Origin of the sequence: Antrihabitans cavernicola, from assembly GCF_008297975.1 — a bacterium.
GTDB classification, from domain to species: Bacteria; Actinomycetota; Actinomycetes; order Mycobacteriales; family Mycobacteriaceae; genus Antrihabitans; species Antrihabitans cavernicola.
On sequence record NZ_VLNY01000003.1, the window covers coordinates 113,576 to 170,255 of the forward strand.

General features: G+C 64.0%; 60 protein-coding genes and 1 pseudogene (2 of these 61 cut by a window edge). 40 read left to right on the forward strand and 21 right to left on the reverse strand.

Going from position 1 to position 56,680, the window contains the following annotated elements:
* Positions 1–898, forward strand: the 3' portion of a protein-coding gene (locus tag FOY51_RS07715; protein WP_149429643.1) for a hypothetical protein. Its footprint begins 893 nt before the window's first position; only the last 898 of its 1,791 coding nucleotides appear in the window; the start codon falls outside the window, past its left edge; it ends in the stop codon at positions 896–898.
* A 12-nt stretch (positions 899–910) separates the two neighbouring features.
* On the opposite strand, the gene FOY51_RS07720 is transcribed toward FOY51_RS07715, so the two are convergent.
* Complete coding sequence (locus tag FOY51_RS07720) at positions 911–1,630, reverse strand: metal-dependent transcriptional regulator (protein WP_149429644.1); 720 nt, start codon at positions 1,628–1,630, stop codon at positions 911–913.
* A 154-nt stretch (positions 1,631–1,784) separates the two neighbouring features.
* Between FOY51_RS07720 and FOY51_RS07725 the strand changes: the two genes are divergently transcribed.
* The 7 genes from FOY51_RS07725 (at position 1,785) to FOY51_RS07755 (ending at position 10,143) form a co-directional block, all read left to right on the forward strand.
* Positions 1,785–2,228 (forward strand): PAS domain S-box protein, encoded by a 444-nt coding sequence (locus tag FOY51_RS07725; protein ID WP_187776235.1) that lies wholly within the window; start codon positions 1,785–1,787, stop codon positions 2,226–2,228.
* Positions 2,229–2,263: 35 nt separating this feature from the next.
* Positions 2,264–3,526, forward strand: a complete 1,263-nt coding sequence (locus tag FOY51_RS07730; RefSeq protein ID WP_149430022.1) for a family 1 glycosylhydrolase — start codon at positions 2,264–2,266, stop codon at positions 3,524–3,526.
* Positions 3,527–3,576: 50 nt separating this feature from the next.
* Positions 3,577–4,542, forward strand: a complete 966-nt coding sequence (locus tag FOY51_RS07735) for a bifunctional riboflavin kinase/FAD synthetase (protein WP_187776236.1) — start codon at positions 3,577–3,579, stop codon at positions 4,540–4,542.
* 138 nt (positions 4,543–4,680) lie between these two features.
* Complete coding sequence (gene rpsO, locus FOY51_RS07740; protein ID WP_149429647.1) at positions 4,681–4,950, forward strand: 30S ribosomal protein S15; 270 nt, start codon at positions 4,681–4,683, stop codon at positions 4,948–4,950.
* A gap of 314 nt (positions 4,951–5,264) precedes the next feature.
* Positions 5,265–7,583 (forward strand): polyribonucleotide nucleotidyltransferase, encoded by a 2,319-nt coding sequence (locus FOY51_RS07745; RefSeq protein ID WP_149429648.1) that lies wholly within the window; start codon positions 5,265–5,267, stop codon positions 7,581–7,583.
* Between the two features lie 70 nt (positions 7,584–7,653).
* A complete protein-coding gene (locus FOY51_RS07750; RefSeq protein ID WP_149430023.1) occupies positions 7,654–8,940 on the forward strand; it encodes a M16 family metallopeptidase in 1,287 nt (428 codons plus the stop codon).
* A gap of 96 nt (positions 8,941–9,036) precedes the next feature.
* On the forward strand, positions 9,037–10,143 hold the full coding sequence (locus tag FOY51_RS07755; RefSeq protein ID WP_149429649.1) for an alcohol dehydrogenase catalytic domain-containing protein: 1,107 nt from the start codon (positions 9,037–9,039) through the stop codon (positions 10,141–10,143).
* Between the two features lie 3 nt (positions 10,144–10,146).
* Here FOY51_RS07755 and FOY51_RS07760 read toward each other — a convergent pair whose 3' ends face one another.
* On the reverse strand, positions 10,147–10,641 hold the full coding sequence (locus FOY51_RS07760; protein ID WP_149429650.1) for a PPOX class F420-dependent oxidoreductase: 495 nt from the start codon (positions 10,639–10,641) through the stop codon (positions 10,147–10,149).
* Positions 10,642–10,745: 104 nt separating this feature from the next.
* Here FOY51_RS07760 and dapB point away from each other — a divergent pair, with 104 nt between their 5' ends.
* The 7 genes and pseudogenes from dapB to FOY51_RS07795 all read left to right on the forward strand — a co-directional run bounded on the left by dapB (position 10,746) and on the right by FOY51_RS07795 (position 16,735).
* Entirely contained in the window at positions 10,746–11,492 is a 747-nt protein-coding gene (dapB, locus tag FOY51_RS07765; protein WP_149429651.1) for a 4-hydroxy-tetrahydrodipicolinate reductase, read from the forward strand.
* The gene (locus tag FOY51_RS07770) at positions 11,489–11,956 is read left to right on the forward strand and encodes a hypothetical protein (protein WP_149429652.1); all 468 of its coding nucleotides are present in this window, start codon (positions 11,489–11,491) and stop codon (positions 11,954–11,956) included. The genes dapB and FOY51_RS07770 overlap by 4 nt, the downstream gene beginning before the upstream one ends.
* A pseudogene (locus FOY51_RS07775) lies at positions 11,953–12,401 on the forward strand (flavodoxin family protein). The gene FOY51_RS07770 and the pseudogene FOY51_RS07775 overlap by 4 nt, the downstream one beginning before the upstream one ends.
* A gap of 141 nt (positions 12,402–12,542) precedes the next feature.
* Complete coding sequence (locus tag FOY51_RS07780) at positions 12,543–13,235, forward strand: response regulator transcription factor (RefSeq protein ID WP_235916192.1); 693 nt, start codon at positions 12,543–12,545, stop codon at positions 13,233–13,235.
* A complete protein-coding gene (locus tag FOY51_RS07785; protein ID WP_149429653.1) occupies positions 13,232–14,452 on the forward strand; it encodes a sensor histidine kinase in 1,221 nt (406 codons plus the stop codon). The genes FOY51_RS07780 and FOY51_RS07785 overlap by 4 nt, the downstream gene beginning before the upstream one ends.
* Positions 14,439–15,464, forward strand: coding sequence for a DUF8320 family protein (locus FOY51_RS07790; RefSeq protein ID WP_235916193.1), 1,026 nt, complete (start codon positions 14,439–14,441; stop codon positions 15,462–15,464). The genes FOY51_RS07785 and FOY51_RS07790 overlap by 14 nt, the downstream gene beginning before the upstream one ends.
* A 32-nt stretch (positions 15,465–15,496) precedes the next feature.
* Entirely contained in the window at positions 15,497–16,735 is a 1,239-nt protein-coding gene (locus FOY51_RS07795; protein WP_149429654.1) for a winged helix-turn-helix domain-containing protein, read from the forward strand.
* Here FOY51_RS07795 and FOY51_RS07800 read toward each other — a convergent pair.
* From FOY51_RS07800 to FOY51_RS07810, 3 genes are all read right to left on the reverse strand, one after another.
* Complete coding sequence (locus FOY51_RS07800) at positions 16,725–17,168, reverse strand: SRPBCC family protein (protein ID WP_149429655.1); 444 nt, start codon at positions 17,166–17,168, stop codon at positions 16,725–16,727. The two genes, FOY51_RS07795 and FOY51_RS07800, sit on opposite strands and share 11 nt — an antisense overlap.
* Positions 17,169–17,229: 61 nt before the next feature.
* Entirely contained in the window at positions 17,230–17,709 is a 480-nt protein-coding gene (locus FOY51_RS07805; protein WP_149429656.1) for a hypothetical protein, read from the reverse strand.
* A gap of 62 nt (positions 17,710–17,771) precedes the next feature.
* Complete coding sequence (locus FOY51_RS07810) at positions 17,772–17,972, reverse strand: dodecin family protein (RefSeq protein ID WP_149429657.1); 201 nt, start codon at positions 17,970–17,972, stop codon at positions 17,772–17,774.
* A gap of 144 nt (positions 17,973–18,116) precedes the next feature.
* Here FOY51_RS07810 and dapA point away from each other — a divergent pair, with 144 nt between their 5' ends.
* Together dapA and FOY51_RS07820 are read left to right on the forward strand one after the other, a co-directional pair.
* Positions 18,117–19,025 (forward strand): 4-hydroxy-tetrahydrodipicolinate synthase, encoded by a 909-nt coding sequence (dapA, locus tag FOY51_RS07815; protein WP_149429658.1) that lies wholly within the window; start codon positions 18,117–18,119, stop codon positions 19,023–19,025.
* Positions 19,022–20,830, forward strand: coding sequence for a ribonuclease J (locus tag FOY51_RS07820; RefSeq protein ID WP_149429659.1), 1,809 nt, complete (start codon positions 19,022–19,024; stop codon positions 20,828–20,830). The genes dapA and FOY51_RS07820 overlap by 4 nt, the downstream gene beginning before the upstream one ends.
* An 87-nt stretch (positions 20,831–20,917) precedes the next feature.
* Here the strand turns inward: FOY51_RS07820 and FOY51_RS07825 are convergent, their stop codons facing one another.
* The 3 genes from FOY51_RS07825 to FOY51_RS07835 are packed head-to-tail and all read right to left on the reverse strand — an operon-like array spanning position 20,918 to position 22,872.
* Positions 20,918–21,862 (reverse strand): esterase/lipase family protein, encoded by a 945-nt coding sequence (locus FOY51_RS07825; RefSeq protein WP_149429660.1) that lies wholly within the window; start codon positions 21,860–21,862, stop codon positions 20,918–20,920.
* A 48-nt stretch (positions 21,863–21,910) separates the two neighbouring features.
* Positions 21,911–22,492, reverse strand: a complete 582-nt coding sequence (locus FOY51_RS07830; protein ID WP_149429661.1) for an ATPase — start codon at positions 22,490–22,492, stop codon at positions 21,911–21,913.
* Positions 22,489–22,872, reverse strand: coding sequence for a TA system antitoxin ParD family protein (locus tag FOY51_RS07835; RefSeq protein ID WP_149429662.1), 384 nt, complete (start codon positions 22,870–22,872; stop codon positions 22,489–22,491). The genes FOY51_RS07830 and FOY51_RS07835 overlap by 4 nt, the downstream gene beginning before the upstream one ends.
* Positions 22,873–23,142: 270 nt before the next feature.
* On the opposite strand from FOY51_RS07835, the gene FOY51_RS07840 reads away from it, so the two are divergent.
* The gene (locus FOY51_RS07840) at positions 23,143–23,994 is read left to right on the forward strand and encodes a glycoside hydrolase family protein (protein ID WP_235916224.1); all 852 of its coding nucleotides are present in this window, start codon (positions 23,143–23,145) and stop codon (positions 23,992–23,994) included.
* Positions 23,995–23,997: 3 nt separating this feature from the next.
* Here FOY51_RS07840 and FOY51_RS07845 read toward each other — a convergent pair whose 3' ends face one another.
* Positions 23,998–24,780 carry a sulfite exporter TauE/SafE family protein gene (locus FOY51_RS07845; RefSeq protein WP_149429664.1) on the reverse strand — a complete coding sequence of 261 codons (783 nt, stop codon included), beginning with the start codon at positions 24,778–24,780 and terminating at the stop codon, positions 23,998–24,000.
* A 291-nt stretch (positions 24,781–25,071) separates the two neighbouring features.
* On the opposite strand from FOY51_RS07845, the gene FOY51_RS07850 reads away from it, so the two are divergent.
* Positions 25,072–25,695 carry a TIGR03085 family metal-binding protein gene (locus FOY51_RS07850; RefSeq protein WP_149429665.1) on the forward strand — a complete coding sequence of 208 codons (624 nt, stop codon included), beginning with the start codon at positions 25,072–25,074 and terminating at the stop codon, positions 25,693–25,695.
* Between the two features lie 36 nt (positions 25,696–25,731).
* Positions 25,732–28,446, forward strand: a complete 2,715-nt coding sequence (locus FOY51_RS07860) for a DNA translocase FtsK (protein WP_371830420.1) — start codon at positions 25,732–25,734, stop codon at positions 28,444–28,446.
* Here the strand turns inward: FOY51_RS07860 and FOY51_RS07865 are convergent, their stop codons facing one another.
* Positions 28,447–29,328, reverse strand: a complete 882-nt coding sequence (locus FOY51_RS07865; protein WP_149429667.1) for a DUF1906 domain-containing protein — start codon at positions 29,326–29,328, stop codon at positions 28,447–28,449.
* Between the two features lie 250 nt (positions 29,329–29,578).
* Here FOY51_RS07865 and FOY51_RS07870 point away from each other — a divergent pair, with 250 nt between their 5' ends.
* Positions 29,579–30,571: a TerC family protein gene (locus FOY51_RS07870; protein ID WP_149429668.1), complete on the forward strand. Its 993-nt coding sequence runs from the start codon at positions 29,579–29,581 to the stop codon at positions 30,569–30,571.
* A gap of 206 nt (positions 30,572–30,777) precedes the next feature.
* Here FOY51_RS07870 and FOY51_RS07880 read toward each other — a convergent pair whose 3' ends face one another.
* From FOY51_RS07880 to FOY51_RS07890, 3 genes are all read right to left on the reverse strand, one after another.
* On the reverse strand, positions 30,778–32,388 hold the full coding sequence (locus tag FOY51_RS07880; RefSeq protein ID WP_149429669.1) for a restriction endonuclease: 1,611 nt from the start codon (positions 32,386–32,388) through the stop codon (positions 30,778–30,780).
* A 212-nt stretch (positions 32,389–32,600) separates the two neighbouring features.
* Positions 32,601–32,882: a YciI family protein gene (locus FOY51_RS07885; protein WP_149429670.1), complete on the reverse strand. Its 282-nt coding sequence runs from the start codon at positions 32,880–32,882 to the stop codon at positions 32,601–32,603.
* Between the two features lie 17 nt (positions 32,883–32,899).
* Positions 32,900–33,436: an amino-acid N-acetyltransferase gene (locus tag FOY51_RS07890; protein ID WP_149429671.1), complete on the reverse strand. Its 537-nt coding sequence runs from the start codon at positions 33,434–33,436 to the stop codon at positions 32,900–32,902.
* Between the two features lie 137 nt (positions 33,437–33,573).
* On the opposite strand from FOY51_RS07890, the gene pgsA reads away from it, so the two are divergent.
* The 7 genes from pgsA to FOY51_RS07920 all read left to right on the forward strand — a co-directional run bounded on the left by pgsA (position 33,574) and on the right by FOY51_RS07920 (position 38,093).
* Positions 33,574–34,242, forward strand: coding sequence for a CDP-diacylglycerol--glycerol-3-phosphate 3-phosphatidyltransferase (gene pgsA, locus FOY51_RS07895; protein ID WP_371830421.1), 669 nt, complete (start codon positions 33,574–33,576; stop codon positions 34,240–34,242).
* A gap of 5 nt (positions 34,243–34,247) precedes the next feature.
* Entirely contained in the window at positions 34,248–34,751 is a 504-nt protein-coding gene (locus tag FOY51_RS07900) for a CinA family protein (protein ID WP_149429673.1), read from the forward strand.
* Between the two features lie 146 nt (positions 34,752–34,897).
* Positions 34,898–35,242 (forward strand): helix-turn-helix domain-containing protein, encoded by a 345-nt coding sequence (locus tag FOY51_RS07905; protein WP_149429674.1) that lies wholly within the window; start codon positions 34,898–34,900, stop codon positions 35,240–35,242.
* 161 nt (positions 35,243–35,403) lie between these two features.
* Entirely contained in the window at positions 35,404–36,207 is an 804-nt protein-coding gene (locus tag FOY51_RS07910; protein WP_149429675.1) for a PspA/IM30 family protein, read from the forward strand.
* Positions 36,208–36,225: 18 nt separating this feature from the next.
* Positions 36,226–37,053: a phage shock envelope stress response protein PspM gene (gene pspM, locus FOY51_RS07915; RefSeq protein ID WP_187776238.1), complete on the forward strand. Its 828-nt coding sequence runs from the start codon at positions 36,226–36,228 to the stop codon at positions 37,051–37,053.
* 122 nt (positions 37,054–37,175) lie between these two features.
* Complete coding sequence (locus tag FOY51_RS27145) at positions 37,176–37,352, forward strand: hypothetical protein (RefSeq protein WP_187776239.1); 177 nt, start codon at positions 37,176–37,178, stop codon at positions 37,350–37,352.
* A 24-nt stretch (positions 37,353–37,376) separates the two neighbouring features.
* Positions 37,377–38,093, forward strand: a complete 717-nt coding sequence (locus FOY51_RS07920) for a PIG-L deacetylase family protein (RefSeq protein ID WP_149429676.1) — start codon at positions 37,377–37,379, stop codon at positions 38,091–38,093.
* On the opposite strand, the gene FOY51_RS07925 is transcribed toward FOY51_RS07920, so the two are convergent.
* Positions 38,077–40,230 (reverse strand): MMPL family transporter, encoded by a 2,154-nt coding sequence (locus FOY51_RS07925; protein WP_149429677.1) that lies wholly within the window; start codon positions 40,228–40,230, stop codon positions 38,077–38,079. The two genes, FOY51_RS07920 and FOY51_RS07925, sit on opposite strands and share 17 nt — an antisense overlap.
* A gap of 91 nt (positions 40,231–40,321) precedes the next feature.
* On the opposite strand from FOY51_RS07925, the gene FOY51_RS07930 reads away from it, so the two are divergent.
* Together FOY51_RS07930 and FOY51_RS07935 are read left to right on the forward strand one after the other, a co-directional pair.
* On the forward strand, positions 40,322–41,473 hold the full coding sequence (locus FOY51_RS07930) for a glycosyltransferase (protein ID WP_149429678.1): 1,152 nt from the start codon (positions 40,322–40,324) through the stop codon (positions 41,471–41,473).
* A 26-nt stretch (positions 41,474–41,499) separates the two neighbouring features.
* Positions 41,500–41,694, forward strand: a complete 195-nt coding sequence (locus tag FOY51_RS07935) for a DUF3046 domain-containing protein (protein WP_149430026.1) — start codon at positions 41,500–41,502, stop codon at positions 41,692–41,694.
* A 42-nt stretch (positions 41,695–41,736) separates the two neighbouring features.
* On the opposite strand, the gene FOY51_RS07940 is transcribed toward FOY51_RS07935, so the two are convergent.
* A complete protein-coding gene (locus tag FOY51_RS07940) occupies positions 41,737–42,552 on the reverse strand; it encodes an ABC transporter ATP-binding protein (RefSeq protein ID WP_149429679.1) in 816 nt (271 codons plus the stop codon).
* A 162-nt stretch (positions 42,553–42,714) separates the two neighbouring features.
* Between FOY51_RS07940 and recA the strand changes: the two genes are divergently transcribed.
* The 4 genes from recA (at position 42,715) to FOY51_RS07960 (ending at position 45,635) form a co-directional block, all read left to right on the forward strand.
* Entirely contained in the window at positions 42,715–43,758 is a 1,044-nt protein-coding gene (gene recA / locus FOY51_RS07945) for a recombinase RecA (RefSeq protein ID WP_149429680.1), read from the forward strand.
* Positions 43,759–43,768: 10 nt separating this feature from the next.
* Positions 43,769–44,323, forward strand: coding sequence for a recombination regulator RecX (gene recX, locus FOY51_RS07950; protein ID WP_149429681.1), 555 nt, complete (start codon positions 43,769–43,771; stop codon positions 44,321–44,323).
* Between the two features lie 65 nt (positions 44,324–44,388).
* On the forward strand, positions 44,389–44,610 hold the full coding sequence (locus tag FOY51_RS07955) for a hypothetical protein (protein WP_149429682.1): 222 nt from the start codon (positions 44,389–44,391) through the stop codon (positions 44,608–44,610).
* A 17-nt stretch (positions 44,611–44,627) separates the two neighbouring features.
* Positions 44,628–45,635: a hypothetical protein gene (locus tag FOY51_RS07960; RefSeq protein ID WP_149429683.1), complete on the forward strand. Its 1,008-nt coding sequence runs from the start codon at positions 44,628–44,630 to the stop codon at positions 45,633–45,635.
* Position 45,636: 1 nt separating this feature from the next.
* Here the strand turns inward: FOY51_RS07960 and FOY51_RS07965 are convergent, their stop codons facing one another.
* The 4 genes from FOY51_RS07965 to FOY51_RS07980 all read right to left on the reverse strand — a co-directional run bounded on the left by FOY51_RS07965 (position 45,637) and on the right by FOY51_RS07980 (position 48,939).
* On the reverse strand, positions 45,637–46,569 hold the full coding sequence (locus FOY51_RS07965) for an amino acid ABC transporter permease (protein ID WP_149429684.1): 933 nt from the start codon (positions 46,567–46,569) through the stop codon (positions 45,637–45,639).
* Positions 46,566–47,246, reverse strand: coding sequence for an amino acid ABC transporter permease (locus FOY51_RS07970; protein ID WP_149429685.1), 681 nt, complete (start codon positions 47,244–47,246; stop codon positions 46,566–46,568). Before FOY51_RS07970 ends, FOY51_RS07965 begins: the two co-directional genes overlap by 4 nt.
* Positions 47,247–47,336: 90 nt before the next feature.
* Positions 47,337–48,170, reverse strand: coding sequence for a glutamate ABC transporter substrate-binding protein (locus FOY51_RS07975; RefSeq protein ID WP_149429686.1), 834 nt, complete (start codon positions 48,168–48,170; stop codon positions 47,337–47,339).
* Positions 48,171–48,210: 40 nt separating this feature from the next.
* Positions 48,211–48,939 carry an amino acid ABC transporter ATP-binding protein gene (locus FOY51_RS07980; RefSeq protein ID WP_149430027.1) on the reverse strand — a complete coding sequence of 243 codons (729 nt, stop codon included), beginning with the start codon at positions 48,937–48,939 and terminating at the stop codon, positions 48,211–48,213.
* Positions 48,940–49,301: 362 nt separating this feature from the next.
* On the opposite strand from FOY51_RS07980, the gene FOY51_RS07985 reads away from it, so the two are divergent.
* Complete coding sequence (locus FOY51_RS07985; RefSeq protein WP_149429687.1) at positions 49,302–49,964, forward strand: site-specific integrase; 663 nt, start codon at positions 49,302–49,304, stop codon at positions 49,962–49,964.
* Between the two features lie 97 nt (positions 49,965–50,061).
* Here FOY51_RS07985 and FOY51_RS07990 read toward each other — a convergent pair whose 3' ends face one another.
* Complete coding sequence (locus FOY51_RS07990; protein WP_149429688.1) at positions 50,062–50,784, reverse strand: hypothetical protein; 723 nt, start codon at positions 50,782–50,784, stop codon at positions 50,062–50,064.
* Between the two features lie 390 nt (positions 50,785–51,174).
* Here FOY51_RS07990 and FOY51_RS07995 point away from each other — a divergent pair, with 390 nt between their 5' ends.
* The 3 genes from FOY51_RS07995 (at position 51,175) to FOY51_RS08005 (ending at position 53,729) form a co-directional block, all read left to right on the forward strand.
* Positions 51,175–51,411, forward strand: coding sequence for a DUF2188 domain-containing protein (locus FOY51_RS07995; RefSeq protein WP_149429689.1), 237 nt, complete (start codon positions 51,175–51,177; stop codon positions 51,409–51,411).
* Positions 51,412–51,645: 234 nt separating this feature from the next.
* Positions 51,646–53,157, forward strand: a complete 1,512-nt coding sequence (miaB, locus tag FOY51_RS08000; protein WP_149429690.1) for a tRNA (N6-isopentenyl adenosine(37)-C2)-methylthiotransferase MiaB — start codon at positions 51,646–51,648, stop codon at positions 53,155–53,157.
* The gene (locus FOY51_RS08005; RefSeq protein ID WP_149429691.1) at positions 53,154–53,729 is read left to right on the forward strand and encodes an Rv2732c family membrane protein; all 576 of its coding nucleotides are present in this window, start codon (positions 53,154–53,156) and stop codon (positions 53,727–53,729) included. The genes miaB and FOY51_RS08005 overlap by 4 nt, the downstream gene beginning before the upstream one ends.
* Positions 53,730–53,732: 3 nt before the next feature.
* On the opposite strand, the gene FOY51_RS08010 is transcribed toward FOY51_RS08005, so the two are convergent.
* Positions 53,733–55,118, reverse strand: a complete 1,386-nt coding sequence (locus tag FOY51_RS08010; protein ID WP_149429692.1) for a DUF349 domain-containing protein — start codon at positions 55,116–55,118, stop codon at positions 53,733–53,735.
* 152 nt (positions 55,119–55,270) lie between these two features.
* On the opposite strand from FOY51_RS08010, the gene FOY51_RS08015 reads away from it, so the two are divergent.
* Together FOY51_RS08015 and miaA are read left to right on the forward strand one after the other, a co-directional pair.
* Positions 55,271–55,993 (forward strand): class III extradiol dioxygenase subunit B-like domain-containing protein, encoded by a 723-nt coding sequence (locus FOY51_RS08015; protein ID WP_149429693.1) that lies wholly within the window; start codon positions 55,271–55,273, stop codon positions 55,991–55,993.
* Positions 55,981–56,680: the 5' portion of a tRNA (adenosine(37)-N6)-dimethylallyltransferase MiaA gene (gene miaA, locus FOY51_RS08020; RefSeq protein WP_149429694.1), read on the forward strand. 212 nt of this gene lie beyond the right edge of the window; the window shows 700 of its 912 coding nt (coding positions 1–700); the start codon lies at positions 55,981–55,983; the stop codon falls past the right edge of the window. The genes FOY51_RS08015 and miaA overlap by 13 nt, the downstream gene beginning before the upstream one ends.

Here is a 56,680-nt window from a genome sequence, read left to right on the forward strand (position 1 = left end):
CTGGCTGGGACTGGTTGCCGCCGTTGTCGGCTCGGTACGGCGCAAGCGCCGGATCGTTCCGATCTTGGTGGCGATGGCGGCGTACGTGCTGGCGTCCGAGGCGGCGATGGTGCTCACGCGGTCCGGTCCTGACACCTCCTACGAGCTCGGCCAAACTTTGCGCTACGTCGCCGACAGCGCGGTGATCATCGCGATCGGAGCGGCGCTGATCGTTCGCGCACCCGATCGTCGCGCGAGGCCGCACCGGTTGCATCGATCAGCCGTGGTGGCGTTGGTCATTGCGTTCCTAGTGAGCAGTCTGTGGTCCACCCGAACTTTCGTCGACAGCTGGCGTGACAACCCGACGACCGACTACCTCGCTACCGCGCGGGCATCCCTCGCCGAGCACACCGATGTTCCCATGCTCGACATGCCGGTCCCCACCGATGTGCTGTTGCCGTTCGTCTACCCCAACAACCTTGCCAGCCGGGTCTTTTCGCCTTTGCCCGACCGGCCGCAGTTTGCGACGTCGACGACCGAGCTGCAATCCATGGACAACAAGGGCCACGTGGTCGACGCGGATGTGAGTCCGACTCGCGCCATCACCCAAGGTCCGAATCCGCAGTGTGGCTATCGCGTCGAAGGGACGACGGTGGCGAGGTTGCCGCTGGACGGACCCCTCGCCGACTGGGAATGGACGGCGCAGATCAACTATGCCGCCAGCAAGGACGGCGAACTGGTGGTCGGGCTGACTGACGGCAAGGACGTGCGGGTGCCTGTGCGGCAGGGCCTGCACCAGGTGTACGTCCGGGTGATCGGCTCGGGCGATGCATTGCGGGCCTACCCGATCACGCCAGGTCTGTCGGTCTGCATTGCCGCAGGACCTGTCGGCGGTGTGCTGCCTGATCTGCCGCGCTGATGGCTCGGCGGACTAGTCCGACACCAGCCAGATCGCCTGCGCCGCAGGATTTCCCAAGTCGATAGGATCGGCCGATTCGGTCCCGATCCGCACCGAGACCGTGCCTGCGAAGTCGCGGCGCTCGACAACCGCGACCGCGGTATCGAGCGCGATTCCGACCGAGTCGAAGTAGCGCAACATCGCCGGATCGAAGTCGGAGATCCGCGCGATGGTGCCTGCCTCGCCGTCGTGAAAATCGCTGAGTTGACGAGCCGGAGGAGTCGGAACCGCGCCGTCCGCAGACGGGATCGGATCGCCGTGCGGATCGCGCGCCGGAAAGCCGAGTTTGGCGTCGATGCGGGACATCAACAGATCGGAGACCGCATGCTCGAGCACTTCGGCCTCGTCGTGCACCTCGTCCCACCCGTAACCGAGTTCGTTGACGAGAAACGTCTCGAGCAGTCGATGGCGTCGCACCATCGCGAGGGCGGCGGCATTGCCTTCATCGGTCAATGCGATCGACCCGTAGCGCGCGTGCTCCACAAGGCCCTGATCGGCGAGTTTGCGGATCGCCTCGGACACCGTCGACGCCGAAACGCCGATGCGCTCGGCAACCAACTTGGTGGACACGCGCTCCGGTGACCATTCCTGCGCCGTCCAGATCACTTTCAGGTAGTCCTGAGCGACCGGCGAGAGAACGGGGGTCGCGTCGTCCGACTCGCGCTTCTTGCCGACCTCGTCTCGTTTCGCCACGCTTCGAGCTTAGGCAAACGACGGGGCGTCGCACAGTTCGCAAGGGCAAAGATAACGATCAGGCTACGAACATCGCGTTTCTCGACTACAGTCTGCAAATCAGAACGGGTCCAATCTCGCGGTCGGTATGGGTCGACGAGGAGGGGGCGAATCAATGTTGCAGTCGGGGATAGATCCAGGGCAGAGCGGAGAGGGAACGCGGCCTGGAACAGAAGACATCTATTCGAGCTTGATCGAACGGCTGGATCTCGCAGTCGCAGTGACGAATATCGAGGGCGAGTTCGTGTCGCTCAACCACGCGTTCGCGGATCTTCTCGGATTCACGGTCAACGAGGCACGTCGGTATCTGCCCAGCGACATCGTGCATCCGGATTGCCGGCACGATCTGGAGCGCGAGACGCAGCAACTGATCGACGGCACGGTGGACACGGTCACCACGTACCGCAAACTCGTGCGTAGAGACGGCACAGTCCTGCATGCGCGGGTGCACAAGACCATCGCGCGTCGCGGTCCGGCGACAGTCATCATGACCGTTTTCGACGACTTCACCGACGTGGTCTGGGAGTACCCGCAGATTGCGGACCGCGGCCTGTCGTGACGGTCCGTGGCTGCGCGGTAGCAGTCGGGTTCGTGATGCTCGTCGTTGCGCTGGCACCGGGCGCGGCGGGCTCGCCCGTTCGCGCCGACTCGTTGGGCGCCAACTTTCTCTGGGGTGTCAGCACTTCTGGCTTTCAGTCGGAAGGTGATGCGCCGGAGAGTAATTGGTCGCGCTACGCAACCACCTCGGATGACCCGTACGGAAACTCCGTCGATTTTCGGCATCGCTACGTCGACGACATCGGCCTCGCTGCGAACCTGGGCATCAAGGTCTATCGGCTCGGCATCGAGTGGGCGCGGGTGCAGCCGCAACCGGGTGCCTGGGACGAGTCGGCGTTCGCGTTCTACGACGACGTGATCCGCCACATCCGGGCTGCAGGCATGCGGCCGATGATCACACTCGATCACTGGGTGTACCCGGCGTGGGAGATCGGCCGCGGCGGCTGGGGCAATCCCGCCATGGTCGACGACTGGCTGACGAACATGCGTCGCGTCGTCGACCGATACGCCGCCTACGACCCGCTCTGGGTGACCATCAACGAGCCGACCGCCTACGTGGCCCAAGAGGTTTCGCACGGTGGCCTGCCGCCTGCGCAGGTCCCGGCGATGTTCGATCGCCTGGCGCAGGCGCACAACCTCATCTACGACTACATCCACGCGGCGCACCCGTCGGCGCCGGTCACCACCAATGTCGCGTACATCCCGGCTGCCGAGGCTGCGATCGACACGCAATTCGTCGACAAGGTGAGTGCCAAGCTCGACTACATCGGGATCGACTATTACTACGGCGCATCCCTCGATCACCCGCCGACGCTGGATCCGCTGGTCGGAACGCAATGGAACGCGCATCTGCAACCCGAGGGCATCTACTACGCGCTGCGCTTCTACGCGCGCAAATTCCCTGGCCGTCCGCTCTACGTCGTCGAGAACGGGATGCCGACGGACAACGGTATGCCCCGCCCGGACGGATACGACAGGGCCACCGCGCTGCGCGACACCGTGTACTGGCTGCAACGTGCCAAGGCGGACGGCATGAACCTGATCGGTTACAACTACTGGAGCCTCACCGACAACTACGAGTGGGGCAGCTACGCACCCCGATTCGGGCTGTACACGGTGGATGTTCGCCGCGATCCGACGCTGGCTCGCCGCCCGACCGATGCCGTCCCCGCGTACCGAAAGATCGTCGACGCGGGCGGTGTCGGGCCCGACTATCGACCGACGGTTGCTCCTGGTGTCTGCTCGATCATCGATCCACCCACCAGTTGTACCGAGCCGGTGACGATTCCGACGCGCTGAGGCCCCTCCAGGGGGTGACCCTGGGGGCCGGTTTCCGTAGGCTGCCACATGTGCAGAGATGGCGAGGTCTCGACGAAGTTCCTGCCGACTGGGGTCGATGTGTTCTCACGATCGGCGTTTTCGACGGCGTACACCGCGGTCACGTCGAATTGATCAGTCGCGCAGTCAAATCCGCGCGTTCCCGAGGTATCGCCAGTGTGCTGATGACATTCGATCCACATCCCATGGAGGTGGTTCGGCCCGGCACCCACCCGGCGCAGCTGACCACGCTCACGCGGCGGGCCGAGCTCGCCGAGGAACTGGGCATCGACGTCTTCTGTGTGATGCCGTTCACACACGAGTTCATGAAGCTCACGCCCACCCGCTACGCACACGAGATCTTGGTCGAGCGATTGCACGTCGCGGAAGTGGTGGTGGGGGAGAACTTCACCTACGGCAAGAAGGCCGCGGGCAACATCGAATCGCTCACCGAGACCGGTCGACGATTCGGATTCGCCGTCGACGACGTGAAGTTGTTGGCGGAGCATGCCGTCACCTTCTCGTCCACCTACATCCGATCGTGCGTCGACGCCGGTGACGTGACCGCTGCCGCCGAGGCCCTCGGTCGGCCACATCGGGTCGAAGGCGTCGTTGTCCACGGCGACGGGCGTGGCCGCGCGCTGGGCTTTCCGACCGCCAACGTCGCTCCACCGATGTACGCCGCGATTCCCGCCGACGGCGTTTACGCCGGCTGGTTCACCGTGCTAGGCCCTGGGCCGACGATCGGCACTGTCAGCCCAGGTAAACGGGCGAAAGCGGCCATCTCGGTGGGGACCAACCCCACCTTCTCCGGCCGGACCAGGACCGTCGAAGCCTTCGTTCTCGAGGGCGAGGCCGATCTGTACGGGCAACATGTCGCCGTCGACTTCGTGGAGCACCTGCGCGGGATGGAGAAGTTCGAATCGGTGGACGACCTGATCGACGAAATGGGTCGCGACGCCGATCGGGCACGTGAGGTTCTCGGCGCGATCCTCTGACGGCTGGTCGGCGGGACTCGTACCTGCTGGTATCGTGGTCGATCGGTGTGCTGCGGTTCGCGGCGGCCGCCGAAGGGCTCGAGCAATCGAGATACCTGCAATCCACGAGCGCGGACTTAATTGATCAGGAGCACCACTGTGGCTTTGACCACCGAAGAAAAGAAGCAGATCCTCTCGGAATACGGATTGCACGAGACGGATACGGGCTCCCCCGAGGCCCAGGTCGCGATGCTCACCAAGCGCATCGTCGATCTCACCGAGCACCTCAAGACCCACAAGCACGACCACCACACCCGTCGTGGCCTCCTCGGCCTCGTCGGCAAGCGTCGTCGTCTGCTCAAGTACATCCAGAAGGTCGACATCGAGCGTTACCGCTCGCTGATCGAGCGTCTCGGTCTGCGTCGATAGCATTCGGCGCGCCGACAGATTTGCGAACCACGCAATAGCCAACGGGGCAGTGCCTACACTGACCTCGTTGGCTACTTGCGTATGAAGACGAAGTAGTAACACCAGGCCGTATGTACCTGCCATCTGTGGCGTCGGTCTTCGGTAGTGGCTCCCCGGCATTCTCGATACTCGAGCAGCCCGGCGAGCTTCGATCGATGACCGCCTCCACGTGCCGCGTCCAAGGGGACGCGCGCCAGGTGCGCTCGGCGCAGCCAGGAGGGCTGCGTTGCGCCCGCACGAGGGTACGGCGAAGACGAGAGGTTGACGAAAAACACATGTCTGTAAATGACACAGTAGATTCCCCCACATCAGGCGCCGTAGAGGTAGACGAAGGCGTATTCGAATCCGCAGCCGTGATCGACAACGGCAGCTTCGGTACCCGCACCATCCGCTTCGAGACCGGCCGTCTCGCCCAGCAGGCCGCAGGCGCGGTCGTTGCTTACCTCGACGACGACACCATGCTGCTGTCCGCCACCAGTGCCAGCAAGCAGCCGAAGGACCACTTCGACTTCTTCCCGCTGACCATCGATGTCGAAGAGCGGATGTACGCCGCAGGCCGCATCCCCGGATCGTTCTTCCGTCGTGAGGGCCGCCCCTCCACCGACGCGATCCTGACCTGTCGCCTCATCGACCGGCCGCTGCGCCCGACGTTCGTCGACGGTCTCCGCAACGAGATCCAGGTCGTCGTAACGGTCCTGTCCTTGGACCCCAAGGACCTCTACGACGTCGTCGCGATCAACGCCGCGTCTGCGTCCACCCAGATCGCGGGTCTGCCGTTCTCCGGTCCCGTCGGTGGTGTGCGCGTCGCGCTGATCACTTCTGACGAGAACAAGACCGGCCAGTGGGTCGCGTTCCCGACCGTCGAGCAGCTCGAAGGCGCAGTCTTCGACATGGTTGTCGCGGGTCGCGTCACCGAGACCGGTGACGTCGCCATAATGATGGTCGAGGCCGAGGCCACCGAAGACGTCATCGCCAAGATCGCCGACGGCGCGCAGGCTCCGACCGAGGCCATCGTCGCCGAGGGCCTGGAAGCTGCCAAGCCGTTCATTGCCAGCCTGTGCAAGGCGCAGCAGGCGCTGGCCGCGAAGGCTGCCAAGCCGACCGGTGACTACAAGGTGTTCCCGGCCTACCAGGACGACGCCTATGCAGCCGTCGAGAAGGCAGGCGCGGAGAAGTTGGCGCAGGCGCTGACCATCGCGGGCAAGCAGGAGCGCGACGACAAGACCGACGAGGTCAAGGTCGAGGTGCTCTCTGCACTCGAGTCGGATTTCGAAGGCCGCGAGAAGGAGATCGGCGCAGCGTTCCGCTCGCTGACCAAGAAGCTGGTTCGCCAGCGCATCCTGCGCGATCAGTTCCGCATCGACGGCCGTGGCATCACCGACATCCGGTCGCTGTCGGCCGAGGTCGCCGTGATCCCGCGTGCGCACGGTTCGGCACTGTTCGAGCGGGGCGAGACCCAGATCATGGGCGTCACCACTCTGGACATGGTCAAGATGGCGCAGCAGATCGACTCGCTGGGACCCGAGACCAGCAAGCGCTACATGCATCACTACAACTTCCCGCCGTACTCGACCGGTGAGACCGGCCGCGTCGGCTCGCCGAAGCGTCGCGAGATCGGCCACGGTGCTCTCGCCGAGCGCGCCCTGATGCCGGTGCTCCCGAGCCAGGACGAGTTCCCGTACGCCATCCGTCAGGTCTCGGAAGCGTTGAGCTCCAACGGTTCCACCTCGATGGGCTCCGTCTGCGCCTCGACGCTGTCGCTGCTCAACGCCGGTGTGCCGCTGCGCGCCCCGGTTGCCGGTATCGCCATGGGTCTGGTCTCCGATGAGGTCGAGCTTGAAGATGGCACCGCTGAGACTCGATATGTGGCTTTGACCGACATCCTCGGTGCGGAAGACGCGTTCGGCGACATGGACTTCAAGGTTGCCGGTACCAAGGACTTCGTCACGGCGCTGCAGCTGGACACAAAGCTCGACGGCATCCCGTCCAAGGTTCTGGCCGGCGCGCTCGCGCAGGCTCACGACGCCCGCACCACGATCCTCGAGGTCATGGCCGAGGCCATCGACACCCCGGACGAGATGAGCCCGTTCGCCCCGCGCGTCACGGCCATCAAGGTGCCCGTCGACAAGATCGGCGAGGTCATCGGACCCAAGGGCAAGATGATCAACTCGATCACCGAGCAGACCGGTGCCAACATCTCCATAGAGGACGACGGCACCGTGTTCGTCGGTGCCACCGATGGTCCGTCTGCGCAGGCCGCGATCGACATGATCAACGCCATCGCCAACCCGCAGCTGCCCAAGGTGGGCGAGCGGTTCCTGGGCACGGTCGTCAAGACCACCGCCTTCGGTGCCTTCGTCTCGCTGCTCCCGGGCCGCGACGGTCTGGTGCACATTTCCAAGCTGGGCAACGGCAAGCGGATCGCCAAGGTCGAAGACGTGGTCAACGTGGGCTCCAAGCTGCGCGTCGAGATCGCCGACATCGACAACCGCGGCAAGATCTCGCTGGTTCCCGTCGAGGAAGACAACGCAGAGTCGGCAGCTCCAGCTCCAGCTGCCGCCGAGGCCACCCCTGAGGCGGCCCCGGCTGAGTAAGAAAGTCGAGTCAGGGGCCCCCTCGCGCCGTTCGTCGGCGCGAGGGGGCCCTTCGCTCAACCATGGAGAACTGTCCGGCGTTCGCCGCACACTGTTGCCCGGTGGATTGCGGGTGGTCACCGAGCATGTACCCGGCGTCCGATCGGCGTCGGTGGGTGTCTGGGTCGGCGTCGGCTCTCGCGACGAGGGCCGGTCGGTGGCGGGTGCCGCACATTTTCTCGAACACCTGTTGTTCAAATCGACGCCGACGCGCAGTGCCCTCGACATCGCCGAGGTGATGGATTCGGTCGGCGGCGAGCTCAATGCGTTCACGTCGAAGGAGCAGACCTGCTTCTACGCGCACGTGATCGACGACGATCTGGCGTTGGCCGTCGACCTGGTCTCCGATGTCGTGCTGCGGGGGCAATGCCGCAGCTCCGACGTCGATGTGGAGCGTCAGGTGGTGCTGGAAGAGATTTCCATGCGCGACGACGATCCTGAAGATCTGCTCGGCGATGCGTTTCTCGGTGCCATGTTCGGCGACCATCAGATCGGTCGACCCATCATCGGCACCGTCGATTCGATCGAGTCGATGACGCGTGCGCAGCTCAGTTCCTTCCACACCCGGCGCTACACGCCTGATCGCATGGTGGTCGCTGTTGCGGGCAACATCGAGCACGAGCACACGGTGGAGATCGTGCGTCGCGCATTCGGCAGTCGACTGGAAAAGGGTGTCGAGCCTGCACCCCGTCGCGAAGGCACGATTCGGCTCCGCACCGATCCGACCTTGAGCCTGACCACGCGCGACAGCGAACAGGTCCACATATCGTTGGGTGTCCGCGCATTCGGGCGGCACGAAGGCAAGCATCGGTGGCCGCTCTCGGTGCTCAACACCGCCGTCGGTGGTGGTCTGAGTTCGCGGCTGTTCCAACAGATTCGCGAAGAGCGCGGCCTGGCGTACTCGGTGTACTCGAGCGTCGACACGTTCGCCGACACTGGTGCGTTCTCCGTCTACGCCGCGTGCCAGCCGGAGAATCTTGCCGAGGTGGCAACGTTGTCTCGCGATGTGCTCGCCGAGGTCGCGTCGACAGGGATCACTGATGCCGAATGTGCCCGGGCCAAGGGTTCGTTGCGCGGGGGATTGGTGTTGGGACTGGAGGATTCGGGTTCGCGGATGAACCGGATCGGGCGCAGTGAGCTGAACTACGGCAACCATCGCAGCATCTCGGAAACCCTGACGCGCATCGACGCCGTCACCACCGAGCAGGTGCGCGAAGTAGCCGCCGAGCTGCTTGCCCGCCCCTTCGGCGCTGCCGTCGTCGGGCCGTACAAGCGCACGAAAGATCTCCCCGCCGCTGTGCGGAATCTCGTCAGCTGAGCCGCCCCTTTTGCGGTGATCACGAGCAAAGGGTCGCAATCCGAGCGCGGATCGCCACCATTTGCTCGTGATCACCGCGGAAGTAGGGTGGCTGGCATGCTGATTCGCGGTGCAGTACTGGAGGAGATCGGACGGTCGCGGCCGTTTGCCATGTCGACGCCGATCACGATTTCGGAGCTCGAACTCGACGATCCCGGTCCCGGCGAACTGCTGATTCGCATCGAGGCAGCGGGCCTGTGCCATTCGGATCTGTCTGTGGTGGACGGTAATCGGGTCCGTCCGGTTCCGATGCTGCTCGGCCATGAGGCGGCCGGACTGATCGAGCAGATCGGTGCGGGTGTCGACGACGTGCGTGTCGGTGGACGCGTCGTGATGACGTTCCTGCCACGGTGCGGCGACTGCGACGGCTGTGCCACCGACGGACGGATGCCGTGCGTGACGGGCAGCGGCACCAACAATGCGGGGACGCTGCTCGGAGGCAGCCGCAAGCTGCATCGCGACGGCGTCGACGTGCATCACCACCTCGGTGTTTCCGGTTTCGCGACGCACGCGGTGGTCGATCGCAAGTCCGTCGTACCGGTCGACGACGACGTTCCCGCTGACATCGCCGCAGTCCTCGGTTGCGCAGTACTCACCGGGGGTGGCGCAATCCTCAACGCGGGCAAGCCGTCCCAGGGCGACTCGATCATGGTGGTCGGCCTCGGAGGCGTGGGCATGGCCGCCGTATTGACGGCGGTGTCGCTCGGGCTGGGCGAGGTGATCGGTGTCGACGGTGTTGCCGAGAAGTTGGCGACGGCGACCGAACTCGGTGCCACCCAGGTCTACTCGCCGGCAGAGTTGGTGGAGCGTGGCATCACAGCCGATCTGGTCATCGAAGCGGCAGGCAACGCCCGCGCCTTCGAAACCGCAGTTGCCGCAACAGCTCCCGGCGGTACCACCGTGACAGTCGGATTACCCGCGCCCGATGCGGTGTCGTCCATTTCCCCGCTCGGTCTGGTGGCGCAAGCCCGCGCCATCATCGGCAGCTACCTCGGCTCGGCCGTCCCGGCGCGCGATATTCCGAAGTACGCGCAACTGTGGCGTGACGGAAAGTTGCCGGTCGAGAAGCTGATCAGCTCGCGTATCACCCTCGATCAGATCAACGAGGGCATGGACGAACTCGCTGACGGGCATGCGATCCGTCAGGTGATCGTGTTCGAGTAAGGCTCAGCGTTCGGGCGTGAACTCGATCCACGCCTGCGGAATGTCGAACCGCGACGCCGTCTTCTCGAGGCTGCGTTCGAAGAGCCGCATCCCCAGACTCCAGTTGGCGGCGACGATGTCGTCCGCGGTCTGGCATTCCGATTCCGGCAGGATGCGCCCGATCGCACGCACCGACGGTCCCATGGGCTTTCCCCGGAAGCCGGAGGGCACCAGGACGGCGTGCGGGTTGTTGCGCAGCCGCTTCACTTTGAACGAGTTCCCATCGGTTCGCACGTACAACTTGCCGTCGGCAACTCCGTGATTGATCGGGCTCGGCACGGCTTCCCCGGAACGCTTGTAGGTGACCAGGACGACCTGTCGGGTTCTGAGGAAGCCGTCGAAGTCGATACCTGTCGGCGTTTGCGCTGCTACGTCGAATGCTCGCTTGTCGCGCAGCGTGTCCAGCAATCGGTATTGGACGGCGGTCACCCTGGTGATCAGTTGCTGTCCTCGAGCCATGAGTGCTCCGATTCGTTCGCCGTGCTTCGAGGGTAGGTCCGAGGGCCCTGCAGGTGCGCGATGCGTAGGCTGAACTGCTGACAGCCGTGACAAATGGAGGATATGTGACTATTCGAGTCGGCGTACTCGGTGCCAACGGCAAGGTGGGCCAGGCGGTGTGCGCGGCGGTGGAAGCTGCCGACGACCTCGAGCTGTCCGCAACCGTCGACCAGGGCGATCCGATCGAATCGTTCGTCGAATCGAAGACGCAGGTCGTGGTCGACTTCACCCATCCCGATGTGGTGATGAACAACCTGAAGTTCCTGTTGGCGAACGGTATTCACGCAGTGGTCGGCACCACGGGATTCGACGACGGCAGAATCGCGGAGGTTCGCGAATGGCTCGCCGCGTCGCCCGAGACCGGCGTCCTCATCGCCCCCAACTTCGCTATCGGCGCCGTCCTGACCATGCGCTTCGCCGAGCAGGCCGCTCGGTTCTTCGATTCCGTCGAGGTGATCGAACTGCATCACCCCAACAAGGCCGATGCGCCGTCGGGCACCGCTTACCGGACCGCTCGCCTGATCGCCGACGCGCGGGCGGCCGCCGGTGTCGGAAAGAGCCCGGACGCCACGTCCACCGAACTCGAGGGTGCTCGCGGATCCGATGTCGACGGCGTGCGGGTGCACTCCATCCGGCTCGCCGGTCTGGTCGCCCACCAGGAGGTACTTCTCGGCACGCAGGGCGAGACGCTCACCATTCGGCACGACTCGATCGACCGCACCTCCTTCACGCCCGGCGTGCTGCTGGGTGTCCGCGAGATCGCCGGGCGTCCCGGACTGACCGTCGGGCTCGACCCCTTCCTGGACCTGTGAAGAATCCCGCGACCCGGACGCTCGCACTCGTCATCGTCATCACGCTGGCGCTGTGCTTCTATTTCGTGCTGCTCGGCCAGCGCGGAATCGAGCTGATCCAGGATGGCCGGGTCGCCTCGGTCGGCCTGGGAATCGGTGTGATGATTCTGCCGTTCCTCGGCTTGTGGATGGTGATCGCCACACTTCGCGCGGGTTTGCAGCACCAACATCTCGCCCGCCGGATCCACGACGAAGGCCTGGAACTCGACGTCACGGACCTACCCCGCAGGCCGTCCGGTCGCATCGACCGCGACGCGGCCGACGCCTTGTTCGCGCAGATCAAAGGTGAATGGGAAGCCGACCCGGACAACTGGCGAAACTCGTACCGCCTCGCTCGCGCCTACGACTACGCCGGTGACCGCGGCCGCGCCCGCGAAACCATGCGCCGCGCAGTCGCTTTGGAGCAGCGCGAACAAGCGAAATGAGCACCCTTCTGGTTGTTCATCACACCTCGTCGCCTGCGACGCGGGAGCTGCTCGAGGCCGTGTTGAAGGGCGCGCACGATCCTGACATCACGGGGGTCGAGGTACGGCACGTTCCCGCATTGTCTGCGACCGCCGCCGATTTCCTTGCCGCCGACGGCTATCTGTTCGGCACCTCCGCGAACTTCGGCTACATGTCGGGGGCGTTGAAGCATTTCTTCGACACCGTCTACTACCCATGCCTCGACGAGGTGGCAGGACGGCCATACGGCCTGTGGGTGCACGGGAACAACGACACCGCGGGAGCGGTCCGATCGGTGGACAAGATCGTCACCGGCCTGGCTTTGCAGCAAGCTGCAGCAACGGTCGAGATCACCGGACCCATCGATACCGCGAACGACTCTACGAACTCGGTGCCACGGTGGCCGTGACAGTCGCCGGCGAGTAAGCGCCGGTCTGCCCCTATTTCTTACGTCTGTCTGTGGGCGATGCCACACTGACAATATTGCTCGCAGGGGGAGCCGGCGGCTTCGCCGGAGAGCATTGCGTTGGGATTTCGTGTCGGAGCTGGGTAGAGAGGGGTCGTCGGGTGACTGAGCCTGACCGGTCAGACGGCGTCACTGCCCGTGTTGCACGCAGAATCGGGTTGGTCGAGGACCACGAGTCCGTAGCGATCGGCCTGTCCACGATGCTCTCCGGCGAAGCCGACCTCGAGGTGGTCGCGATGGCGAGCACGGTTCGCGAATTGCTCGACCAGACAGTCGATCTCGACCTGGTGGTGCTCGATCTGCGGTTGGCAGACGGGTCGTCGCCGGAGGACAACGTTCGCGCCGTTCGCGAGCAGAACATCGAAGTCCTGATCTTCACCGGTGCCGAGAATCCGTTCCTGGTGCGCTCGGCCGCGAGGGCAGGGGTCCTCGGGGTGGTGCGCAAGTCCGAGGACGCGTCGACCGTCATCGACTCCGTTCGCAGCGCCGCATCCGGCGCGCTGGTGGTGACCACCGACTGGGCGGCCGCGATCGACGGAGACCCGATGTTGTCCGACGTCGGCCTGAGCCCACGCCAGGAGGAAGTGCTGACCCTCTACGCATCCGGCGAAAAGGCGTCGCGTGTCGCCCGGATGACCAAGCTGTCCGAGCAGACCGTCAACGACTACCTGGTCCGCATCCGCCAGAAGTACTCCGATGCAGGTCGGCCCGCGCCCACCAAGACCGACTTGTACAAGCGTGCCGTGGAAGACGGCTGGTTGCCCGCACCCGAATCGCCGCATCTTCAGGGATGACCACGACCGAACTGCCCACCGCAATCGAGGTCGCGGACGCCGAGCGCGGGTCCGACCGCATCTTCCGCTCGTTCGCCTGCACCATCGGCCTCGGCGGCGTCGTCTACGGGCTGATGGATTCGCCCGAGATCATCCACCAATCGCACCACTACGCGCTCTGGTGGACCTCGCTGACGTTCGTACTGATCTTCGGCACGTGCCTGGTGTTGGCCGCGGTCTCGTTCAAGGCGAGCGTTGCCGACATTCGCCTGATCACCTCGATTCTCGCGGTCAACTACCTGGTGGTTGTTGCGTTGTCGCCGCTCGCGCTCGACTACGCTGCCCTACCTGCACAATCGACATGGCAATACCGCATCGCCGCTCTGGGTGCCGTGTCGGCCGGTCTGGCGTGGCGCGCGGTGCCCGCAACCGTCTATCTGTTCCTCGCTGCCGCGGCAGCTGCGCTGGTGAACATGTATGCGCTGGGCGAGTCGGGAGGGAGTGCTCTCGCACAGGATTTCGCGCGTGCGCTCACGACCGCGGGGTTGTTCACCTGGGTGGCCATCTGCGCCGATCGGGCGGGATCGATCCTCGATCAAGAGACGACGCGGGCCAAACGCGCTGCAGCCGCGACTGCCGCGGCGCATGCGCGGGCAGTCGAACGCGACCGCTTCGCCGCGCTCATCCATGACGGCGTCCTGTCGACCCTGCTCGATGCGTCGCGGGGCACCGCGCCCTCGGTCCTGGCTCGGCAGGCGTCGTTCACCCTGCGCCAGCTCGACGAATTCCGAACGCCGCCCGGTCGTTCGGGTCAGCTCGATGCGTTGGCAACCATCGACTTCCTGCGCGAAGCGGTTCACCAAGTGAACGGGAAGGTGGGGTTCGAGGCACATCGGCAGGCCGGATTCGACGATCTGATCATGCCCATCGACGCAGCGCACACCGTGTCGGCTGCGCTCACCGAAGCGGTCCGAAACAGCCTGCGGCACGGCGGTGTTTCCGGTCGAACGGTGGCTCGTACGGTGAGTGTGACTCTCGGCGCCGGGGGATTGCGCGTCGAGATCGCCGACGACGGTGCGGGTTTCGATCCGAATGCGGTCTCCAACGATCGCCTCGGCGTGGCATTCAGCATTCTCGGCAGGATGGGCCAGTTGCCGGGTGGCGCGGCGTTCGTGGAGTCGCAACCCGGTGCAGGCACGAAGGTGACGTTGGTGTGGGGTAGTCGTGGCGACCGGTGACGAGTGGACGCTGCGCAGCCTGATGGGGCTGCACGGCCGATCGGGCGCGGTGGTGCTGGGCATGCTGCTGTTCACCATCGCGATGATCATGTTGCGCAACATGGACAGTGCCGACAACGACGTGCCGGTGATCGCAGGTTTTGCGCTGATGGCCGTCGCCGGCGTGGTGGTCGTGGTGACTCCGTCCGATCCGCTGCCGTTGGCAGCGACTCTGTTCATCGTGGTCGCGGGGCCGATCGCGACGGTGGCGTCGATGGGCGATCATGCGGCAGATCGATTCGTGTGGTCCACCTTTGCATTCTCCTACGTACTCAGTTTGCTGACGGTGCGCGGCAGACTGCTGTGGGCGTGGATAGGCGTCGCGTCGATCTCCATCGCGACGGTGGCGGTCGGCTTCACCGGTGGAATGTCGGCTGCGGGCGTTGCCGGGGCGATCGCACCGATCGGGACGGTGGCCGCGGTGTCGGTGTTCGCAGTACGCATGCGCCCGACGTTGGAGTCGTTGCGGCTCTTGCGAAAAGAGGCGACCACTCGCGCTGCCGCCGAGGCGACCATCGCGGCCCAGAGTGAGGAACGCGATCGGCAGTTGGCACGGTTGGCCGAGGTGGCACGCCCGCTGTTGGAACGCATCGTCGGCGGCGAGGAGCTGGATGCCGCGGATCGTTTCGAGTGCCGGCTGCGAGAAGCCGAATTGCGTGACGGCCTGCGTGCCCCACAGTTGGCCGGTCTGGCTGCCGCCGCGCGTGGCGCGCGCGGTCGCGGAGTGGAAGTGCAACTGCTCGACGACGGCGGTCTCGAGGGTGTCCCCGCGGCGGTGCGCTCGACGGTGTTGTTCGCCGCGGCCAGAGAACTCGACGCCGCCAATGCCGGATCGGTGACCGTTCGAGTGCTCCCCAAAGGACGCCGAAATCTGGCGACCGTGCTGGTCAGCGAGCCGGGCGAAGACCGCCGCACCGAGGTGGACGGCGCAGGAACTGTGCGGACCGCTGCAGAGGCGACCGAACGCGGCTGAACCTTGTCGGTGGCGCATGGCAGGGTGGGCTCATGCGTGCAATGAGTGCTGCGGTGGCTCGTCGAACTGCGGTCGCCGCGCAGGGATTCGCCGATCGACCGGCGTCGACTCCTGCGACACGACGCTCGGTACTGCGGGTACTCGACCGGACCCAGCTGCTGCAGATCGATTCCGTATCGGCCGTTGTTCGCGCTCACTACGCGCCGATATTCAGCCGCATCGGCAGCTACGACCGGTCGTTGATCGACGATGCCGCGTGGCAGAACACCTCGCGCAAGCCACGTCGGCTCGTCGAGTACTGGGCACACGAAGCCGCCTTGATCCCCGTCGAGGATTGGCCGCTGATGCGGTGGCGAATGACCCGCTACATCGGCGGGCGATGGGGCGGTGCCCAACGGGTACTCGACCGCAATCCGACTCTTGCAGGCGACGTTCTGGACGTGATCGCCGACGCGGGACCCTGCAGTGCGGGTGACGTGGAGCGACACCTCGACATCGAGCGACCCGATCGAAAAGGCCCGTGGTGGGATCGCAGCGACACCAAGATGATCTGCGAACAACTCTTCGCCGTGGGGGGTCTGTCGGTCGACAAGCGCGTCGGCTTCACCCGACACTACGAGCTGACCGAACGCGTACTCCCGCCGGAAATCGTTGCGCGACAGGTGAACGAGTCGGACGCCGTGCGGGAACTGGTGCTGCGATCGGCCCGTGCCCTGGGCATCGCGACCGAGCCGGATCTGCGTGACTACTACCGATTGCATCGGTCACAGACAGAACCCGCGATCGCCGACCTGATCGACGAGGGTGTGCTGGAACCGGTGACCGTGACCGGGTGGAAGCACCAGGCCTACCTGTTTTCGGATGCACGGACACCCCGGCAGATCGCCGGTTCGGCCTTGCTGTGCCCGTTCGATCCGCTGGTTTTCTTCCGGCCGCGCACCGAGCGGATCTTCGACTTCCACTTCCGCATCGAGATCTACACACCGGAGCACAAGCGGGTGCACGGGTACTACGTTTTCCCGTTCCTGCTCGACGGCGAGTTGGTGGGCCGGGTCGATCTGCGCGCGGATCGAGCGGCGAGCAGGCTGACCGTGCCCGGTGCGTTCGCCGAACCAGGCCGCGTGAGCGCTTACGTGGTAACGGAGTTGGCGGCCGCGTTGCGTGCGCTGGCGGACTGGTTGGAACTGGACGACATCGTGATCGGGAATCGGGGCGACCTTGCGGCACCGCTCGCCCGGGAATTCCGCAATGACGTGAAACTCAGCTCCTAGCCGCGCGACTCTCGACGTACTTCGTGAAGTCTTTGCTTCCGGAGTTCAAGGCGCCCTTGAGGATTCGCTTGAGCACGAATCCTGGCATCGGAATTTTCACGTCGATCTCGAGATCGAGTACGACGTGCGTACCGGATTTCGTCGGGGTCAATGTGTAGGACGCGATCTGTAGCGACTGCTGCCCGCTTTCCATCAGTTGCCAGCTGACCTTGTTCGGCTCCCAGCTGTAATCGGTGACCTGCTCGTCGGTGATCCCTGCGGCGCCGACCTTCTGCCGGGTGCGAAACGGACGACCGTCGTCGTGCCTGGTCTCCACGACGGCCGACTTGTGCGAGCCCGACCACGTCGGGAGTTCCTCGATAGCTGCTACCGCGTCGAGCACCTGGGCGGGCGTTGCCTTGATGTCGAACTCTGTGGAACCTGATACCGACACGACATGACTCCCACTGGTTCGATCGAATTGTGGGATCGACGGTAGCCGACTCGGTGGATCTTCAGGACCAGTTGTTCCCGGATTTGCGCATCTGATCGCGGAGTGCGCCCTGAACAGCCTGTGACAGCCACGAATTCAGCGACTGACCGTTCTGTGCCGCGGCATCTTCGGCGCGTGCCTTCATCTGTTCTACGAGTCGCAGTGTGACACGGCTGATTTCGCCTGCCGCGTCGTCGAATGCGGCCTTGGCGTCGGCAGCGGTGTGCGGTTGCTCGGCCGCCGAATCGTCGGCTGCGGGGGCATCGGTGCGCACATCGACGCGAGCGTCGGCGCCGTCGAGTACGACGTGTACCGACCGATCGCCGAGTGCCGTCGTCACTTCCGACGCGAAATCGGAGAGTGCGGACAGCACCATCAGGCGAGCCGAGGTGTCGGCCGCGCGGGCCAGCGCCTCTGCTGTCGCGCGGGTGGAGTCGTCGCCGAGGGCGGCGGCGGCCAATAGGTCGTCACGAAGCCGAGAGGTGTGCTGTTCGATGTTCATGACGCCAGTGTGACGTCATAACTGACGTCAGTCAAGGAAGCTAGACGTCAGAGGGGCGTCAGTCAGTCCAGCACGAACGTGACCTCGAGAACCACCTGGTAGCTGGAAATGGCGCCGTCGGTCACTTCGACCTTCTGTTCTTTCACCCACGCTCCGCTGACATTGCGCAGGGTTTGCGACGCCTTTTCGACCCCCACGCGGACCGCATCTTCGAACCCTTTGTCCGAACGTGCGCTGATCTGGGTGATACGTGCGACAGACATTCGACACTCCTGAACGAATCGGCAGAGCTGAATCGAGAATGGCCGTGATCGATTCTGCTCCTGCGGATATGCCGTCGTGGCCGATTCGTCCGATGGGGGTGCTCGGCGTGCGGACGCGGACATCTCACCGGGTAGCCTCTGACCATGACCAACGGTGATTCCGCCCCCTCTGCCGTGCATGCTTTCGGCACGGTCTCCGTCGCGATGGTGACCCCGTTTACTCCCGAGGGAAAGTTGGATGTCGACGCAGGCGTACGGCTCGCCGCGCATCTGGTGGACCGTGGCTGCGACAGCCTGGTGCTCGCGGGCACCACGGGCGAGTCTCCGACCACTACCGAGAACGAGAAGCTCGAGTTGCTGCGCGCGGTGATCGATGCCGTCGGCGACCGCGCGAAGATCGTCGCCGGGGCGGGCAGCAACGACACCGCGCACAGCGTCGAGCTGGCTCGCGATGCGGCGCGTGCGGGTGCTCACGGTCTGCTGGTTGTCACCCCGTACTACTCGCGCCCGCCGCAAGCCGGCTTGTTCGCTCACTTCACCGCCGTGGCCGACGCGACCGACCTGCCCGTCGCGCTCTACGACATTCCGCCGCGTTCGGTGGTCCCCATCGAGACCGAGACCATTCGACGTCTCGCGGAGCATCCGCGCATCGTTGCCGTCAAGGACGCGAAGGGCGACCTGAACGCGGGTGCGGAGATCATCGGGACGACCGATCTCGAGTTCTACTCGGGTGACGACGCGTTGAATCTGCCGTGGTTGTCCGTCGGCGCCGTCGGATTCATCAGCGTCATCGGCCATCTCGTGCCCGGACGCCTGCGCGACATGATCGCTGCGCACAACGCCGGAGATATCGCAGCAGCACGTGCCATCAACTTGAGTTTGATACCGCTGATTCGGGCGGTCGGACGGTTGGGCGGGGTGAGCGCGTCGAAGGCGGGCTTGCGGCTGCTCGGCCTCGATGTGGGGGAGCCACGTTTGCCGCAAATTCCACCGACAATCGAGCAGATCGATTCGCTCGCAGCGGAAATGCACTACGCCGGGGTGCTTGCGTGACGCGCCCGGGTCGACAACGGGGCCGGGCTCGTCGCGATGCGGGACCGCCGCAACGCAATCCGAAGCCGGTAGCGCAGACGTCGGCCGCGCAGCAGCGGCCGGACAAGCGTCAGCAACCCACCGACGCCACCGAACGGCTCGGCACTCCGCCGAAGGCCCCGCGCAACGGTCTGCGCGTGGTCGCGCTCGGCGGTATCGGCGAGATCGGCCGCAACATGACCGTTTTCGAGCATCAAGGCAAGCTGCTGATCGTCGACTGCGGCGTACTGTTTCCCGAGGACCAGCAGCCCGGTGTCGATCTGATCCTCCCGGACTTCCGCCACATCGAGAATCGCATGGCCGACGTCGAGGCGATCGTCCTCACGCACGGACACGAAGACCACATCGGCGCGGTTCCGTTCCTCTTGCGGCTGCGCCCCGACATTCCGGTCGTCGGCTCGAAATTCACGCTGGCGCTGTTGGCCGCCAAGTGTCGCGAACACCATCAGCGTCCCAATCTGGTGGAGGTGGTCGAGGGGCAGCGCACCGATCACGGTCCGTTCGAGTGCGAATATTTCGCGGTCAACCACTCGATTCCGGACGCGCTGGCCGTCGCGATTCGCACCCCAGCGGGCGTGGTCCTGCACACGGGTGACATCAAGCTGGATCAGCTGCCGCTCGACGGCAGGCTGACCGACCTCGGCGGATTCTCGCGACTCGGCGACGAGGGCGTCGATCTGTTCCTGGTGGATTCGACCAACGCCGAAGTGCCGGGTTTCGTCACGCCAGAACGCGAGATCGGTGGCGTGCTGGACAATGTGATCGGCAAGGCCAAGCAGCGTGTGATCGTCGCGTCGTTCGCCAGCCATGTTCATCGGATCCAGCAAGTCGTCGATGTCGCGCATCGATACGGGCGTCGCGTGTGCTTCGTCGGCCGATCGATGGTGCGCAACATGGCAATTGCGCAAGAACTGGGCTACTTGAACGTGCCGAGCGGGGTCGAGGTCACCCTCGACACCGCCGCCGGTCTGCCCGACGACAAGCTGGTGCTGATTTCCACCGGTTCCCAGGGTGAGCCGCTCTCGGCGTTGTCACGCATGGCGCGCGGCGAGCATCGGCAGATCAACATCCACGCCGACGACCTGGTTGTCCTCGCGTCGTCGCTGATCCCGGGCAACGAGAATTCGGTGTTCACCGTCGTCAACGGGTTGGCGCGACGCGGCGCGACGGTCATCACGCAGCAGAACGCCAAGGTGCACGTCTCCGGCCACGCATCCGCCGGCGAACTGCTCTACCTCTACAACGCGGTGCGGCCGACCAACGCGATGCCGGTGCACGGCGAATGGCGCCACCTGCGCGCCAACGCGGCGCTCGCGAAGGCGACCGGTGTGCCGGAGGAGCGCATCATGCTCGCCGAAGACGGGGTGGTCGTCGACATGGTCGACGGGTTGGCGTCGATCGTCGGTCGGGTGCCGGTCGGGCATGTGTATGTCGACGGACTGTCGGTGGGCGACGTCGGCGATTCGACGCTGTCCGATCGTCTGGTCCTCGGCGAGGGCGGCTTCATCTCCATCACGGTGGCCGTCGATACGTCGACCGGTCGTGCAGTGAGCCCGCCGGAGGTCAACGGTCGTGGCTTCTCCGACGATCCGGCAGCGCTCAAGGAAGCAGCGCAGCTGGTTGAAGCCGAATTGCTCAGGCTCGCAGGCGAAGGCGTCACCGATACGCATCGGATCGCTCAGGGCGTGCGGCGAATCGTCGGTCGCTGGGTGGCGGACAAGTACCGCCGCAGGCCGATGATCGTGCCGACTGTCATCGGGGTCTAGCCACCTCCTCGAGTCGGGGGACCCCTTCCTCGCCTAGACGTTGCGAGGGTGCCCCTGACTCGAGTGGATTGCGTAGCGGATCGACAGCTAGCCGGTGAACGGCGGGATGAAACGGCAGGGTACCTCGCGCGGGTGGGCGGGGTCGAGTGCGTTCAGCGCCATGTAGGCCGCGCGCTGCGAGCCTGCGACACCCGCGTGTTCGGAGTAGTCCTGCGCGCAGGTGTCCTGAACGACGATGTTGGTCACGCGATATCCGGGTGGGCCGACCACCTGGCCCTGGGTGTAGGGCACGACGATCTCGTCGTAACGGGTGCTGATGTTCGTGTACGCGATACCCGGCACATACGGGGTGCCGCCTGCATTGAGCCGGGTGAGGAAGTCGGAGCCGGGCGCGACCTGGCCGCAGGCCTGACAGATCGGCACCACGTCGACGTCGGGAATGCCCAATCTGCGCGCGAAGGCGCCGATCAGGTCGGAGCCGGCCACTTTCGAGCCCAGCCAGGCCGGCGCGATCGACACGTCGTTGGTGATCTTCGACGCGCCGCCTGCCACCTTGGCGTAGTAGCCGGCAATCAACGTGCCCTGCGAATGGCCGATCACGTCGACGGTGGTGGCGCCTGTCGCCGCGAGCACCTTGTCGACGAAAGCGCCGAACTGCGCAACGCTGCCCTCGAGCGGTGCCATCCCGCCGATAGCCGAAATCGGCCACGGCGCACCGGGTATGGCGCCGAACGTTAGCGCGAAGACGCAATAGCCCGCGTTCTTCAACATGGGAACGTATGCGCCCCAATTGGTTTGCTGCGAACCGCCGGTGCCGTGTGCCAGAACCACCGGTCGGGGGTGCTCGGCCGTCGGCTTGCACCCGAAGTCGTTGGATCCGGGCAAAGATCCACCGGGATGGGCCAATTCGTTGGGGATGCCGCCGAAGAAGTTGTAGTTCTCGGGCAGCGGATCTGCGCCTGCGCTACCGATCGGCAGCAACACGACGAGCAGGGACAGCAGGACGATCACAGCACGTACGGAAGAACGCATCTTTGCCCACCTGGTCGACGTCGTTGGTGTCGTCAACGTACTGCGTGCTCACGCTCGGTGTGGCGGGTTCGTCAATGCTGTCGGAGTCCAGTTGGGCCACTGCGGATCTGCGACGAGCGTTCCGTCGACGTAGCGGGCGACGATCCGGGTGGTGCGGCCGTGGTTGTCGTACACGGTCGCTTGATCGCATCGCGTGATCGCGGTGGCGACGAGTGGCCATACCCGGCTGTAGCGCTGCCGAATCTTGGCTTCCGGGACATCATGTCCGCCACTGGCGACCCGAAGCCGGACGCGTTCGACGGCATAGTCCTCCGGCACCATCACCACATGCAGAACAACGCGAAACCCGCGCTCGTGCGCTTCGGTGATCAGTTCGAGTTTCGACGGGTGCGAAAAGACGGTTTCCGCGATGAAGGAGCGTCCTAACGTCAACAGCGTCGATCGTGTTCGGGCCGCGACCTTTGCGGCGTCGTAGGAGTGCGCCACCGGGTCGTCGGGCCAGCGCGCCTTCGCGATCTGATCGGCGTTGACGAACACGCTGTCGATCAAGAGCGGCGCGAGCACGGTGTCGACGAGAGTGCTCTTACCCGCGCCGTTGCAGCCGACGACCAGATCCAGCCGTGGGCTCACGCGGAAAGGACGACCGTGGTTCCGTCCGGTCGATATTCGACCATGCGACCGTGATCATCGACAGCGACCGACGAGAATCCCTTCGCGGTTCGCGTCTCCACGTGATCCACCTGAACGAGGCGTTCCTCGATCAGGGCGTCGATCTCGGAATCGAAGACCACACTCTCTTCCGGGCTCAGGTCACCGATGGGAAGGCTGCCCGACAGCGCGGCTTCCACTCGGCGCCGCGCCGCGGTACTGCGTGTGGATACGCCGCGACCCACGCGGGCCCAGTGCTCCAACTGCTGGCGAGCCGACCGGTTCTCGCGGGTACCTTCCCGGCTGGCTTCATCGACCAGAGCAGCGGAGAATCGTGTGACTCTGTCTACAGCTTCCGACATTGCAATCGCCTCGATTCCACGGTTGTAGCACAATGCTACGTCTCGACTGTAGCAATGTGCAACGGATAGTGTCGGTAACGATTCGGCGTTGGTCGAGCCCGCGGATGGGCAAAAGTTCCGCACGTCGGTCCGGTCGGTGTAAATAATGCACGCGTGAAGCCGACTGCGCGAACATGCTTTTCTGCCGTGTCCACCGTGCTGCTTGCCGTCGCGGCCTTGTTTGTCGTCGTCCCCGCCACCAGCGACGCCGCACCGGCCTGGCGATACACGATGGTCGCGTTCACCAACATCAGCGACCGCGACATGGATGTGTACGAATCCGGCGACGGCACGCAATTCCAGCCTGCTCGCTTGGCTGCGTATCGGCCGCCGGCCGGTCTGGTGCGTGATCCGAGCATCTTCCGAAACACCGACGGCTTCTACTACCTCACCTACACGACCGGCAACGGCGCCAACATCGGCTTCGCGCGCAGCAGCGATCGGATCAACTGGACATACATGGAGTCGTGGCCGGTCCCGTTCTGCTGTGCACTGTTGCCGGGTACCGGGGCAGGCACCGGTTCGTCGAGCCCGTCGGGCTTTCCCGGGTCGGCGGGGTTCTCGGACGGACCGTCGCTGTCGCCGTTCACCACCAAGGCATGGGCTCCCGAATGGTTCGTCGACGGCGGCCGCGTCAGCGTCATCCTGTCGATGTCCACCGGCGGCGGGTTCGTGCCGTATCTGATGACGGCGCTGGAACCGTCACTGCACTTGTGGGGCCTACCCGTTCCGCTCGCCGGGATCGGCGCGGACCACATCGACACCACCGTGGTGAAGGTGGGATCGACCTATCACGCGTTCACCAAGAACGAGACGAAGAAGGTGGTCGAACACGCGGTGGCGCCGTCGGTGACCGGGCCGTACACCTTTGTTCCGCCCGGAGATTGGGGCGCGCTGCGCGAAGGGCCCGCCCTCGTTCAGTTGCCGAACGACGTCTGGCGGATCTATCTCGACGCTTATACCGAAGGCCGGTATCTCTACTCCGACAGCACAGATGGCCTGCGCACCTGGTCGCCGATGAAGGAGTTGCCTGGACTTTCCGGAACGGTGCGACATGTGGGCGTGATGAGAGAGCCCGCATAGCGCTCACGTGGTCAGCAAGCGCCACAACCCGATCAGGCCGAGAACGACGATGGCAGCACGAAGCATCGTGGGGGAGAGGCGCCGACCGTAGCGGGCTCCGACAACTCCGCCGATCAGCGAACCGACGGCGATGAGTCCTGCTGCACCCCAACTGATTCGGTCGAATGCGACGATCGTGTACGCGGTGGCGGCGACGACGTTGACGACCAGCGACAGCAAATTCTTGGCGGCGTTCATCCGCTGCATCGACTCGGGGAGCAGTGCGCCCATCACGCCGATCAGCAGAATGCCTTGCGCCGCAGTGAAATAGCCACCGTAGATGCCGACGGCAAACGTTCCGCCGGTCAGCGCAACCGACCGCCCGGTGCCGATGTGGTCGGCGGAACGACCGGCCTCTTCGGCGCGGCGCTTGGCCCACTCCTGGATCTTCGGTCCGATCACCACCAGGATCAGGGCGCCGATCAAGAGCACGGGAACGACGGTGGTGAAAGCCTTCTCCGGTAGGTGCAGCAGTAGGTACGACCCCAGCGCGGCACCGAGGAACGATGCAGGCAGCTGCCATTTCAGCCGATTCCATTGGCCGCGCAGTTCGCGCCGATATCCCCAGGTTCCCGAGACGCCACCCGCAACAAGGCCGACAGCGTTGGACATGGTCGCGACCACAGGCGGATAGCCGAACGCGACGAGCGTCGGGAAGGTCACAAGGGTGCCGGATCCGACGACCGCGTTGATCCCGCCCGCGGCAAAGCCGGCCAGCAGGATGACCACGATTTCGGTAATCGACACCACGGAACTCTATCGACGCGACCGCGCGCCGAGAAATGTGTTTCTCGGCACTGGTGGCACTTCAAGACTGCTGGCACTTCAAGACTGTTTGCACTTCGAGACTGATGGCACTGCAAGCCCTGGCAGAACGCGCATACCATGGAAGCGGAGTCGGGACCGTTCCATTTTGTTGGAGTTGATTTTCGTGCCTCACATCACCCTCGGCATCTTCATTCCGCTGTTCCAGTTCTTCGGCAACACTGTCGGCGTCTGGCTCGGCAGCTGATCTGAATCTGGTTGTAGTTTGGCTTCATGAGCCTCGCCACACGTGAACGCAGCGCCCTCGTCGCGGCACTCGCCGAGATCGGCCCGGATGCGCCGACGCTATGCGGGGAGTGGACGACGCGCGATCTCGCCGCGCACTTGGTGACGCGCGAGCGACGGCCGGACTCGGCACCGGGAATCATGATCGGCGCACTCGCCGGCTACACGGACAAGGTTCGGCGCGCGGCGGCCGAGGCGCCGTGGGAGCATCTGCTGGAACAGGTTCGGACCGGACCGCCCTGGTGGTCACCCCTGCGACCACTCGATTCGGTGGTCAACTCCGTCGAGATGTTCGTCCATCACGAAGACATTCGACGCGGTTCGCCCGGCTGGGAACCGCGAACGCTCGACGACGCCGACGAGGCGTTGCTGTGGAAGAACGTGAAGCGAATGGGCCGAGTGTCGTACAAGTCGTCGCCGGTCACCGTCGTTCTCGAAACGCTCACCGGCTCGCGCGTCACCGTGAAGAGCGTCGGCTCCGAGCAAGTGGTGCTGACCGGTACGCCGTCCGAATTGCTGCTGCACGCGTTCGGCCGTGACGAGGTTCGCCTCGAGACCACCGGATCTCCGGACAACGTCGAGAAGGTACTCAATGTGAAGCGCGGTGTCTGATTTCGTCGCGACCTGCAGCTTTGCCTCTTCCGATGGATGCAAACGGGTGTTACTCGTGTTGCGGATGGTCTCCATGGGGCAATAGCGACTAATCTGGCGGGCATGGCACCGAAGTCCGGCAGCACCACCGCGTCACGAACCCGATCGACCACGCGTGGGAAGTCGGCATCCGGATCCACCTCTGCTAAGCCGCGGACACGCGCTGCGAAGACGGTGTCGACACCGCGCAAGCAGACAGCGCCGCGAAAGCAGACGACCTCCCGGAGCGCGGCGACCTCACGCGGCTCGAGTTCACGCAGTCGTCCTACCGCCGCACGTACCCGCCGACCACCGCGTCGCTCGCCGGGCAGCGTTGCAGTCAGCGCGATGGGCCGGGGGATCGGCTCCGGCTGGTCGCTGTTGGCGAAGGGCCTCGGCGCGACAACGCGGACGGTCGGCAAGGCAAAGGACATCGAACACGGCCACCGCCGCGACGGGATCGCGCTGGGATTGATCGCGTTCAGCATCGTGATCGCGGCCGCGGTGTGGGTTTCGGCAGGCGGTCCGGTCGGTGGCTGGATCGAAACCGGTGTGCGTGCAGTCGTCGGATCCGCTGCGATGATCGTTCCGGTGCTCGGCGTCGCCGTCGCCGTGATTCTGATGCGCACGGAACCGAGTCCCGAGATCCGGCCACGACTTGTCCTGGGCTCGCTGCTGCTGGGCCTGCCGATCCTCGGCCTGTGGCATCTGGCTGCCGGCTCGCCTATCGATGCGTCGGGGCGCGCAACCGGCGCAGGCTTCGTCGGCTACGCCGCGGGCGGGCCTCTGACAGACGGTCTGACGGTGTGGCTGTCGGTTCCCTTGATGCTGCTGGCCATCCTGTTCGGCGTCCTGCTCCTGACCGGCACCACGGTTCGCGAGGTGCCCGAGCGCCTGCGGTCGTTGTTCGGAACCGCAACGCACGGTGACGAATACGACGATTACGACGACGATTACGACGGCGCATACGCAGCCGATTACGACGATAACTACTTCGACGCCGACGGCTATCCCGTCGATGCTCGCAACGCATCGCCCGTCGACAACTATCCGACCGACGAATTCGGCGACGACAACGTCACCGAAGTGATGCCGGTGGCACCGCCGGTGGTCGAGAAGGCGCGACCCAAGCCGAAGGTCAAGGACGTCGCGGAGGTCGCGGCGGCCAAGGTGCCTGCAGCGAAGATCAAGGAGATCGTCAAGCCGCCCGCGTCGGACGAGTTCGTTCCTGACCGCATTGTCGAAGGCGATTACACCCTGCCGCCGACCACCCTGCTGATCGAAGGCGATCCGCCGAAGAAGCGCAGCAAGGCCAACGACTCGATGATCGAAGCGATCACCGAGGTGCTCGAACAGTTCAAGATCGACGCGGCCGTCACCGGTTTCACCCGTGGCCCGACCGTCACCCGATACGAGGTGGAACTGGGCCCCGGCGTCAAGGTCGAGAAGATCACGGCATTGACCAAGAACATCTCGTATGCCGTTGCGACGGACAACGTTCGGTTGCTCGCGCCGATTCCCGGCAAGTCCGCGGTCGGTATCGAGGTGCCGAACTCCGATCGCGAAATGGTGCGACTCGCAGATGTGCTGGCCGCGCCGTCTACCCGCAAGGATCACCACCCGCTGGTGATCGGGCTCGGCAAGGACATCGAGGGCCACTTCGTCAGCGCCAACCTGGCCAAGATGCCGCACTTGCTGGTTGCGGGCTCGACAGGTTCCGGTAAGTCCAGCTTTGTGAACTCGATGCTGGTGTCGTTGCTCGCCCGAGCGACGCCGGACGAGGTTCGGATGATCCTGATCGACCCCAAGATGGTGGAACTCACGCCGTACGAGGGGATTCCGCACCTGATCACGCCCATCATCACCCAGCCCAAGAAAGCAGCGGCAGCGCTGGCCTGGCTGGTGGAGGAGATGGAACAGCGCTACCAGGACATGCAGGCGAACCGCGTGCGCCACATCGACGACTTCAACTCGAAGGTGAAGTCCGGTGAGATCACGGCGCCGCTCGGCAGCGAGCGTGTGTACCGGCCGTACCCGTACATCCTGGCGATCGTCGACGAGCTCGCCGACCTGATGATGACCGCGCCCCGCGACGTCGAGGACGCAATCGTCCGCATCACCCAGAAGGCGCGCGCCGCCGGTATCCACCTGGTGCTCGCGACGCAGCGCCCATCGGTCGACGTGGTAACGGGCCTGATCAAGACCAACGTCCCCTCACGGTTGTCGTTCGCGACGTCGTCGTTGACGGACTCGCGGGTCATCCTCGACCAGCCCGGCGCCGAGAAGCTGATCGGTATGGGCGACGGACTGTTCCTGCCGATGGGTGCAGGCAAGCCGACTCGTCTGCAAGGCGCCTTCATCTCCGACGAAGAGATTCAGGCGATCGTCGATTTCGCCAAGAATCAGGCGGAGCCCGAATACAACGACACCGTCACCGCGGCCAAGGCCAGCGACAAGAAAGACGTCGATCCGGACATCGGCGACGACATGGACGTGCTGCTGCAGGCGGTCGAATTGGTCGTGACGAGTCAGTTCGGTTCGACGTCGATGCTGCAGCGCAAATTGCGCGTCGGCTTCGCCAAGGCCGGACGACTGATGGACCTCATGGAAAACCGGGGCGTCGTGGGACCGAGCGAGGGCTCCAAGGCGCGTGAGGTGTTGGTCAAGCCGGACGAGCTGGACGGCCTGCTGTGGTCGATCCGTGGCGGCGACCCCAGCGAGGATGCGGAGTAGCTACCGCACGCTCGATGTGAGTTTCCGCAGCTCTTTCCAGGGCCACTGCCACCACGGACCGTCGGAACTGCCGGACAGCTTCTCGACGTCCGCCTCCAACTCGTCGATGCGAGCGAGCGCCGCGGCGAGACCGTCGACCAGCGTTCGGTAGTCGCCGTTGGTTCCGTTGCCCAGCTGCGGCCACCCCGCAAGGTTGGGTCCGCGCAGCTGCACCTGGATGTCGCGCAACATGGCGTCTTGTTCGGGCGTCAAGTCGAGTTCCTCCGGAGCTGGTTCGGTTGGCTGTTGGTCCCTCTGAAAATCCCACTGGCCGAAGTCCTCGGTCAGTGCTTCGTTCACATCGCAGTCGACGCCGCCGACACGGACGGTGCGTGCGAATTGATGCAGGTTACGGCCGGTTTCGACATTTGTCCCCGACCAGGCATCGGTCTGCCACGACCAGGTCGCGGTGCCGTTGTTCAGAGCACGATGCACCGGCCAGTAGCCGCCGTAGATCCCGACATTGCCGACGCCGAGCACGGCGGCGGCGCCGCGCAGGTAGTTGTCGATCGGCACCTGCTGTGCCGGTGTGGCATCGAAGTCGGCGGAAAAGTAGATGGGTCGATCTATGCGGCCACCACACGCGAGCACCTGCGACAAAGCTTGCTCCGCGTCGTAGAGTCCGGCGCCGTATCCATCCAACATTCGGTCGGCGGTGGTCTCCCAGTTGGACACGATCGAAATGCCGTTGACGCGCAGATCGTCGGCTTCGGAGCTGGTGAGCAGCTTGCCGGGAAGGCTGGGTCCGCCGTCGGAGAGGTACCGAACCGCGAAGTCGTAGCCCGCAGCGCGGATTGCCGTTCCGCCGGGCCGCCGTGCGGCATAGTCCAGGCCGAGTCGCATTGCGCCACTTTATCCGCCCGGTCCGACACCGCAGGTCGTGAGCGCGATGTGAAGTGCGTGACAGGGTTTACCTACACTTCTGTGGTTCAATGGAATTGCTTTGGAGGGGAGTATCCCCGTATCCGCGGCTGCCTCGTCAACACGATCGACATTCGCTGTCGATCCGGGGCTGTCGGCCGAGTTCCGCGATATGCGCGTTCCGGCGGGAGAGACCTCCGGTGCCCGTATCAGGACTACCGGAGGTTCAACTGTGCACATAACCGCGCTGACATGGGTCGTGACCTGTGGCGTGATTCTCGCCCTCTTCGTTTTCGACTTCTATGCCCACGTGCGCCGCCCGCACGAACCGACGCTGCGGGAATCGGCGATTTGGTACAGCATCTTCATCGGCCTTGCGCTGTTGTTCGGCCTGTTCGTGATCTGGGAGTGGGGCGGTACCTACGGCAGCGAGTACTACGCCGGTTACATCACCGAATTGGCGTTGTCGATGGACAACCTGTTCGTGTTCATCATCATCATGGGCGCCTTCGCCGTGCCGAGGCAGTACCAGCAGAAGGTGTTGCTGATCGGCATCGTGATGGCCCTGGTGATGCGCGGAGCGTTCATCGCCGTCGGTGCTGCCGCGATCAACACGTTCAGCTGGGTGTTCTACCTGTTCGGCATCTTCTTGATCTACACCGCGTACAAGCTGATCCGCGAGCACAGCCACGAGACGGACCCCGACGAGCAGAGCGACTCGCGCATCATCCGGCTGGCGAAGAAGTACCTGCCCTCGACCGAGGAGTACGACGGCGACAAGCTGACCACCAAGATCAACGGCAAGGTGCTGGTCACGCCCCTGTTGCTCACGCTGGTCGCCATCGGGTTCACCGACATCCTGTTCGCACTGGACTCGATCCCCGCGATCTACGGCCTCACCAAGGAGCCGTACATCGTGTTCACCGCCAACGCGTTCGCGTTGATGGGTCTGCGCCAGCTGTACTTCTTGATCGGTGGCCTCCTGGAACGCCTGATCTACCTGTCGTACGGACTGTCGCTGATCCTGGCGTTCATCGGCGTCAAGCTGGTGCTGCACGCACTGCACGAGAACACGCTGCCGTTCATCAACGGCGGTGAGCACCTCAATGTCCCCGAGGTCTCGACGGTCGTGTCGCTGGGCGTGATCATCAGTGTTCTCGTGGTGACGACGGTGGCCAGCCTGCTGCGCACGCGCCATCTCGAGGCGAAGGAAGACGCCGCTTAGGCGCCTGCGCGGAGTCCGTCGAAGAGCTCGGTCAGGACTTCGGGGCGACCAGCGGCAAGGTAGAGCGCATCCTCGGTTGGTCGCCACGCCCCATCGAGGACACAAATCGCCGATACGGCAGAAAGCCTCATCGCGCACGGTGTGGCATCGCGATTATTTGGGGTATCTGGTCGAAACACTTCGCCAGGCCTAAACATTAGTTGATGTCAAGCCCGCGCATCAGAGGGTGTTGTTGGTGGGTCACCGACTGGGTCTTTCCAGTCATCGGGCGGCTCGATCTTCGCTTCGAGGCCGGTGTGTTCACGCAGCAGGTACAGGAGGTTCGCGCCATCGAGTAATTCGATCGGTTTGTTCTCGGCGAACGTGAAAGAGGCTTGCCCGTATCCGCTCGTGGTTACCAGGATTCCCTTGGAGGCCCCTTCGTTCTGCAGCGTCCCGTAGAGGTCTCTGACCGCAGAGACACCCACCGTGTTTTTGTAGCGCTTGGCCTGGATGACCACCTTTCCGCCGAAGATGGGGCGGGGGTCGTAAGCAACGCAGTCCACGCCGCCGTCGCGCGAGGCTTGGGTTTGTCGTGATTCCAGGCCCATCTTGGAGAACAGGTTCTGGATTAGTACTTCGAACTCGTTGGGCGAGAGCTCCATCAAGTTGGGTCTTTGATCGACGATCGACAGCGCATCGGACTCTGCGACGAAGCGGGGGTCGACCATGTCGAACTCAAGCACGGGTCGGACCGGAACGAGTTCGGCCGGACTTTTGGACACTCCCGCCGAGAGATGTTTGAGGCAGGCGAGAGGATCAACCTGCGACAGGTTCAACTCGTTGAAGGTCTCGCGGGTGCTGCGGACGCTGATCAGGCAGGGAGTGATGTGCTGCCCAGTGCTGGGGTTCACGGTGTGGAGTACTCCGTTGAACACGACGACATCGAGGTGTCGTCCGCGGTCGGCTTCGAAGAGTTCGTGCAGGGTTCGAAGCGTGACTTGGGCGATCACCGGTGCGTAGGGAGACTTTATCTGCGCTGCTGGTCGCGCTGTCTGGGTGATGTTGTCATTGGTTTTGACGTACTTGTGGGCCTTGGCGGCCGGGACGATCGTGGCCGCAGGCAGGTTGTATTCGATGACGATCTGTCGTGATTCTGGGACGTAGGCCAGCCGATAGATGCGGTCGAATCCCACGGGATAGTTCGATGCCTGTAGAACGAGATCGAAATAGCCGACGACTGCGGCAGGCTCGCCTGCGGTGAAGGCAGATTCGAACGCGTCCACCTCAGAGTGCTGCTCTGCCATCTTCTTCTGGGCGGCAACATACGCCGCCTTGTGCGCGAGCTGTTGATGGTGCAGTTCGGTGAGTCGGACGTGTTCGGCGTGCGTGCGTGCGTCGATGGCCTCCTCATAGGCGAGTCGACCGCTTTCGCAGGCAAGTTCGTATTTGGCCTTGCCGAACATCTTCGCCATCCCGGTGAGTGGGGGTGGCGTGAAGTGTTCGGGACTCGGTGTCGGGGTGGGGTTTTCGAGGTGTTCGTAGTTCCAGTTCGGCATTGCGAGAGGTTGTTTCAGCTTTGCGAAGTCGAGATAGTCATCTACGTTGAGTGTGTCCTGTAACAGTTGTTGCAGAGCCTGCACTGTGGTGTCGAGGTCAAAGTTCATTGCCTCGACTTCCGCGAGGCGACTGTCGACGTAAAGGCGTTTACGATCCCGATCATCGGCGATCTGCGCCCGCCGCTGCGCCGCTTGTACGCGTAGTTGAGCAGCCTGGGCTCTGGCGGTCTCGCGCTTAGCCTGCGCGACCGCGGCACTATATGACTGTTGCCGCGCCATCGATTAGATCCCCTTCGTTAGATCGCTGCATGCAGCCTGCCATGCATCAGGGGCGGCCGATCGACTTAACGTCATGAATTGCCCCGTCCTGATTGTCGATCGTTATCCGATGATGTTGCGGGGGAGTGGAGTGGGCGCGACGCGCCAACATGAGCCCATCAGTGTCGCGCGGCGCACGTCAATGCGTGCACGCGACTGCCGCGAAGTAGAGGTCAGGAAAAGGTGCCCATCACCGGCGTCCACTCGTTGACTCGGACGTTCTCGATCAGCCCGGCCTTGGCGAACGGGTCTTCGGAAAGGCGGGCGGCAACGGCGTCGGTGTCGGCTGCCTCGACAATGATCAGCGCGCCGGAGCCGTCCGGGTAGGGGCCCGACGACCGGACCACACCCTGCTCGACCAGCCCGCCGAGCCACGCTCGGTGTGCCGGTCGGTGAGCGTCGCGGTCAGTCGATGTTGCGGGGTCGTAGGAGTATTCGACGGCGAACAGTGCCACGTGATCTCTCTTTTCGGTCAGTCGTCGGACGGGATCGTGAGAAGCATGCGGGTGTTGCCGAGGGTGTTCGGCTTCACGTAACTCAGGTCGAGGAACTCGGCGACGCCGGTGTCGTAGGAGCGGCACATCTCGGCGTACACCTCGGAGGTGACCGGTGTTCCGGCGATCTCGGCAAACCCGTGCTTGGCGAAGAAGTCCACCTCGAAGGTCAGCACGAAGACGCGTCGCAACTCCAGTTCGACGGCGACGTCGATCAGGCGCGACGTGATCAGATGGCCCACACCTCGACCCTTGACCTTGGGGTCGACGGCGACGGTGCGCACCTCTCCGAGGTCTGCCCACAGCACATGCAGTGCGCCGCAACCGATCACCTCGCCGTCCGATTCGGCAACCCAGAATTCCTGGACCGACTCGTAGAGGTTGACGAGGTTCTTCTCCAGCAGGATCTGGCCGGAGTAGATGTCGACCAATCGCTTGATCTCCGGAACGTCGGAGGTACGTGCCCGCCGAACGACGAGCGGGTCGTCCGCGGGGCGCGGCGGCCGAGTTGTCATGTGGTGCACAGTAGTCACTGCAGCTACCGATAGTGTTGGGGCGTGCCGGTCCGCCACTACAACCCACGCTGCGACAGCGCCGGAAAATGCGCGTGCCGTCGCGGTGTCTGCAGGCGCCACGTCGCCGGGGCGGTGGGGTGAGCGCGCAACGTGAAGAACTCGATGACGACGCGTGGAACGACGGCTCCGCCGTGCGCGACGAAGCGTCGGTACCGGTAGTGACGCATCCGACTGCGGTGCCGCCGGTACCGCTCCTCAACATCGCCAATGTCTTGACGGTCGTCCGCATCTTCCTGGTTCCCGTGTTTCTGTGGGCGTTGTTCGTCGAGGGCGGCCACACGACGCTGTGGCGGGTAGTGGCGACTTTGGTGTTCGTGATTGCGGCCGTCACCGATCGCGTCGATGGGCAACTTGCCCGCAAATACGGATTGGTGACCGATTTCGGCAAGCTTGCCGATCCGATCGCTGACAAGGCGTTGATCGGCGCCGCGCTGATCGGGTTGTCGGCACTCGGCGACCTGAGCTGGTGGGTCACCGCGGTGATCGCCATCCGCGAACTGGGCATCACCGGACTGCGGTTCGCTGTGCTGCGGCACCGGGTGATCCCGGCGAGTCGTGGCGGCAAACTCAAGACGCTGGTCCAGTCGTTGGCGATCGTGTTGTATCTCGCCCCGCTGCCTGCCGGCATCCACTGGTTCAGCGCGACGATCATGGGTATCGCGGTGGCGCTGACCGTGATCACCGGCCTCGACTACGTTTTCCAGGCCTTCCGGGTTCGCAAACATGCACATCCACAGCACTCCTGACGTCGATGGCACCTGATCCGCTGACGTCGGTCGTTCCCGCCGCCGACCTGGTCGCTGCACTGTCGGCCGCCGGACAGACGATAGCCACGGCGGAATCGCTGACTGCCGGGCTGCTCAGCGCCGCCATCGCGGGAGTTCCCGGTGCCAGTTCGGTGCTCCGCGGGGGACTGGTGCTCTACGCCACCGATCTGAAGAGTTCGCTCGGCGGCGTCGATGCGACTGTGCTCGCGTCCGACGGACCTGTCGCCGCGAATACGGCAGAACAGCTCGCGATCGGCGCTCTCGCGCGCTGTAGAGCCGATTGGGGTGTCGGCCTCACCGGTGTTGCTGGACCCGACAAGCAGGATGGACACGACGTCGGCACTGTGTTTCTCGCGATCGCCGGACCCGAGGGCACCGAGGTGGTGCGGCTGCAATTGGCGGGCAATAGATGGGAAATTCGCTTGGGCGCGGTATCGGCGGCGGTGTCGGAGTTGGTTCGGCGCGTTCGTGGCGGGGTATCGCGATAGGGTCGGGAACCAATCGGGGCGGCACGCGCGTTGAACTTACGAACAACTTTTTTCCACTTCGCGGCGTCGGCGCCGTATCGGTTTCGAGAAGGCGCCGTATGCGTTCGGAGAACGAGCAACCCGAATCACGTATCAGGAGGATCGAGATGACGCTGTTATTGCGAGAGGCAATCGGTGACAGCCTGCGTCGTACCCGGGTTTCACAGAGCCGGACACTGCGCGAAGTCTCCAATTCGGCACGAGTGAGCCTCGGCTACCTGTCCGAGGTAGAGCGTGGACGCAAAGAAGCGTCGAGTGAGCTGCTCGCCGCCATCTGCTCCGCGCTCGAAGTTCCGCTGCACGACGTGCTGACCGACGTGAGCGAATCCATGGCCGATGCACTGCGGGCGTCGACGGTTTCCGCAGACCGCGAGCCCGCCGCGACCAGGATCGCGGGCGAAACCAGGATCGTCATACCTGCGCCGAAGGCCCGCGCGCTCGCCGCGGCGTGATCGTGACGGGCACTTTCGCGGAGGAGTTGTCCTCCCGGCTGTGCTCGAGCGCAGAAACGGATAGATTCTTTCAGTGAAGGGCAGAACCATGTTCCGGTGCGTGACGGTCACGTATCGGGTCGCGTTGAGCGCGGCGCAGCAGATGGAGGCGGGATCAACCGATGGCTAATCCGTTCGTCAAGGCCTGGAAGTACTTGTTGGCCCTCTTCGATTCCAAGATCGAAGAGCACGCCGACCCCAAGGTCCAGATTCAGCAGGCGATCGAAGACGCACAGCGGCAGCATCAGGCGCTCTCGCAGCAGGCGGCCTCGGTCATCGGTAACCAGCGTCAGCTGGAGATGAAGCTGAACCGTCAACTCGACGAGGTCGAGAAGCTCAATGCCAATGCGCGCCAGGCCGTCACGCTCGCCGATCAGGCCAACCAGGCAGGCGATCAGGAGAAGGCGGTGCAGTACACCAACGCTGCCGAGGCATTCGCCGCCCAGCTGGTGACGGCCGAGCAGGGCGTCGAAGACCTCAAGGTTCTGCACGACCAGTCGCTACAGGCTGCCGCACAGGCGAAGAAGGCTGTCGAGCAGAACGCCATGGCATTGCAGTCGAAGGTGGCCGAGCGCACCAAGCTGCTCAGCCAGCTCGAGCAGGCGAAGATGCAGGAGAAGGTCAGCGAGTCGCTGCGGTCGATGGACAGCACGCTGTCCACCCCCGGCAACACGCCGAGCTTGGACGCGGTGCGCGACAAGATCGAGCGTCGCTACGCGGACGCCCTCGGCTCGGCGGAGCTTGCGCAGAACACCGTGCAGGGTCGCATGATGGAAGTTCAGCAGGCCAGCGTGCAGATGGCAGGCCACAGCAGGCTCGAGCAGATTCGTGCCTCGATGCAGGGTGGCGCGTTGCCGTCCGGTGGCGCTGCCGCTCCCGCCGCGGCTCCGCATACTCCGGCCGGACAGGGCGAGGCCACCCAGTAACACTGGGTCGGTTACACGATGCTGCGCGAGGTAGGCGAGTCGATGCTCGTCGCGGTTGCGCATTGGGCGCAACCGCGCGAGCGCGAACTTCGTAAGAGGCGTCGCGCCCGCAGGCGCAGCATCCGATACAGCGCGGCGACGGGCGTCACCGCCGTCGGCACCGCCGGGCTCGTTGCCGTCGCGGCGCCGGTGTGGGCCATCGTCGCGACCGGCGGTGGTGCGGCTGTGCTGGTTGTGCCTGCCGCTCTCGCAATTCGCAAGTACCGCAGACTGCGCTCGAAGCCCCTGCCCGAACCTGTTGCTCGCAAACGTGCTGTGCCCCCGCTGCTGTCGTCAGCGCGGGCGCCGATGCTTCGCCTGGTCCGTGCCGAGCGCAGCCTGCACGAGCTACTCGCCGTGATCGCGCGGTCGTCACCGGTCCCGGACGACGAACTCGCCGAGACCGACGAAACTGCCCGGTCCGCGGCGGCTGCCCTGCACGCGTTGGCGGCAGACATCGTCGCGATGGAACGGGCCGGTCGTTCGGCGGGCGCAGTCGCCGCTGATCTCGATGCCGCTGTCGCTGCTGCGGTCGCGCAGTTGGAATCCGGTGTTTCGGAATACGAAGAGTTGTTGGCCGCTGCCGCGCGGATGACGGTGCCGGTGGCTGCGGCGCCCAGATCTGCCATCGAGGCCGCGAGCATGGAGATGCGCTACGCGGCAGATCGACTGGACGGCTGGGCCGAGGGCCTCGCAGAGCTCGCCGGTCCACCCTTGCCTAGTCCTCTGCCTGTCACGCCGAGGGTGCCTGCTCCGGGTAAGCGTGCGTCGGGTTCGGGGTCCGAGCTGGTCGCGGACTCAGGGTAGTCCCTGATCTTTCCCTGATCTTGGGCTTGACCTGGTGCTTTACGTTGATTCCTCTGACAACATCGGTGTTACCGGATCCCAAAGGGTTGGCGATTCGAATCGAGCAAGCGGAGGCAGAAACAGTGTTCTGGAAAATCGTAGGAATCGTCGCCCTCATCTGGATCGCACTGGCGCTCGTCGGTGCGCTGATCAAGGGCCTGTTCTGGATCCTCGTCGTCAGCGCCGTTGTCTTCGGGCTCTACATGCTCTTCAAGGCAATATCGGGTTCCGACAAAAAGGATCTGACGCACATCTCGTAACGGGTGGATGCTGGTGCGATGGGCATGGAACCGTTACCTGAGCAGTGGCAGCGCGGCCTGGTGATCGCTGCGCATCCTGACGACATCGAGTACGGCACCGCCGCAGTGGTTGCCCGGTGGACCGAGCAGGGCAAAGACATCAGGTACGTGCTCGCCACCAGCGGCGAAGCCGGCATCGCAGGTCTCGATCCTGCGGAATCCGGTCCGCTGCGACAGCAAGAAGAAATCCGATCGGCGCACGTCGTCGGGGTCACCGAGGTGGAATTCCTCGGCCACCCCGACGGCGTCGTCGTATCCGGGCCTGCGTTGCGCCGCGATCTCGCAGCCGCGATCCGTCGACACCGACCGGACATGGTTGTCACGATGCATCACGGATTGACTTGGGGGCCAGGCCTTCTCAACAGCGCCGACCATCGCGCACTGGGAATATCGGCTCTCGACGCGGTATCGGACGCCGGGAACGAATGGATCTTCCCCGAGTTGCGCGAGGAAGGACTCGAACCGTGGACGTCCCGTTGGGCAGCGATAGCCAACCCGACGCCGTCGCATGCGGTCGATGTCACGGCGACGTTCGAACGCGGAGTCGCGTCGCTGTCCGAACACAAGCGCTATCTGGAGGCGCTCGATTCGACCCCCGTCGAGGAACACGCCCGCCGGGTCCTCGACATGGTGGCGGGGCCGATCGACGGATTCGACGCGGCTCACGCCGTGGGCTTCGAGCTGTTCACCTTTCGGGGCTGACAGCAGGCTCGGATCCCGTTTCACCGAGCCCGATGCGCTGCTGAATTCGCTGCATCCACGCGGGCGCCCACCAACAATCGTCGCCGAGCATCTTCATCACGGCCGGAACCAGCAGCATTCTGATCACGGTGGCGTCGAGCACCAGCGCCGCGATCAGCCCGAAGGCGATGTACTTCATCAGCACGATCTCGGAGAATCCGAACGCACCCGTGACCACGATCAGAATCAGCGCCGCAGCCGTGATGATGCGGCCGGTCTGTGCGGTACCCGTTCTGATCGCTTCCGTGGTTGTCGCACCGCGTTGGCGCGCTTCGATCATCCGAGACAGCAGGAACACTTCGTAGTCCGTCGACAAGCCGAACACGATCGCCAACAGCAGCGGGATGATCGGCGCCATCAACGGCACGGGCGTGAAGTTGGCGATCGAGGCACCGTGACCGTCGATGAATATCCACGTCAACACACCGAGGGTCGAGCCTAGGCTCAGAGCGCTCATCAGCACGGCCTTGATCGGCAGGATCAACGATCCGAACGCCAGGAACATCAGCACGATGGTCACGATGATGACGAACGCGGCCATCTGCAGCATCTTCGCGCCCATCGCGTCGATGCTGTCCTGGGTGATAGCGGGCGTGCCCCCGACCAATACCTGAACGCCGTCCGGCGGCTTGATCGCCCGCAGCGCATCGATCTGATCCTTCGGCTGGTCGCTGTCCTTCGGAACGGCGGTGAGCTGATCGACTCCGTTGGTGGTCTGCTGCGTGATCTGGAATTGGCCGGTGAAACCGGGGACGTTGTTGGCGGCCTTCTGAATCTGCACCAGCTGCGGGAAGGTGGCATTGCGGACGATCAGTTGGATGGGGTCGGTACGCAGAGTGGGGAACAGTTCGTCGAAATGTTCCTGCGCGACGCGAGTCGCATTCGCGGGCGGCAGGTACTTCTCGGTGATGCCTCCGAACTTGATGTTGGAGAACGGCGCGATCAGCAGCAGCAAGCCGATGATGATCGGAGCGGCAACTGCCGCAGGATGTTTCATCACCCAGCCCGCAAGCCTGCCCCAGAAACTCTGTTCCAGTTCTTCGCGGGTTCGGGTCACCCGCAGTCGGGCGATACCCAACGCGTCGACGCGCTTGCCCAACAACCCGAGCATGGCGGGGAGGACCGTGAGTGACGCGATCGCAGCGATGCCGACGGCGAAAATGGCGCCGTACGCCACCGATTTCAGGAAGCCCTGCGGGAACATCAGCGTTCCGCACATACAGACCACCAGCAGTGTGGCGGAGAACAACACGGTGCGCCCCGCCGTGGCAACCGTGCGTTCGATTGCCGCAGCCGTGGATCGGCCCTCGGCGATCTCCTCACGGAATCTACTGACGATGAACAGTCCGTAGTCGATGGCCAAGCCCAGCCCGATCAGCGTGACGACGTTGCCGACGAAGGTGTTGACTTCGATGAAATGGGTGAGTGCCCACGCCGCGCCCTGTGCGCCTGCGATGGTGAGCACGCCGATGATCACCGGTAGCAGTGCCGCAACCACGCCACCGAAGATGAAGAACAGCAGGATCGCCACCAGGGGTAGCGCGATCACCTCGGCGCGGTGCGTGTCGGCCGCAGTGCCGTCGGCGATGGCGTCGCCGATGGGCTGCAGACCGGAGACTTCGACCGTGACGCCCGGTATCTGGAACTCGTCCTTGATGGCTCGGTACTGGCTGAGGGTTTCGGTATCGCTGTTGCCGGTCAACTCGACGCGGGCGAAGGCGTGCTGCTTCGTCTTGTCGGCGAGCGCTGCCCCGTGATCGGGCCAGTAGCTCTGAATGGAGCCGACCTTGTCGGGGTTGGTCGACTTGATCTTGTTGAGGCTGTCCAGCACTTGTTGCCCGAACACCGGATCGTCGACGGTCTTACCGGTCGGCGCGGTATAGAGCGCGATGATGTCGCTGCCGTGGTCACGACCGAAGGTGGCGTCGGCGAGCACGGCCGCCTTCGACGAGTCCGAACCCGGATCGTCGTAGCCGCTCTGCGTCAGGCGGTCGTTGAGACCGAGCCCGAAAAACCCGCCGACCAGCAACGCGCCGACCATCACGATCAGCACCGGAAGCCGGTAGCGGAAGACGAACCGCCCCCATCGTGCGAACACATATCCTCCTCGGATCCCACACCACAGTGCCAGACGTTGCTGTATGCGCCGTTGACAGTCGGCGACGACGCCCTGTGGCAGGCTGGCCCTCGTGCGAGTCGCGGTGGTTGCCGGTCCCGATCCGGGGCATGCGTTTCCCGCTATTGCGTTGTGCCGGAAGTTTCGCGACGCGGGTGACAGCGTGGTGTTGTTCACCGGCTCGCGGTGGCTCGACGACGCCAAGCGAGCAGGCATCGATACCCAACGATTGAAGGGCCTCGCCCCACGCAGCGAAGACGACGACGCGGACATCGGTGCGCGGATCCACGAGCGGGCCGCCTACATCGCGACCGAGCTGCTGCCCGACCTGAGCGCAACCGTCCCCGACCTGGTGGTATCCGACATCCTCACCGCGGGTGGGGGATTGGCCGCCGAACGTCTCGACGTGCCCTGGGTGGAGTTGTCGCCGCACCCGCTCTACGCCCCGTCGAAGGGCCTGCCGCCGATCGGGAGCGGACTCGCGCCGGGGACGGGCGTCGGCGGGTGGGTGCGGGACACCCTGCTGCGCGCGGCGTCGGGTCGCTCGGTGCGGCGGGGGCTCGAACAGCGCAGCAGGGCGCGCGTGGGGATCGGGCTCCCTGCCACGGATCCGGGGCCGGCCGCCAAGCTCGTCGCGACAGTGCCCGCGTTGGAAGTGCCGCGACCCGACTGGCCGGCAAACGCGCACGTCGTGGGGCCGCTGCTGTGGGAGCCCACCGACGACTTGCTGGAATTGCCGCCCGGCGACAGCCCGCTCGTGATGGTCGCTCCGTCTACGGCGTTCACCGGCGCCGAAGGCATGGTCGAGACGGCATTGACCGCACTCGAAGGTGCCGGTGTGCGCGTCGCCGTGTCGATGATCGACGCGCCGCCCGCCGACCTGCCCGACTGGGCTACCGCCGGGCTTGGCAGACAGGACAAGTTGCTCGAAACGGCCGACGTCGTCGTGTGCGGTGCCGGTCACGGCCTCCTCGCCAAGGCACTACTGCACGGTGTTCCCGTTGTCGCGGTGCCCGGCGAGGGTGATCAGTGGGAGCTGGCGAATCGTGCCGCGCGGCAGGGGAGCGCCGTCGTGGTGCGTCCGTTGACACCGGAGTCCGTGCGGGACGCCGTTCGCCGAGTGCTCGACGAGCCGTCGTTCCGCGAAGCCGCAGCCCGCGCCGCCGCGACGGCGAAGAACCTCGCCGATCCGGTTGCCGTGTGCCACCGGGTGTTCGGCAGCTGATTCCCGGCGGCACGTACGGTGTCGGTGTGCGGCTGACCGAATTCCAGGAACTCGTTCACACCGAATTCGGCGTTGCCCGCGGTGACTCCCTCCTTGTCGATCATGTGCTCCTGAGCATGTCCGGCCGAACCGGTGCCCAGGCCATCGAGGCAGGCGTCGATCCTCGCGAGGTGTGGCGAGCATTGTGTGCCGAATTCGACGTGCCACGGAAGCGTTGGTAGCGCTTGTCGGACAGATGGTCACCTTCACACCGTCAGACGGAATCAAGGTGACCTTCGCTCACTCGCCTGCGCAATCCAGCGATCGTTCTGACGCGTGATTGTGATTGCGTGATCGAAGCAGTCGCTGATGTTCGCGGTGTTCAACACATCCACGATCGGACCCTGTGCCGATATCACGCCGTCGCGGATCAGCATCGCGTGCGTCGTCGTCACTGGAATTTCCTCCAGGTGATGGGTCACCAGAATGCTCGCCACCGCCGGGTACTCGACGCGGAGGTCGTCGAGTGCGGTGAGCAGCTGCTCGCGCGCCGCCAGATCGAGTCCGGTCGCAGGCTCGTCGAGCAGTAGCAGCGACGGATCGACCATCAGCGCACGCGCGATCAGGGCCCTGCCGCGCTCGCCTTGGGAGAGGGTTTGCCAGTGCGCATCGATTCGGGCGGACATGCCGAGTGAGGCGGCGAGCGTCTCGGCGAGCTCGATCTGGTCCGGTGTCGGCGCCCACCGCGGGATGAATTCCGGCGTGTTGGTGAGACCGGTCAGCACCACGTCGCGGACCGTCAACGGCGCCCGGACGGTGTGCCGCGGATCGACGTGGCCGATGTGCGATCGCAGCTCCCGCATGTCGACCCGGCCCAGCTGATGGCCGAGTACGTGGACCACGCCGTGGGTGGGGTGGGCGAAGGCGCCCAGCAGGCTCAACAGCGTGCTCTTACCTGCGCCGTTTGCACCGAGGAGTACCCAATGCTGGCCGTGCTCGACGTGAAGGGTGATGTCGCGCAACAGGTATCGGCCATCTCGCACGAAGTCGACGTGTCGGGCGCTCAGCACGTACTCGGTGTCGTCGGTTGTCGGAGTCACGGGGTGGAATCTACCGGCGTGTCGATGTGCGATGTAGTTGACTCGAACAGGTGTTCCCTTATGCTGGGCTGACAAGCGATGGCAGCCAAGAAGCGAACTTGTCGGTACCTGGTTCTAACGTAACCGTCAATCGCTGGATTAGAACCTATGAAGGGGAACGACATGGCACCACAGGCGCACGATCGCGACAAAGCCCTCGATCTCGCTTTGGCTCAGATCGACAAGAATTTCGGTAAGGGTTCGGTGATGCGGCTGGGCGAAGAGGTTCGCCAGCCCATCGCGGTGATCCCCACCGGTTCCATCGCACTCGATGTGGCGCTCGGCATCGGCGGGCTGCCGCGCGGCCGAGTCATCGAGGTCTACGGCCCGGAATCGTCGGGTAAGACCACGGTGGCGCTGCACGCTGTTGCCAGCGCGCAGGCTGCGGGAGGTATCGCGGCCTTCATCGACGCCGAGCACGCACTCGATCCCGACTACGCACAGAAGTTGGGTGTCGACACCGACGCCCTGCTGGTCTCGCAGCCGGACACCGGTGAGCAGGCGCTCGAAATCGCCGACATGCTGATCCGTTCCGGCGCGCTGGACATCCTGGTCATCGACTCCGTGGCCGCACTCGTGCCGCGCGCCGAGATCGAGGGCGAAATGGGCGACAGCCACGTCGGCCTGCAGGCTCGTCTGATGAGCCAGGCGCTGCGCAAGATGACGGGTGCCATGAACAATTCCGGTACCACCGTCATCTTCATCAACCAGCTGCGCGAGAAGATCGGCGTCATGTTCGGTTCACCCGAAACCACCACGGGCGGTAAGGCTCTCAAGTTCTACGCCTCGGTTCGCCTCGACATCCGTCGCATCGAGACACTCAAGGACGGCACCGACGCCATCGGTAACCGCACCCGCGTCAAGGTCGTCAAGAACAAGGTTGCGCCACCGTTCAAGCAGGCCGAATTCGACATCATCTACGGCAAGGGCATCAGCCGTGAAGGCTCGTTGATCGACATGGGTGTGGAGCACGGCTTCATCCGCAAGTCGGGCTCGTGGTTCACCTACGAGGGTGATCAGCTGGGCCAGGGCAAGGAGAACGCCCGCAAGTTCATGTTGGAGAACACCGATATCCGCGACGAGATCGAGAAGAAGATCAAGGAGAAGCTGGGCATCGGTGCCGATGTGAGGGCAGAAGAGCCGGCACCGGCGCCGGTCGACTTCTAGAGCCGACCCGGTGGCGCGCAGAGACGCCCGCGACAACACTGCTCGAGACAAGCCCTCAGGTGGGAGCGAGACGCAGGCAAAGGATGTCTGCCTGCGTCTGCTCTCCGACCGGGCGCGTAGTCGCTCCGAACTGGAACAGAGCTTGGCCAAGAAGGGGTACACCGCCGACATCGCGGAGAGTGCTCTGGATCGGCTTGCGCAGGTCGGTTTGATCGACGACGCGGCTTTCGCCGAGCAGTGGGTGCACTCGCGGCACACCTTCTCCGGCAAAGGCCGTCAGGCGCTGGCTTTGGAGTTGCGACGCAAAGGCGTCGGCAAAGAAGAAGCCGCCGGCGCCCTGGAGCAGATCTCCGCCGACGACGAACGCGAGCGGGCCGCCGAACTGGTACGCAAGAAACTGCGCACCCTTTCGGTACCCGACGACACGGGGGAGCGGGACAAGACGGTACGCAAGCTGGTCGGGATGCTCGCGCGCCGCGGATACGGGCAGGGTATGGCATTCGACGTCGTCAAAACCGCACTCGCGCAGATCGGCTCCGCTACCGACGACCTCGTCGACGAATAGCTGCGGGGTAGCATTCGGCGCAGTTTCGGTGTCACCGGACCTAAGGGCGAACAAGGGAGTCCGGGATGGCTGAGTCGGCCATGGATCGGCTGTGTGATGAGACGGGTTTGACACGCGCCGGCGTCGAGGCGCTCGGCGAACTCGACGAAGGGCAGCTGGACACACTGCTGGCGGCCTACCGTAACGCCGCCGCCACGCGGAAGACCGAACTCGAGACCGCTACCGACGACGGGTTGAAAGTCATTCCGCGCCTGATCCGTCCGGCCGTCAAACGCCTCCTCTCCTGATACCGGAAAGTCGCCTCATGTCGAGCCTTGCCGCTCGCGCCGAAGTCGTGAAACTCGCGCGCGAATTGTCTTTGCAGCCAGAAGAACTCGAGTTTCTGCAGAGTTCGTCGCCGGACGCCCTCCGAGCGTTTCGCCGAGAAGTAATGACGCAGCTGGATGCTCCGTACCGTCAGACGTTTGCGCTGCTCGCCAAAGCGACTGGGCTGATTCCGAATTCGATTGCGGCCAAGATCGCAACTCGGTATTTCGGTCCGCTGCTCTGCGGGAAGGTCGCCGCCGAACTCGACCCGGAACGTGCGTCGAAGCTGATCGGCCACTTCCCAGTGGAATTCCTCGCAGACACCACCGGCTACATCGATCCGGACGCCGCCACGTCCTTGATTCGCGGACTCGACACCGAGATCATGGTGCCGCCGATGAAGGAACTGTTGCGCCGCAAAGACTATGTGACGTTGGCGCGCTTCATGTCTGCCGTCACCGAGGATCAATTGCGAAGTTTCGTCCCGCTGGTGGAGACCGGCGAAGACTTACTGATGACCGCGTTCAATGCCGAAGTGATGGATCGCTTCGAGGTGGTGTTGGCCGACCTGCCGGTCGACCGAATCCAGTCGATCATGCAGGCGGCCGTCGACAACGACCAGTTCGTCGAAGCCTTGACGTTCATGCAGTTCCTCAGCCGCCCGACGCTGACTCGCGTAGCCGACGCCACCTCCGCGATGGGACCCGACGTCGTGACAGCGATGATCGAGGCAGCGCATCGGGCCGATGGCTGGGCCGAACTGATCCCTGTGGTGTCCGCGATGTCGGACGAGAACCTGAAAGCTCAGGCCGGTCTCGATCTCTGGGACGACGACAAGCTGACCGCATGCATTCGTGCTGCCCGGTCGCATGATCTGTGGGACGACCTTCGCAGGATGGTCGGCGCCATGGACGACGACGGCCTGCACACGCTCGCTGCACTCCCGCCGGCGTCCGAACCCGATGTGCAGGCAGCGATCGGCGATCTGCTGCCCACCGCCCCCTGAGTCAGGGTGTTCCGGGCGCGCCACCGATACCCATGCCGGGGACTCCGCCGCCGATCCCGCCCGCAGCGACCACCGCTCGGGTGCCCTTGCCCTTCTTGCTGGAGCGGAGCCGCTGCTCCAGCTTGGTGGCGATGATGGTGAGCGTGGTGTTCAGCACGATCATGATGGCCGCGACCACGATCAGCGCAGGTAGGTAATTGCCGAAGTAGGCACCCAACTGCTGGCCGGAGCGCACTACCTCGATATAGCCGATCAGGTAGCCGAGCGCTGAATCCTTCAGTGCCACCACCATTTGCGAGACCAGCGCGGGCAGCATGGCGGTGACCGCCTGCGGCAGCAGGATGGTGCGCATGATCAGACCTTTACGCATGCCGAGCGCTGCGGCCGCCTCGGTCTGTCCCTTCGGCAACGACTTGATGCCTGCGCGCACGATCTCCGCGACCACCGAACCGTTGTAGAGCGTCAGACCGGTGACCACCGCGGCCAGAGCGAGATCTTTCGACTTGAACACCTCGTACTGCGCGAACAACTGGTACGAGAAGATCATCAGAATCAGCACCGGTACGGCGCGAAACAGTTCGACGATGGCACCGGAGATCATGCGAACGACGCGGTGATCGGAGAGTCGACCTATGCCGAGGACCGCGCCGAGGATCAAGGCGAACACGATCGAGATCGCTGCCGCGATCAGCGTGCCCTTGATGCCGGGTAGCAAGTAGGTGGTCCAGGAATCGGCGTCGGTGAACGGACTCCACTTGGCCGACGTCAGTTGGCCCTTGTCGTCGAGCGCGCGGTAGACCAGGTAGGCGATACCTACGAGAACGATGGCGACAACGCCCGAGAGCACATTGTTGCGCAGCCTGGAGCGGGGACCGGGCGCGTCGTAGAGGACGGTGGCGCGCGAAGAGCTCCCAGAATCACTTCGAAATTTCACCGCGCCACCTCGAATCGCCTGCTGAGATAGCCGAACAGCAGTCCGGTGGGCAATGTCAGGCAGATGAACCCGAGCGCGAAGATTCCGCCGACCACGAAGATGGCGGCCTCGTTCTCGATCATCTCCTTCATCAGCAACGCTGCCTCCGATACGCCGATCACGGCCGCAATGGTGGAGTTCTTGGTCAAGGCGATCAGCACACTGCCGAGCGGCGCGATCACAGCGCGAAATGCTTGCGGCAACACGATCAGCCGTAGGTTCTGCGAGAACGTGAGGCCCAACGACCGACCGGCTTCGGCCTGGCCGACGTCGACCGTGTTGATGCCTGAGCGCAGCGACTCGCAGACGAACGCTGCCGTGTAAATGCTCAGACCCAGCACTGCCAAGCGAAAGTTGTTGTCCACCAAGCCGGTCGACGACTTCTGATCGGCGAGGCTGACTCCCATCGTCTGGAACAGGCCGAACGAGCAGAAGATGATGATGAGCGTCAGGGGAGTGTTGCGGAAGATCGTCACGTAGGTGGTACCGATCCAGCGGGCGACGGGCACCGGCGAGACGCGCATGGCCGCAACGATGGTGCCGAGGATCAAAGCGCCCACCGCGGACAACGCGGTCAATTTGATCGTCATCCAGAACGCGTCGATCAGTTGATCGCCGTACTTGCTGACCAGGTCCACGTGACCTTCCTTAGCGCGAGTGAGCTGGTATCCGGTGAGCGCGCCGCCGAGTAGGCAGCGCGCTCACCGGAGATCGGTGATGGTGAGAACTCAGTACCGATCGACGGTCGGCGGTGCGGGCAGCGGGTAGCCCGAGGGTCCGACCGTGGCTTCGAACGCCTTCTGCCAGGAGCCGTCCTTGATCATCTCGTCGATGGCGTCGTTGATCTTGCCGCGAGTTGCGGTGTCGCCCTTGGCCAATCCGATGCCGTACTTCTCGGTGGTGAACGGCTTACCGACCACCTTCAGCTGACCCGGGAATTGTGCGGCGTAGCCGGCCAGAATGATGTCGTCGGTGGTGACGGCGTCAACGGCACCGTTACGCAGCGCCTCGACGCACGCCGAGTAGGTGTCGAATTCCTGCAGCTGAACGTCCTTGGCGTACTTGTCCTTGACGTTCTGCGCGGGTGTCGACCCGCTGACGGAGCACAGTCGCTTCCCGCCGTTGAGCGATTCAGGGCCGGTGATGTCGGTGTTGTCGGCCTTGACCAGCAGCGACTGCCCGGCAATGAAATACGGTCCGGCGAAGTCGACCTTCTGCTTGCGGGCGTCCGTGATGGAGTAGCTGGCAACGATGAAGTCGACCTCACCGTTCTGGATCAGCGTCTCGCGCTGCGCCGAGGGCGATTCCTTGAATGTGATGCCGTCGGGCTTGACGCCCAGCTTGCCTGCGACGTACTTGGCGACCTCGACGTCGAAGCCGGAGTAGGTGTTGTCCGGGTTGCGCTGTCCGATGCCGGGCTGGTCGTACTTGATACCGACGGTCAGCTTGCCGCTGGCGGCGCTGTCCGACGCGTTCTTCTCTTCGCCGCCACCGCAGCCCGCGGCCACGATCGCCAACGCCATGACGCCGATACCGAAACGTATCGAGCGATTGATCCTCATCCGAGCTCCTCCAGTGTGGTGAACATATTTCGACTACGGCTTAGTGACTGAGAATTTTCCCGAGGAAGTCTTTGGCCCGATCAGACGTCGGGTGTGTGAAAAAGCTCTCCGGATCGGTGTCTTCGACGATCTCGCCGTCGGCCATGAAGATCACCCGGTTGCCTGCGCGGCGCGCGAAGCCCATCTCGTGTGTGACGACGAGCATGGTCATGCCCTCGTGGGCCAACGAGGTCATCACGTCGAGCACCTCGTTGACCATCTCCGGGTCGAGCGCCGAGGTGGGCTCGTCGAACAGCATGACCTTCGGATTCATGGCCAGCGCCCGCGCGATCGCGACGCGCTGCTGTTGACCGCCCGACAGCTGTGCCGGATATTTGTCGGCCTGATTGGCGATGCCGACACGTTCGAGGAGCCGCAGCGCGTTGTCCTTGGCTTCGGTCTTGCTCTGCTTACGCACTTTGGTGGGTGCGAGCATCACGTTCTGCAGAATTGTCTTGTGCGCGAAGAGATTGAACGATTGGAAGACCATTCCGACATCCGCGCGGAGCCCGGCCAACGCTTTGCCCTCCGACGGCAGCACCTTGCCGTCGACGGCGATGGCTCCAGAGTCGATCGGCTCCAAGCGGTTGATAGTTCGGCACAGTGTCGACTTACCCGAACCGGACGGTCCGAGGACGATCACCACCTGCCCGACCGGCACTTCGATATTTATGTTCTGCAACACGTGCAGCTCACCGAAATGCTTCTCCACCGACTGCATCGAGATCATCGATTTGGTGCCGGAACCGATCTCGCCCTCGCCTAGCGTCATAGTCGATGACCTTATGCGCGATTTGCCCGATTGCCGGACTTTTCGGGCGATATCGTCCGCCGCGCGACAAGAAATTAACGTGGGCGACGTCGGCGTGACGATTCGGGCAGGTCGCTTGCTGGGGAAGCGGCACACATCCGGTGGCCTACCCTGAACACGTGGATACGATCGACCGAGTACCAGCGACGACGGCGGCCGCCGGCACCGCTGGCGGGCGCAGCTACGAGGTGCGCACGTACGGCTGCCAGATGAACGTGCACGATTCCGAGCGCTGAACTGGCTGGTCAGAGCGTGTAGTTTCTTCCAAATCAGGGAGAAACGTGGATATTCGTACGCTGTGCGAACAAGTTGGTCGCGAAAAGAACCTCAGACAGGGCACGATCTTCAGCTCCAGAAGACTGCTACTTGGTCTAGGCGTCACAGATGACTCACTCGGCAGAAAAGATCTAGAGTCCCGGCTGTTCGAGCTGGACAACCCGTCTACGCGCAGAGCAGTAATTGCCATCCGGTCGGTGCTAGGTCATCCGATCAAGATCCCGAAGGCACCGAAGCGTGTCTATGTGCTTCCCGACGAGTCCACACTTCGGCTAGCGCTGATGACTTCACCGCACGAGGTTCGAGGGTTGCTGATGATGTACGCGGGTCTGCGAATCGGTGAAGCCTGTGCCGTGACTGCCAAAGCGGTGAACGGTGATCGGCCGTTGGTAGATCGCCAGATTGTCGAGCTGTACGCATCGCCTAGAGAGACCGGTAGGGATTCGGATCGAGTCAGACGCGTTGGTCCGGTCAAGTGCACAGAGGCATCGATAGTGATCCGGGCAGTCCCGAACGGGCGGGACCAGTATTATGCGGTAGACGGTGGCGTAGTGATATTCAATGTGTCAGGAGTCAAAGCTCAGATCGATCAGCTAGGCAACCTTGTGTGCCATGTTGCGTATTTAGAGTACTATGCAACGCTCGATGCAAACGAAGTCGCACATTGATATAATAGATCTCTAGCAATAAATACTCACTTATTGTCTCCTTTCGCAGAGCCCGTCAGTGTTTCGTAGCGCTAGGCGGGTTCTGTTATGAGCAAGTCTAGTTTTGATTCACTTGAGTATCAATTGGACTATCGTCTGCGTCGAGCGTTGACGGTGACTCGTTAAATTTTGAGGGTGGTTCGGCAGAATCAACGTCGTCACCTCGATACTTGGACAGTGACGAATGCAGCGCAGACATTTTCTTTTCAAGCGAATCGTACTGTGCGTTTGCCATTTCAAGCTCTCGACTGGCGAGCAAGCCAACTTTGAAGATCGCTTCTGTAAATTCGCCGATTTGGCTACTTACCGCCCCCACCTTTTCCGGGTCATAGCCAGATACAAGGGAGTAGCATTTCTTGTTGATGTTGTAGGTCAATCTCACAGCGTCGCCGTAAGCCTGTTGAAGTCCCGCTGTTGTCAATGTTGAGTACTTGTAGTGATTTGAGAATAGTCGCTGAATAGCTTGATGCATGTTCTGCATGGCCGTCTTGCGGTTCTCCTCAGAAGTATTTGGATACGTCATGTAGTGAGCAGTTAGTCGAACGTAGTCGAGTTGATTGGTTGTTCTTGTCACCAATTTGAGAATTTCCTGCCTCCGCCACTGTTCGCGTTCGCGAATGTCAGCCTTCTCATTGTTGGTGCTCTCGCGTTTATCTAGTCGACTGTTGTTGTAGTACGTGGACCAGATTGAGAAGCCAATAGAAGTTGCACCGATCAAGGCCGTGACGCCCGAGATGATCGCTACTGCGATGAAATATCCGATTGGCACAGTACTTGGCATGAACACAAGTTAGCCGGGTCGGTATCGGTCCGTCGGCTTCGACACGTTCCGGGATATCGGCGACGCCTGAGGCGGCGGATCTGACGTTGAAATGTGACCCACGACACGCCGAGGCACGCCGTCAATTTTGTCTTATGACGCTTCGCGACCTGGGAATTTCATCGATGTGACTCGCAACATGTCGTGTTTGCATTTTCTGTCGGCCACAAGATGTAGGGTTGAAAGACCGATAGCCCCGGCTCAAGTCCGGTGGTGGACCTGGTACGGAGCTGGACGGCTGAACTCTTGGCGGGGTTCTCAGTCGAACCTAGCGCCTTGCCGACGATCTTCGCAAAAGAAGCGAGAATCGCGGTCCTCCAACTTTCGTTATCGGTTGGAAAGGCTCAGGTCATGAATCGCAATGAACGGCACGTTGTGCCGAGTCCTAATGGTGGCTGGGATATTCGGAAGCCTGACTCTGGCAGGTCCAGTGGGCATACGGACACCCAGAGCGAAGCGATCAACCGTGCGCGGGAGATCGTTCACAACACCGGAGGTGGGGAAGTGGTGATTCATCGTCCCAACGGCCAGATCCGGGATTCTGACACCATCGCTCCCGGTAACGACCCGTTTCCGCCGAAGGGCTGAGGCCGATGGCTACCAAGCGGGTCGCCATCAAGCCGGGGCAGCGTAAGACCATTACGGTGCCCGGTCCCATCAAGAAGATCACGATCACGCGGAAGCCTGGTCGGTAGGCAGTCCGTTCTAGGGCAAATCCCCAGGTCGATACTTGGCCTGGGGATTTGGTCGTTCTGTCGGCATTTGAACCTCTGATCAGGGCGAACGTAGTTGAATTTCTGTGAGTTACCCTTAGTTGTGTCAATGAAGTCCGATGAAACTGCACGACCGCAGGAGCGCAGCTACGAGGTGCGCACGTACGGCTGCCAGATGAACGTGCACGATTCCGAGCGCCTCGCGGGCCTCCTCGAAGACGCCGGCTACGTCAAGGCGACAGCGGGTTCTGCAGCCGATCTGGTCGTCTTCAACACCTGCGCCGTGCGCGAGAACGCCGACAACAAGCTCTACGGCAACCTGGGTCAGCTTCGACCGGCCAAGGACGACAACCCCGACATGCAGATCGCCGTCGGCGGTTGTCTTGCACAGAAGGACCGCGACGTCGTCGTGAAGAAGGCGCCGTGGGTGGACGTGGTGTTCGGCACCCATAACATCGGGTCGCTGCCGACGCTGCTCGAACGCGCTCGTCACAACCACGAAGCCGAGGTGGAAATTCTCGAGTCGCTGGAGGCATTCCCGTCGACCCTTCCCGCCAAGCGGGAATCCGCATACGCGGGCTGGGTGTCGATTTCGGTGGGCTGCAACAACACGTGCACGTTCTGCATCGTGCCCGCGCTGCGCGGCAAAGAGGTGGACCGCAGGCCCGGCGACGTGCTTGCCGAAGTGCAGGCGCTGGTGAGCCAGGGCGTACTGGAAGTGACGTTGCTCGGACAGAACGTCAACGCCTACGGCGTCTCGTTCGCCGACCCCGCGGCACACAACGATCGCGGCGCGTTCGCGAAATTGCTGAGCGCCTGCGGAGACATCGACGGGCTAGAGCGGGTGCGCTTCACCTCGCCGCACCCGGCGGAATTCACCGACGACGTGATCGACGCGATGGCGAATACGCCCAACGTGTGCCCGCAGCTGCACATGCCGCTGCAGTCGGGATCGGATCGAGTGCTGCGGGCGATGCGTCGCTCGTACCGCAAGGATCGGTTTCTCGGCATCATCGACAAGGTGCGGGCCGCCATGCCGCACGCATCGATCACCACCGATATCATCGTCGGCTTCCCGGGGGAGACCGAAGAGGACTTCCAGGAGACGCTCGACGTGATTCGGCGCGCTCGTTTCACCAACGCGTACACGTTTCAGTATTCGAAGCGTCCGGGAACGCCCGCGGCCGAGATGCCGGATCAGGTGCCGAAAGCTGTTGTGCAGGAACGCTACATGCGCCTGATCGAGTTGCAGGAACAGGTCGCCCTCGAGGAGAACCAGAAATTGATCGGAGCAGAGGTGGAGCTGTTGGTAGCCGACGGTGGTGGCAGAAAGAATGCCGCTACCGAGCGGATGAGTGGACGTGCCCGCGACGGTCGGTTGGTGCATTTCCGTCCGAGTGGATCGATCCGACCCGGTGACCTGGTCACCACCGATGTCACCGCCGCGGCGCCGCATTTCTTGATCGCCGACCGGCAGATTCGCAGCCATCGTCGGACCGCCGCGGGTGACGCCTTCGAGAGGGGAATCACGCCGACGACGCAGCCGATCGGCGTCGGCCTCGGTCTCCCACAGGTCGGCGCGCCGACCCCCGAACCCGCCGTCATGGGGTGCAGCCGATGAGCGAGAACAATTCTGCCGAGCCGTTCGAGCAGTTCAGGGCCGACGTCGACGCCGTCGAGAAGAAGATGGCAGGCGAGATCGACCCCGGTGTGCGAGCCGTCGTTGTCGCGGTGCTGGTCGTGATCTTGCTGGCGTCCCTTGCGTTGCCGCACACCGGCGGGGCAAAGGGCTACGACGTCCTGATGGGCAACGACGTCGCGCTCGGCGAGTCGATCGCCTTGCCGTCGCGGGTGTTCACCTGGTTCGCCCTGGTCTTCGGTGTCGTCGTGTCGATGCTCGCGTTGACCACTCGTCGCTGGGTGCTTGCCTGGATCGCGGTGTGCGGATCCGCGGTCGCCACCGTCTTCGGCATGCTGTCGATCTGGTCGCGTCAGACCCTCGGCGTGAACGTCCACGGCGGCGGCGTCGGAATCGGCCTGGTCATCGGCTGGATCGCCGTCGCCGCTCTCACCTTCCACTGGTTACGCGTGGTGTGGAGCAGGACGGCGTTGCAGCTCGAAGCCGAGGAGCAACGCCGCATCGCCTCGAAGGCAGAAGACGATCATCGCGCAAGTTGGCGCGACAAGGCCTGACCGTCAGAGGTTGCTGACGGCACCTTCGGCTGCGTCGGCCCACTCACGCCACTGCTTGGCCTGCTCGAGCGCTTTCTCCGCATCGCGTGTCTTGCCTGCGGCGGTTGCCTTCGCGGCCTGTTCCTCGAATTGAGCGACGCGCTCACGGAACTGGGCGGCGCGCGCAACGGCCTCGGGATCGGTGCGGCGCCACTGTGAGTCGGCGGCGTCGCGGACCCGCTTCTCGATCGCGCGCATCCGACCTTCTAGGTCCTGCATGCGTTCGCGCGGGACCTTGCCGATCGCGTCCCATTTCTCCTGCAGATCGCGGAGTGCGGCACGAGCGCCGTCGATGTCGGACGCGGGATCGATGTGGTCGGCCTTGGTCAGGAGAGCTTCCTTCGCGACCGCGTTCTCTTCGAACTCGGAGTCGCGTTCGCTTGCGGCGGCGTTGCGGGCGGCGAAGAACACGTCTTGAGCGCCCTTGAACCGCTTCCAGAGAGCGTCGTCGGCTTCGCGCGGTGCTCGCCCTGCTGCTTTCCACTCGGTGAGAAGGTCGCGGAACGATGCCGCCGTCGATCCCCACTCGGTCGAGCTCGACAGGGCCTCAGCCTGAGTGACCAGTTCCTCCTTGCGCGTCTTCGCCGATGCGCGGTCGCGATCGAGCTCTGCGAAGTGAGCTCCGCGACGACGATTGAACGCCTCGCGCGCTTTCGAGTAGCGCTTCCACAAGGCGTCGTCGACCTTGCGGTCTACGCCACGGATGGTCTTCCACTCGTCGAGGATTTCGCGCAGCCGATCGCCTGCGACCTTCCACTGTGTGGATTCGGTGCTGAGCTGCTCGGCTTCGGCGGCCAACTGCTCCTTGCGCTCGGTGTGCGCGTGCCGAACCTTGTCCTTTTCTTCCTTCGCGTGCGCGGCGGCCTCGTCGGAGTGCTCGATGATCGCCCGCAACCGGCTGTTCAACGCGGCGATGTCACCGATCACCGCTGCGGTGGGCAGCGATTCGGACAGCGCGATCGCCGCGGTCTTGGTCTTCCTGGCATCGCCGGAGCCGGACGCAAGCCTGGCCTCCAGCAGTGCGACCTCGGTAGCGAGATCGTCGAATCGCCGACCGAAATGTGCGAGCCCTTCCGCTGCATCGCCTGCTTGCCAGGACCCGACCTGATGTTCGCCGTCGGGGGTCGTGACCCACGCCGTACCGTCGTCGTCGACGCGTCCGAACTTGCTGGGATCGCTGGCCGCCAGCACCGGAACCGACGGTGCGTGTGCCTCGCCGGGGTGCACAGGATGCGGCTTGGGAGCGCCGGGTCGAGGGCCGCCCGGCTTCGGTGCACCGGGTTTGGGTGTCGCCGGTGTGGGCGCAACCTCGGTGTCCGGTGTGGACTCTGGCCCGGTGCTCTCGGTCATGGTTCCTCTTCCCTGCCGCGCGTCACGGCTGCCTGAATACGTGGTGCTTGTCCATTGAACCCGGTAATCGGGCCACCCACCATTGAATCAGGCGAGAATCACCGGCGTGGGCGCTCCGAGTCTCCGATCGGCGCGCCACTACCGTTGTCGACGTGTTCACTGCCGCCGCGCTGGTTCCGTCACCACCCGTTCTTGTTCCCGAACTGAACGGAGCGGACGCCACGGCGACTGCTGAGTTGCGTGACGCAGCGCTGGCCGTGGTGACCCGGCTGGCCGACAGTGCATCGGTATGGACCGTGCTCGGCACCGGTGCAACGGAGCAGACGATCTCGTCGGACGCGGTGGGATCGTTCGCAGGCTTCGGTGTCGACGTACCGGTGAGCTTGTCGCCCGATCCGGCCTCGACACCCGATCTCGAACTACCGCTGGCCGCCCTCGTCGCCGGTTGGCTGCGCGGTCGAGTGGCACCCCATGCAGTCGTCGATGTGCGGATATTCGCCAGAGACTCGTCGCCGATGGCGTGTGCCGACGCCGGTGCCAGGCTGCGGCGTGACCTCGATGCCGATCCGCAGCCACATGGACTGCTGGTGATCGCCGACGGCGCGAACACGTTGACGCCGAAGGCGCCGGGCTCGTTCGATCCACGATCGCCGGAATTCCAGAACGAACTCGACGAGGCGCTGGCAGCGGGTGACTGTGCCGCGATCGCCCAGCTGGATCCCGTGGTGTGCGAGGAATTCGGCGCCTTCGGTCGGGCGGCCTGGCAGGTGCTCGCCTCGGTGTTCGACAGCGTCGACGACAAGCCGGACGCCACAACCCTGTACTCGTCGGCACCGTTCGGCGTCGGCTACCACGTCGGATTGTGGATGCCGTGAGACCGGTCGCGATCATCGGCCCGACTGCGACGGGCAAATCGGAGCTCGGACTCGCGCTCGCCGAACGACTCGGCGGCGAGGTCGTCAACATCGACGCGATGCAGCAGTACCGCGGAATGGACATCGGCACGGCGAAATTGCCGCACGACGAGCGACGTGGCATTGCGCATCATCGGCTCGACGTGCTGGATGTCACCGAGACGGCCACCGTTGCGAACTATCAACGCGACGCGATCGCCGATGTCGAGGACATCGTCCGCCGGGGTGCGGTTCCGGTGATCGTGGGCGGTTCGATGATGTACATCCAGTCATTGCTCGACGAATGGAATTTTCCCGCAACGGATCCCGATGTCCGGGGGAAGTGGGAGGCGGTGCTGACAGAGCAAGGGCTGGCCGCTGTGCATCGCGCGCTGACAGGGGCGGACCCCGAGGCCGCTGCGTCGATTCTGCCCACCGACGGCCGCCGAATGGTGCGCGCTCTGGAAGTGGTGGAGCTGACCGGTCAGCCGTTCGCCGCTTCGGCACCGACCATCGGTGCGCCGCGATGGGGGACGGTGATCATCGGAGTCGATCGCGATACCGACGAACTCGATCGACGAATCGAAGCGCGCACCGAGCACATGTTCGAGGCCGGGTTGGTCGAAGAAGTCGACGGGCTGATCGGGCGCGGGCTGCGCGACGGCGTCA

Bases quoted from the DNA above. Each gene is read 5' to 3' on its own strand.
- FOY51_RS07725 (WP_187776235.1), top strand. From the start codon at position 1,785: ATGTTGCAGTCGGGGATAGATCCAGGGCAGAGCGGAGAGGGAACGCGG.
- FOY51_RS07730 (WP_149430022.1), top strand. From the start codon at position 2,264: ATGCTCGTCGTTGCGCTGGCACCGGGCGCGGCGGGCTCGCCCGTTCGC.
- FOY51_RS07745 (WP_149429648.1), top strand. From the start codon at position 5,265: ATGTCTGTAAATGACACAGTAGATTCCCCCACATCAGGCGCCGTAGAG.
- FOY51_RS07755 (WP_149429649.1), top strand. From the start codon at position 9,037: ATGCTGATTCGCGGTGCAGTACTGGAGGAGATCGGACGGTCGCGGCCG.
- FOY51_RS07760 (WP_149429650.1), bottom strand. From the start codon at position 10,641: ATGGCTCGAGGACAGCAACTGATCACCAGGGTGACCGCCGTCCAATAC.
- FOY51_RS07785 (WP_149429653.1), top strand. From the start codon at position 13,232: ATGACCACGACCGAACTGCCCACCGCAATCGAGGTCGCGGACGCCGAG.
- FOY51_RS07795 (WP_149429654.1), top strand. From the start codon at position 15,497: ATGCGTGCAATGAGTGCTGCGGTGGCTCGTCGAACTGCGGTCGCCGCG.
- FOY51_RS07805 (WP_149429656.1), bottom strand. From the start codon at position 17,709: ATGAACATCGAACAGCACACCTCTCGGCTTCGTGACGACCTATTGGCC.
- FOY51_RS07810 (WP_149429657.1), bottom strand. From the start codon at position 17,972: ATGTCTGTCGCACGTATCACCCAGATCAGCGCACGTTCGGACAAAGGG.
- dapA (WP_149429658.1), top strand. From the start codon at position 18,117: ATGACCAACGGTGATTCCGCCCCCTCTGCCGTGCATGCTTTCGGCACG.
- FOY51_RS07825 (WP_149429660.1), bottom strand. From the start codon at position 21,862: ATGCGTTCTTCCGTACGTGCTGTGATCGTCCTGCTGTCCCTGCTCGTC.
- FOY51_RS07835 (WP_149429662.1), bottom strand. From the start codon at position 22,872: ATGTCGGAAGCTGTAGACAGAGTCACACGATTCTCCGCTGCTCTGGTC.
- FOY51_RS07840 (WP_235916224.1), top strand. From the start codon at position 23,143: ATGGTCGCGTTCACCAACATCAGCGACCGCGACATGGATGTGTACGAA.
- FOY51_RS07850 (WP_149429665.1), top strand. From the start codon at position 25,072: ATGAGCCTCGCCACACGTGAACGCAGCGCCCTCGTCGCGGCACTCGCC.
- FOY51_RS07860 (WP_371830420.1), top strand. From the start codon at position 25,732: ATGCAAACGGGTGTTACTCGTGTTGCGGATGGTCTCCATGGGGCAATA.
- FOY51_RS07865 (WP_149429667.1), bottom strand. From the start codon at position 29,328: ATGCGACTCGGCCTGGACTATGCCGCACGGCGGCCCGGCGGAACGGCA.
- FOY51_RS07880 (WP_149429669.1), bottom strand. From the start codon at position 32,388: ATGGCGCGGCAACAGTCATATAGTGCCGCGGTCGCGCAGGCTAAGCGC.
- FOY51_RS07890 (WP_149429671.1), bottom strand. From the start codon at position 33,436: ATGACAACTCGGCCGCCGCGCCCCGCGGACGACCCGCTCGTCGTTCGG.
- FOY51_RS07900 (WP_149429673.1), top strand. From the start codon at position 34,248: ATGGCACCTGATCCGCTGACGTCGGTCGTTCCCGCCGCCGACCTGGTC.
- FOY51_RS07905 (WP_149429674.1), top strand. From the start codon at position 34,898: ATGACGCTGTTATTGCGAGAGGCAATCGGTGACAGCCTGCGTCGTACC.
- FOY51_RS07910 (WP_149429675.1), top strand. From the start codon at position 35,404: ATGGCTAATCCGTTCGTCAAGGCCTGGAAGTACTTGTTGGCCCTCTTC.
- pspM (WP_187776238.1), top strand. From the start codon at position 36,226: ATGCTGCGCGAGGTAGGCGAGTCGATGCTCGTCGCGGTTGCGCATTGG.
- FOY51_RS07920 (WP_149429676.1), top strand. From the start codon at position 37,377: ATGGAACCGTTACCTGAGCAGTGGCAGCGCGGCCTGGTGATCGCTGCG.
- recA (WP_149429680.1), top strand. From the start codon at position 42,715: ATGGCACCACAGGCGCACGATCGCGACAAAGCCCTCGATCTCGCTTTG.
- FOY51_RS07955 (WP_149429682.1), top strand. From the start codon at position 44,389: ATGGCTGAGTCGGCCATGGATCGGCTGTGTGATGAGACGGGTTTGACA.
- FOY51_RS07960 (WP_149429683.1), top strand. From the start codon at position 44,628: ATGTCGAGCCTTGCCGCTCGCGCCGAAGTCGTGAAACTCGCGCGCGAA.
- FOY51_RS07975 (WP_149429686.1), bottom strand. From the start codon at position 48,170: ATGAGGATCAATCGCTCGATACGTTTCGGTATCGGCGTCATGGCGTTG.
- FOY51_RS07980 (WP_149430027.1), bottom strand. From the start codon at position 48,939: ATGATCTCGATGCAGTCGGTGGAGAAGCATTTCGGTGAGCTGCACGTG.
- FOY51_RS07990 (WP_149429688.1), bottom strand. From the start codon at position 50,784: ATGCCAAGTACTGTGCCAATCGGATATTTCATCGCAGTAGCGATCATC.
- FOY51_RS07995 (WP_149429689.1), top strand. From the start codon at position 51,175: ATGAATCGCAATGAACGGCACGTTGTGCCGAGTCCTAATGGTGGCTGG.
- miaB (WP_149429690.1), top strand. From the start codon at position 51,646: ATGAAGTCCGATGAAACTGCACGACCGCAGGAGCGCAGCTACGAGGTG.
- FOY51_RS08005 (WP_149429691.1), top strand. From the start codon at position 53,154: ATGAGCGAGAACAATTCTGCCGAGCCGTTCGAGCAGTTCAGGGCCGAC.
- FOY51_RS08010 (WP_149429692.1), bottom strand. From the start codon at position 55,118: ATGACCGAGAGCACCGGGCCAGAGTCCACACCGGACACCGAGGTTGCG.